At 28.3% G+C, this 55,781-nt stretch carries 65 protein-coding genes, 1 tRNA gene, 1 other RNA gene and 1 pseudogene (2 of these 68 running past the window's edge); 32 read left to right on the top strand and 36 right to left on the bottom strand.

Annotated features, from left to right (window positions below):
• Nucleotides 1–130, top strand: partial view of a hydrogenase maturation nickel metallochaperone HypA/HybF gene (locus CPEL_RS04325; protein ID WP_044598770.1) — the final stretch only. Its footprint begins 215 nt before the window's first position; only the last 130 of its 345 coding nucleotides appear in the window; its start codon lies off the left edge, out of view; its stop codon occupies nt 128–130.
• 32 nt (nt 131–162) lie between these two features.
• Nucleotides 163–675 (top strand): peptide-methionine (S)-S-oxide reductase MsrA, encoded by a 513-nt coding sequence (msrA, locus tag CPEL_RS04320; protein WP_044599529.1) that lies wholly within the window; start codon nt 163–165, stop codon nt 673–675.
• Here msrA and CPEL_RS04315 read toward each other — a convergent pair.
• The 7 genes from CPEL_RS04315 to CPEL_RS04285 are packed head-to-tail and all read right to left on the bottom strand — an operon-like array spanning nt 672 to nt 7,549.
• Nucleotides 672–872 (bottom strand): YgaP family membrane protein, encoded by a 201-nt coding sequence (locus tag CPEL_RS04315; RefSeq protein ID WP_044598769.1) that lies wholly within the window; start codon nt 870–872, stop codon nt 672–674. The two genes, msrA and CPEL_RS04315, sit on opposite strands and share 4 nt — an antisense overlap.
• 59 nt (nt 873–931) lie before the next feature.
• Entirely contained in the window at nt 932–1,537 is a 606-nt protein-coding gene (locus CPEL_RS04310; RefSeq protein ID WP_044598768.1) for a Crp/Fnr family transcriptional regulator, read from the bottom strand.
• Nucleotides 1,538–1,575: 38 nt separating this feature from the next.
• Nucleotides 1,576–2,103, bottom strand: coding sequence for a thiol peroxidase (tpx, locus tag CPEL_RS04305; protein WP_044598767.1), 528 nt, complete (start codon nt 2,101–2,103; stop codon nt 1,576–1,578).
• A gap of 55 nt (nt 2,104–2,158) precedes the next feature.
• Nucleotides 2,159–4,186: an ATP-dependent helicase gene (locus CPEL_RS04300; RefSeq protein WP_044598766.1), complete on the bottom strand. Its 2,028-nt coding sequence runs from the start codon at nt 4,184–4,186 to the stop codon at nt 2,159–2,161.
• Nucleotides 4,187–4,198: 12 nt separating this feature from the next.
• Nucleotides 4,199–5,437 (bottom strand): ArsS family sensor histidine kinase, encoded by a 1,239-nt coding sequence (locus tag CPEL_RS04295; protein ID WP_044598765.1) that lies wholly within the window; start codon nt 5,435–5,437, stop codon nt 4,199–4,201.
• Entirely contained in the window at nt 5,434–6,108 is a 675-nt protein-coding gene (locus CPEL_RS04290; protein ID WP_044598764.1) for a response regulator transcription factor, read from the bottom strand. Before CPEL_RS04290 ends, CPEL_RS04295 begins: the two co-directional genes overlap by 4 nt.
• A 19-nt stretch (nt 6,109–6,127) precedes the next feature.
• A complete protein-coding gene (locus tag CPEL_RS04285; protein ID WP_044598763.1) occupies nt 6,128–7,549 on the bottom strand; it encodes a DegQ family serine endoprotease in 1,422 nt (473 codons plus the stop codon).
• A gap of 156 nt (nt 7,550–7,705) precedes the next feature.
• Between CPEL_RS04285 and CPEL_RS04280 the strand changes: the two genes are divergently transcribed.
• The 17 genes from CPEL_RS04280 to CPEL_RS04200 all read left to right on the top strand — a co-directional run bounded on the left by CPEL_RS04280 (nt 7,706) and on the right by CPEL_RS04200 (nt 22,672).
• Nucleotides 7,706–8,587: a co-chaperone-curved DNA binding protein A gene (locus tag CPEL_RS04280; RefSeq protein WP_044598762.1), complete on the top strand. Its 882-nt coding sequence runs from the start codon at nt 7,706–7,708 to the stop codon at nt 8,585–8,587.
• Between the two features lie 4 nt (nt 8,588–8,591).
• Nucleotides 8,592–8,966, top strand: coding sequence for a heat shock protein transcriptional repressor HspR (locus CPEL_RS04275; protein ID WP_044598761.1), 375 nt, complete (start codon nt 8,592–8,594; stop codon nt 8,964–8,966).
• 21 nt (nt 8,967–8,987) lie between these two features.
• A complete protein-coding gene (locus tag CPEL_RS04270) occupies nt 8,988–10,613 on the top strand; it encodes a glutathione-regulated potassium-efflux system protein KefB (protein WP_044598760.1) in 1,626 nt (541 codons plus the stop codon).
• Nucleotides 10,610–10,942 (top strand): hypothetical protein, encoded by a 333-nt coding sequence (locus CPEL_RS04265; protein ID WP_044598759.1) that lies wholly within the window; start codon nt 10,610–10,612, stop codon nt 10,940–10,942. The genes CPEL_RS04270 and CPEL_RS04265 overlap by 4 nt, the downstream gene beginning before the upstream one ends.
• Complete coding sequence (locus CPEL_RS04260) at nt 10,939–11,565, top strand: HAD family hydrolase (RefSeq protein WP_044598758.1); 627 nt, start codon at nt 10,939–10,941, stop codon at nt 11,563–11,565. The genes CPEL_RS04265 and CPEL_RS04260 overlap by 4 nt, the downstream gene beginning before the upstream one ends.
• Nucleotides 11,566–11,567: 2 nt before the next feature.
• A complete protein-coding gene (locus CPEL_RS04255) occupies nt 11,568–11,831 on the top strand; it encodes a DUF2018 family protein (RefSeq protein ID WP_044598757.1) in 264 nt (87 codons plus the stop codon).
• 3 nt (nt 11,832–11,834) lie between these two features.
• Nucleotides 11,835–12,269 carry a hypothetical protein gene (locus tag CPEL_RS04250; protein ID WP_044598756.1) on the top strand — a complete coding sequence of 145 codons (435 nt, stop codon included), beginning with the start codon at nt 11,835–11,837 and terminating at the stop codon, nt 12,267–12,269.
• Nucleotides 12,270–12,313: 44 nt separating this feature from the next.
• The gene (locus CPEL_RS04245; RefSeq protein ID WP_044598755.1) at nt 12,314–13,207 is read left to right on the top strand and encodes a polyprenyl synthetase family protein; all 894 of its coding nucleotides are present in this window, start codon (nt 12,314–12,316) and stop codon (nt 13,205–13,207) included.
• Nucleotides 13,207–14,514, top strand: coding sequence for a glutamyl-tRNA reductase (gene hemA, locus CPEL_RS04240; protein WP_044598754.1), 1,308 nt, complete (start codon nt 13,207–13,209; stop codon nt 14,512–14,514). The genes CPEL_RS04245 and hemA overlap by 1 nt, the downstream gene beginning before the upstream one ends.
• Entirely contained in the window at nt 14,501–16,201 is a 1,701-nt protein-coding gene (locus CPEL_RS04235) for a proline--tRNA ligase (RefSeq protein WP_148308800.1), read from the top strand. Before hemA ends, CPEL_RS04235 begins: the two co-directional genes overlap by 14 nt.
• Entirely contained in the window at nt 16,198–16,596 is a 399-nt protein-coding gene (locus tag CPEL_RS04230) for an FxsA family protein (protein WP_044598752.1), read from the top strand. The genes CPEL_RS04235 and CPEL_RS04230 overlap by 4 nt, the downstream gene beginning before the upstream one ends.
• Nucleotides 16,587–17,513, top strand: coding sequence for a hydroxymethylbilane synthase (hemC, locus tag CPEL_RS04225; RefSeq protein WP_044598751.1), 927 nt, complete (start codon nt 16,587–16,589; stop codon nt 17,511–17,513). The genes CPEL_RS04230 and hemC overlap by 10 nt, the downstream gene beginning before the upstream one ends.
• Entirely contained in the window at nt 17,514–19,307 is a 1,794-nt protein-coding gene (locus tag CPEL_RS04220) for a menaquinone biosynthesis decarboxylase (protein ID WP_044598750.1), read from the top strand. It abuts the gene before it with no gap.
• A gap of 122 nt (nt 19,308–19,429) precedes the next feature.
• The gene (locus CPEL_RS04215) at nt 19,430–19,771 is read left to right on the top strand and encodes a FlaG family protein (RefSeq protein WP_044598749.1); all 342 of its coding nucleotides are present in this window, start codon (nt 19,430–19,432) and stop codon (nt 19,769–19,771) included.
• Between the two features lie 2 nt (nt 19,772–19,773).
• On the top strand, nt 19,774–22,071 hold the full coding sequence (gene fliD, locus CPEL_RS08710; RefSeq protein WP_049984580.1) for a flagellar filament capping protein FliD: 2,298 nt from the start codon (nt 19,774–19,776) through the stop codon (nt 22,069–22,071).
• 17 nt (nt 22,072–22,088) lie between these two features.
• Nucleotides 22,089–22,460 (top strand): flagellar export chaperone FliS, encoded by a 372-nt coding sequence (fliS, locus tag CPEL_RS04205; RefSeq protein ID WP_044598748.1) that lies wholly within the window; start codon nt 22,089–22,091, stop codon nt 22,458–22,460.
• Nucleotides 22,457–22,672 carry a hypothetical protein gene (locus CPEL_RS04200; RefSeq protein ID WP_044598747.1) on the top strand — a complete coding sequence of 72 codons (216 nt, stop codon included), beginning with the start codon at nt 22,457–22,459 and terminating at the stop codon, nt 22,670–22,672. The genes fliS and CPEL_RS04200 overlap by 4 nt, the downstream gene beginning before the upstream one ends.
• On the opposite strand, the gene rnpB is transcribed toward CPEL_RS04200, so the two are convergent.
• The 8 genes from rnpB to CPEL_RS04165 form a co-directional block, all read right to left on the bottom strand.
• Nucleotides 22,667–22,990: RNase P RNA component class A (gene rnpB, locus CPEL_RS08825), an RNA gene on the bottom strand. The two genes, CPEL_RS04200 and rnpB, sit on opposite strands and share 6 nt — an antisense overlap.
• Nucleotides 22,991–23,013: 23 nt before the next feature.
• Nucleotides 23,014–23,565, bottom strand: coding sequence for a hypothetical protein (locus CPEL_RS04195; RefSeq protein ID WP_044598746.1), 552 nt, complete (start codon nt 23,563–23,565; stop codon nt 23,014–23,016).
• Complete coding sequence (locus CPEL_RS04190) at nt 23,528–24,541, bottom strand: hypothetical protein (protein WP_148308771.1); 1,014 nt, start codon at nt 24,539–24,541, stop codon at nt 23,528–23,530. Before CPEL_RS04190 ends, CPEL_RS04195 begins: the two co-directional genes overlap by 38 nt.
• Nucleotides 24,531–25,403 (bottom strand): GTPase Era, encoded by an 873-nt coding sequence (gene era, locus CPEL_RS04185; protein ID WP_044598744.1) that lies wholly within the window; start codon nt 25,401–25,403, stop codon nt 24,531–24,533. Before era ends, CPEL_RS04190 begins: the two co-directional genes overlap by 11 nt.
• Nucleotides 25,400–26,719, bottom strand: coding sequence for an ATP-dependent protease ATPase subunit HslU (hslU, locus tag CPEL_RS04180; protein ID WP_044598743.1), 1,320 nt, complete (start codon nt 26,717–26,719; stop codon nt 25,400–25,402). Before hslU ends, era begins: the two co-directional genes overlap by 4 nt.
• Nucleotides 26,719–27,258 carry an ATP-dependent protease subunit HslV gene (gene hslV / locus CPEL_RS04175; RefSeq protein ID WP_044598742.1) on the bottom strand — a complete coding sequence of 180 codons (540 nt, stop codon included), beginning with the start codon at nt 27,256–27,258 and terminating at the stop codon, nt 26,719–26,721. The genes hslU and hslV overlap by 1 nt, the downstream gene beginning before the upstream one ends.
• Nucleotides 27,258–27,701 carry a 50S ribosomal protein L9 gene (gene rplI / locus CPEL_RS04170; RefSeq protein ID WP_044599527.1) on the bottom strand — a complete coding sequence of 148 codons (444 nt, stop codon included), beginning with the start codon at nt 27,699–27,701 and terminating at the stop codon, nt 27,258–27,260. Before rplI ends, hslV begins: the two co-directional genes overlap by 1 nt.
• A gap of 13 nt (nt 27,702–27,714) precedes the next feature.
• Nucleotides 27,715–28,935, bottom strand: a complete 1,221-nt coding sequence (locus CPEL_RS04165) for an argininosuccinate synthase (RefSeq protein WP_044598741.1) — start codon at nt 28,933–28,935, stop codon at nt 27,715–27,717.
• Between the two features lie 104 nt (nt 28,936–29,039).
• Here CPEL_RS04165 and CPEL_RS04160 point away from each other — a divergent pair, with 104 nt between their 5' ends.
• The 5 genes from CPEL_RS04160 to CPEL_RS04140 are packed head-to-tail and all read left to right on the top strand — an operon-like array spanning nt 29,040 to nt 32,281.
• A complete protein-coding gene (locus tag CPEL_RS04160) occupies nt 29,040–29,288 on the top strand; it encodes an RNA-binding S4 domain-containing protein (RefSeq protein WP_044598740.1) in 249 nt (82 codons plus the stop codon).
• Nucleotides 29,285–29,692, top strand: coding sequence for a tRNA (adenosine(37)-N6)-threonylcarbamoyltransferase complex ATPase subunit type 1 TsaE (tsaE, locus tag CPEL_RS04155; RefSeq protein ID WP_044598739.1), 408 nt, complete (start codon nt 29,285–29,287; stop codon nt 29,690–29,692). The genes CPEL_RS04160 and tsaE overlap by 4 nt, the downstream gene beginning before the upstream one ends.
• On the top strand, nt 29,685–30,410 hold the full coding sequence (gene lptB, locus CPEL_RS04150) for an LPS export ABC transporter ATP-binding protein (RefSeq protein ID WP_044598738.1): 726 nt from the start codon (nt 29,685–29,687) through the stop codon (nt 30,408–30,410). The genes tsaE and lptB overlap by 8 nt, the downstream gene beginning before the upstream one ends.
• Nucleotides 30,410–31,657, top strand: coding sequence for an RNA polymerase factor sigma-54 (locus tag CPEL_RS04145; RefSeq protein ID WP_044598737.1), 1,248 nt, complete (start codon nt 30,410–30,412; stop codon nt 31,655–31,657). Before lptB ends, CPEL_RS04145 begins: the two co-directional genes overlap by 1 nt.
• A gap of 6 nt (nt 31,658–31,663) precedes the next feature.
• Entirely contained in the window at nt 31,664–32,281 is a 618-nt protein-coding gene (locus CPEL_RS04140) for a YggS family pyridoxal phosphate-dependent enzyme (RefSeq protein ID WP_044598736.1), read from the top strand.
• Here CPEL_RS04140 and CPEL_RS04135 read toward each other — a convergent pair.
• From CPEL_RS04135 to flgA, 8 genes are read right to left on the bottom strand one after another with little or no spacing between them, the layout of a single operon-like run.
• A complete protein-coding gene (locus CPEL_RS04135; protein ID WP_044598735.1) occupies nt 32,274–33,305 on the bottom strand; it encodes a UDP-N-acetylglucosamine--N-acetylmuramyl-(pentapeptide) pyrophosphoryl-undecaprenol N-acetylglucosamine transferase in 1,032 nt (343 codons plus the stop codon). The two genes, CPEL_RS04140 and CPEL_RS04135, sit on opposite strands and share 8 nt — an antisense overlap.
• On the bottom strand, nt 33,302–33,907 hold the full coding sequence (cysE, locus tag CPEL_RS04130) for a serine O-acetyltransferase (protein ID WP_044598734.1): 606 nt from the start codon (nt 33,905–33,907) through the stop codon (nt 33,302–33,304). The genes CPEL_RS04135 and cysE overlap by 4 nt, the downstream gene beginning before the upstream one ends.
• Complete coding sequence (speA, locus tag CPEL_RS04125) at nt 33,904–35,733, bottom strand: biosynthetic arginine decarboxylase (RefSeq protein ID WP_044598733.1); 1,830 nt, start codon at nt 35,731–35,733, stop codon at nt 33,904–33,906. Before speA ends, cysE begins: the two co-directional genes overlap by 4 nt.
• Entirely contained in the window at nt 35,730–36,956 is a 1,227-nt protein-coding gene (hisS, locus tag CPEL_RS04120) for a histidine--tRNA ligase (RefSeq protein ID WP_044598732.1), read from the bottom strand. Before hisS ends, speA begins: the two co-directional genes overlap by 4 nt.
• Nucleotides 36,949–37,533, bottom strand: a complete 585-nt coding sequence (gene tmk, locus CPEL_RS04115; protein ID WP_044598731.1) for a dTMP kinase — start codon at nt 37,531–37,533, stop codon at nt 36,949–36,951. Before tmk ends, hisS begins: the two co-directional genes overlap by 8 nt.
• Nucleotides 37,524–38,003: a pantetheine-phosphate adenylyltransferase gene (gene coaD / locus CPEL_RS04110; protein WP_148308770.1), complete on the bottom strand. Its 480-nt coding sequence runs from the start codon at nt 38,001–38,003 to the stop codon at nt 37,524–37,526. Before coaD ends, tmk begins: the two co-directional genes overlap by 10 nt.
• Entirely contained in the window at nt 38,003–38,581 is a 579-nt protein-coding gene (locus CPEL_RS04105; protein ID WP_044598729.1) for a UbiX family flavin prenyltransferase, read from the bottom strand. The genes coaD and CPEL_RS04105 overlap by 1 nt, the downstream gene beginning before the upstream one ends.
• Nucleotides 38,578–39,240, bottom strand: a complete 663-nt coding sequence (gene flgA / locus CPEL_RS04100; protein WP_044598728.1) for a flagellar basal body P-ring formation chaperone FlgA — start codon at nt 39,238–39,240, stop codon at nt 38,578–38,580. The genes CPEL_RS04105 and flgA overlap by 4 nt, the downstream gene beginning before the upstream one ends.
• 161 nt (nt 39,241–39,401) lie before the next feature.
• On the opposite strand from flgA, the gene CPEL_RS04095 reads away from it, so the two are divergent.
• Entirely contained in the window at nt 39,402–40,673 is a 1,272-nt protein-coding gene (locus CPEL_RS04095) for a Cj0814 family flagellar-dependent secreted protein (protein WP_044598727.1), read from the top strand.
• A 4-nt stretch (nt 40,674–40,677) separates the two neighbouring features.
• Here CPEL_RS04095 and CPEL_RS04090 read toward each other — a convergent pair.
• A pseudogene (locus tag CPEL_RS04090) lies at nt 40,678–40,914 on the bottom strand (cysteine peptidase family C39 domain-containing protein); the annotation flags it as partial.
• A 74-nt stretch (nt 40,915–40,988) separates the two neighbouring features.
• On the opposite strand from CPEL_RS04090, the gene CPEL_RS04085 reads away from it, so the two are divergent.
• Nucleotides 40,989–41,675, top strand: coding sequence for a hypothetical protein (locus CPEL_RS04085; protein ID WP_044598726.1), 687 nt, complete (start codon nt 40,989–40,991; stop codon nt 41,673–41,675).
• A 72-nt stretch (nt 41,676–41,747) separates the two neighbouring features.
• Here CPEL_RS04085 and CPEL_RS04080 read toward each other — a convergent pair.
• A tRNA-Gly gene (locus CPEL_RS04080) sits at nt 41,748–41,822 on the bottom strand.
• A gap of 100 nt (nt 41,823–41,922) precedes the next feature.
• Here CPEL_RS04080 and CPEL_RS04075 point away from each other — a divergent pair.
• Nucleotides 41,923–42,219, top strand: coding sequence for an invasion antigen C (locus CPEL_RS04075; RefSeq protein ID WP_044598725.1), 297 nt, complete (start codon nt 41,923–41,925; stop codon nt 42,217–42,219).
• 32 nt (nt 42,220–42,251) lie between these two features.
• On the opposite strand, the gene CPEL_RS04070 is transcribed toward CPEL_RS04075, so the two are convergent.
• Nucleotides 42,252–43,412, bottom strand: a complete 1,161-nt coding sequence (locus tag CPEL_RS04070; RefSeq protein ID WP_044598724.1) for a molybdopterin molybdotransferase MoeA — start codon at nt 43,410–43,412, stop codon at nt 42,252–42,254.
• Nucleotides 43,409–44,665 carry a UDP-N-acetylglucosamine 1-carboxyvinyltransferase gene (gene murA / locus CPEL_RS04065; protein WP_044598723.1) on the bottom strand — a complete coding sequence of 419 codons (1,257 nt, stop codon included), beginning with the start codon at nt 44,663–44,665 and terminating at the stop codon, nt 43,409–43,411. Before murA ends, CPEL_RS04070 begins: the two co-directional genes overlap by 4 nt.
• An 83-nt stretch (nt 44,666–44,748) precedes the next feature.
• Here murA and CPEL_RS04060 point away from each other — a divergent pair, with 83 nt between their 5' ends.
• Entirely contained in the window at nt 44,749–45,606 is an 858-nt protein-coding gene (locus CPEL_RS04060; protein WP_044598722.1) for a DMT family transporter, read from the top strand.
• Between the two features lie 103 nt (nt 45,607–45,709).
• On the opposite strand, the gene CPEL_RS04055 is transcribed toward CPEL_RS04060, so the two are convergent.
• Together CPEL_RS04055 and CPEL_RS04050 are read right to left on the bottom strand one after the other, a co-directional pair.
• Nucleotides 45,710–46,777: an integrase/recombinase gene (locus CPEL_RS04055; RefSeq protein ID WP_044598721.1), complete on the bottom strand. Its 1,068-nt coding sequence runs from the start codon at nt 46,775–46,777 to the stop codon at nt 45,710–45,712.
• A gap of 3 nt (nt 46,778–46,780) precedes the next feature.
• Nucleotides 46,781–47,458 (bottom strand): aspartate/glutamate racemase family protein, encoded by a 678-nt coding sequence (locus tag CPEL_RS04050; protein ID WP_044598720.1) that lies wholly within the window; start codon nt 47,456–47,458, stop codon nt 46,781–46,783.
• Nucleotides 47,459–47,559: 101 nt separating this feature from the next.
• On the opposite strand from CPEL_RS04050, the gene CPEL_RS04045 reads away from it, so the two are divergent.
• On the top strand, nt 47,560–47,763 hold the full coding sequence (locus tag CPEL_RS04045) for a hypothetical protein (RefSeq protein ID WP_044598719.1): 204 nt from the start codon (nt 47,560–47,562) through the stop codon (nt 47,761–47,763).
• Between the two features lie 369 nt (nt 47,764–48,132).
• Here CPEL_RS04045 and CPEL_RS04040 read toward each other — a convergent pair whose 3' ends face one another.
• Nucleotides 48,133–48,627, bottom strand: coding sequence for a phosphohistidine phosphatase (locus tag CPEL_RS04040; RefSeq protein WP_044598718.1), 495 nt, complete (start codon nt 48,625–48,627; stop codon nt 48,133–48,135).
• Nucleotides 48,624–49,154 carry a rhomboid family intramembrane serine protease gene (locus tag CPEL_RS04035; RefSeq protein ID WP_044598717.1) on the bottom strand — a complete coding sequence of 177 codons (531 nt, stop codon included), beginning with the start codon at nt 49,152–49,154 and terminating at the stop codon, nt 48,624–48,626. The genes CPEL_RS04040 and CPEL_RS04035 overlap by 4 nt, the downstream gene beginning before the upstream one ends.
• A 117-nt stretch (nt 49,155–49,271) precedes the next feature.
• Here CPEL_RS04035 and CPEL_RS04030 point away from each other — a divergent pair, with 117 nt between their 5' ends.
• Nucleotides 49,272–49,682, top strand: coding sequence for a PepSY-like domain-containing protein (locus CPEL_RS04030; protein ID WP_044598716.1), 411 nt, complete (start codon nt 49,272–49,274; stop codon nt 49,680–49,682).
• A gap of 2 nt (nt 49,683–49,684) precedes the next feature.
• Here the strand turns inward: CPEL_RS04030 and CPEL_RS04025 are convergent, their stop codons facing one another.
• Entirely contained in the window at nt 49,685–50,659 is a 975-nt protein-coding gene (locus tag CPEL_RS04025) for a DUF3298 and DUF4163 domain-containing protein (RefSeq protein WP_044598715.1), read from the bottom strand.
• A 1-nt stretch (nt 50,660) separates the two neighbouring features.
• Entirely contained in the window at nt 50,661–51,071 is a 411-nt protein-coding gene (gene ybeY / locus CPEL_RS04020; protein WP_044598714.1) for an rRNA maturation RNase YbeY, read from the bottom strand.
• A 52-nt stretch (nt 51,072–51,123) separates the two neighbouring features.
• Here ybeY and queC point away from each other — a divergent pair, with 52 nt between their 5' ends.
• Together queC and CPEL_RS04010 are read left to right on the top strand one after the other, a co-directional pair.
• Nucleotides 51,124–51,789: a 7-cyano-7-deazaguanine synthase QueC gene (gene queC / locus CPEL_RS04015; RefSeq protein ID WP_044598713.1), complete on the top strand. Its 666-nt coding sequence runs from the start codon at nt 51,124–51,126 to the stop codon at nt 51,787–51,789.
• 70 nt (nt 51,790–51,859) lie between these two features.
• Nucleotides 51,860–52,432, top strand: coding sequence for a YceI family protein (locus CPEL_RS04010; RefSeq protein ID WP_044598712.1), 573 nt, complete (start codon nt 51,860–51,862; stop codon nt 52,430–52,432).
• Nucleotides 52,433–52,473: 41 nt separating this feature from the next.
• On the opposite strand, the gene CPEL_RS04005 is transcribed toward CPEL_RS04010, so the two are convergent.
• The 3 genes in view from CPEL_RS04005 to metG are tightly spaced (at most 59 nt apart) and all read right to left on the bottom strand, a layout consistent with a single transcriptional unit that may run on beyond the window.
• Nucleotides 52,474–53,217, bottom strand: a complete 744-nt coding sequence (locus tag CPEL_RS04005; RefSeq protein ID WP_044598711.1) for a major antigenic peptide PEB2 — start codon at nt 53,215–53,217, stop codon at nt 52,474–52,476.
• 59 nt (nt 53,218–53,276) lie between these two features.
• Nucleotides 53,277–54,218, bottom strand: coding sequence for a hypothetical protein (locus CPEL_RS04000; protein WP_044598710.1), 942 nt, complete (start codon nt 54,216–54,218; stop codon nt 53,277–53,279).
• Nucleotide 54,219: 1 nt separating this feature from the next.
• Nucleotides 54,220–55,781, bottom strand: the 3' portion of a protein-coding gene (gene metG, locus CPEL_RS03995; RefSeq protein ID WP_044598709.1) for a methionine--tRNA ligase. 325 nt of this gene lie beyond the right edge of the window; 1,562 of the gene's 1,887 nt are visible here — the last part of the coding sequence; its start codon lies off the right edge, out of view — the gene reads right to left on this strand; the stop codon is at nt 54,220–54,222.

Here is a 55,781-nt window from a genome sequence, read left to right as displayed (position 1 = left end):
AAAATGTCATTTTAGCGGGGTACTTGAAAATAATATCTTTTGGTGTCCAAAATGTGAAGATAAGGATTTAAAAATCATAGACGGAGAAGAACTTTATCTTATGCAACTTGTTTTAAAGGAAGATGTTTGAAAAAAATTATCATAGGATTAGTATTAATGTGTATGAATGTTTTATCTAAAGAAATTATTTTAGGTGGAGGATGTTTTTGGTGTACTCAAGCTGTGTTTGATGGGGTTAAAGGCGTAGTTTATACTGAAGTAGGTTATAGCGGTGGTAAGCCAAATCCAAGTTATGAAAGCGTAGTAAATGGCGATGGAAATATAGAAGTAGCTAAGATAGTATATGATGAAAAACAAATTTCATTAGAAAAAATTTTAGAAATCTTTTTTAAAATGCATGATCCAACAAGTAAAGATAAACAAGGTGCTGATGAGGGTATTCAATATAGATCGGCTATTTTTTACCAAGATGATGAGGATTTAACAACCATTACTAATTTTATAAAATCTGCTCAAAGAAATTATTCTAAAGCGATACTTACACAAGTGTCTAAACTTCAAAAATATTATAAAGGCGAAGAATATCACCAAAAATATTTTGAAAAAAATCCTAATCAAGCATATTGTAGATTTGTTATAGTGCCAAAATTAGAAAAAACTAGCGATTATCGCTAGCTTTTCTTTTTAGAAATAGGACAAACTCCAAGAGGACAAGCTTGCTTACCGCTTAAAACCCTTATAGGGCATACTCCAAAGATTCCTGTTAATAAAGGAATTAAACCCAATAATCCCCACCAAGTTGAAAAATAAATTCCCAAAGAAAAAGCTAGCATAGACAAAGCTATTCTTAAAATTCTTTCCACTTTACTCATAATGTCTCCTTTTTTTCTTGACATTTTAAATAATTTTTTGAATTTTTTCTGTGACAAAGTCACAAAGTGAGTAAAGTGATTTTTCCTCTTTGAATTTCAATTTTTCCTTCTTTTTCTAATTCTTTTAAAATCCTAGAAACAACTTCTCTTGCGCTACCTAAATGATTTGCAAGTGCTTCATGAGTGATTTTTAAAGTGTTATTAGTAGCATTTTCTTTTAAAAATTCACACACCCTAAAAGATAAAGGACTAAACAAAGCTTGTTCTAAAACTTTAACCAAGGTATTAAATCGCTTTGTGATTAAACTTAAGACATAATTATTAATTTTTGGGTATTTATCTTTTAAAGTTTTAAAAATATTAGCAGGAATAATTGCAATACTTGTATCTTGAGAACTTTGTATAAACACATCATAAGAAATACTATCTACATTACATTCAGAACATATAATGCATTCATCATTTTCTTTAAGATGAAAAAGTGTAATTTCTTTGGCATTTGGAGTTAAAATAAATGCTCTAAGTTCGCCTTTTAAGACTTTTACAAAACCAAGGCATTCATCATTAACTTTAAAATTTTTTTCAATATTTTTTATTTGTATATTTTTTTGCAAAAAATCAAAATCTTGTTTTTCAAGATCAAAACGAGAAAGAAAATTTTCCATTATTACAAACTTTAAAAGCCTTAAAAAAGGCTTTTAAATTAGTGGCAACCACAACCGCCACATCCACAACTTTGACTAAAAAAGCTTTCTAAAGCTTGCATATTTGGTAACTCTGTTACTTCATTAACCAATTCTTTATACACAAGCACACCATCTTTTACTACAAAAACCGCCCTTGCTAAAATACCCTCAAGTGGGCCATCAGCCATTAAAACGCCGTATTTTTCACCAAATTCTTTAGATACAAAATCACTCGCAACGCTTAAATTTTCTATACCTTCGGTTGAGCAAAAACGACCCATTGCAAAAGGTAAATCCATACTCACAACAATCACTTCAGCATTGCTTGATGAAGCTGCTTTTTTGTTAAATTCTCTAGCTTCTGTTGCACAAACTGGAGTATCAAGACTTGGAACGCTGATGATAATTTGTGTTTTACCTTTTGGAGCAATTTCGATATTTGAAAGATCTTTTGCTTTTAAAGTGATATTTGGAGCCACATCACCAACTTGGATATTGTTTCCTTTTAAATTAACCTTATTGCCTTTAAATAAAACGCTGTTCATTTTTTCTCCTTTGTAAAATTTTAATTAATCATAATATAAAAAGATTAATAAAGTCTTATTTTGTTTCATCTTTAGACATGCCTGCTTCAACTAAAAAACAAGATGGCTGATAATTAGTTTTTTTGATTTTGTCATATTTTGCATAGCTTAAATACAAAGTATCCTTAGCCCTAGTAACAGCTACATAAAAAAGTCTTCGCTCTTCTTCTAAACTACCACCCATACTCATGAGTTTTTGGTTAGGAAATCTTCCATGTGCTAAATCAATTACAAAAACAAGTTCAAATTCAAGTCCCTTGCTAGCATGTATACTTAAAAGATTAACTCCTTTGCCACTACTCATTTCACTAGCTCCAAGAGTTAAAAAATTATAATATTTATAATTGTCACTATAATTTTTTGCAAGCTCTTTTAATACAAACATCTTGGCATTGATTTTTTCTAAAATTTCACTTTTTTTATTCAAATCTACATTAGAGTTTTTATTAGTTGCTCTTTTAGTTGCTAAAATATCACAAATTTCTTTAAAATAATCATTTTCTAAAATTAAATTCACAAGCTGACTTGAAATTTTACACTCACTTGCTTTTTTTATAAAAAGATAAATTTTTTCAAGATTTTTCGCACAAAGCTCGTTGATTTTAGGTAGGCTTAAAATAGGGTGGGTATTAAATTCACTTTCTAGGTTAAACCTTGAAGGCGAAGCTAACTCTTCTATATCATCAAAAAGCCCTAGTTGATAACTTTGTTTTTTGTATTTTTTTAAACTTATGCTAGCATCAGGGTTTAAAAAGCCTTTAATCAAACTAGAATGTCCTAGTTTTAACAAAGCATCAAAAATATCTTTAGCTAAAACACCACCTACACCTTTGGTGTATTCAAGTAAATGTATAAAAGCCATGATATCTTTTGGATTTAAAATTATCGCAAGCATAGAGCAAAAATTTTTAACTTCTAAGCTTTCAAAAAAACTTCCTCCACCCTTTCTTTTACTTGATATTCCAAGTTCCCTTAAGGCTACTTCTATTCCATCTGCACTTGAATTATTTCTAAAAATAACCGCAATTTCATCAAGATTTACTCCACTTTGTAGTATCAGTTTTGCTATGGTAGAGTATTGATCAAACAATTCATTAAAAGTTAATAAACTTGGTGCTTTAAAATCTCCTTCTCTAGTTACAATCAATTCTTTAGGATATAATCTTTCATTGTTTAAAATTACTTTATTGGCTAATGCAAGAATACTTTTACTTGAGCGATAATTTTTATTCAAAGTGAAAATATTTGCATCAATAAATCTATCTTTAAAACTTCCAATAATAGAAATATCAGCCCCATTAAAAGCATAAATACTTTGATCATAATCACCCACGCAAAATAAACTTTTGCTTTTAAAAGCATCAATTAATGAACCTTGTAAAGTGTTAGTATCTTGATACTCATCAACCAAAATTTCATCAAATTCGAAGTGATTTGAATTTAAAGCTTGTTTTAGTTTTATAAGTAAATCATTAAAATCTACATAATTAAAACGCGCTTTTTCTTCTTCATATTCTTTTAAAATATCTTCATAAATTTCGACATAAACTGCTTGTTCTTCATAGTTTTGGCAAAACCAATTATAAAATTCATCTAAGTTTGTATTAGTATTTTGAAATAAAGAATATATATCATATAAATAACTAGGCATATAAGGTTTAGTGTCACTTAAATGATGAAAGGTGCGTTTTTCGAAAATAGAACGCAAAAGAATTTTAAGCTCACTAGCTGGTTTTAAAATAATATCATGATTTAACTCTTTAAGTAGAGTGTAAGCAGTGCTGTGAAAGGTTCCTGCGGTGATTTTTGAAGTAATGTTTTTATCAAAATACTTACTAAGTCTTTCTATCATTTCTTTGCTAGCTTTATTGGTAAAAGTTAAAAGCATAATTTTTTCAGGCTTTATACCATTTTGAAGTAAAAAAGCTATTCTTGCAACTATAGTTGAAGTTTTGCCTGTGCCTGCACTTGCTATGATTAGATTGTGTCCAAATGGAGCACTAGCAGCTTTGTATTGTTCTTCGTTTAAACGCGATAAGGGCATGAAAATCCTAGTTTAAGATATTATATTTTGTATATCATTAAAATAAAAATAATTAATCCCATCTTTATAATCATAAAAAAGTGTTAATCTATGAGAATCTAATATAGTTTTTACTATATAAAGTCCAAGACCAAAACTATCTTTATTTTTCTTCCCTTGAGTAAAAGCTTGGGTATAGTATTTTAATTCTTTATCCAAAGCTTTACCTTTGTTTTTAAAGCAAAGGTAGTCTTTGGTTATTTCTATTGTTACTTTATTTTCATCAGAGTATTTTATAGCATTATCTATCATATTTTTCATAGCTGTTGTAAAAAGTTTAAAATCAACATTTACACTAAAGCTTTCTTTAATGCTAATTTTTATTTTTTCATCATCATTCATTGCTATATCTTTTGCTTCATCTAAAAGATCTAAAATATTGTATTTTTTTAAATTTATCAATCCACTTCCAGAAGTAATTTGTTCAATTGCAGCAAATTCATTAATTAAAACTTCAAGACGATTAAATGCACCAATTAATCTTTCTTTGTATTTGCTATCTTCAAGCATTTCAAGAGTAATCAAACCTTTGGTAATAGGGGTTTTTAATTCATGCATAATATTTCTTAAAAAAAATTGTCTTGATTTATTTAATTTTTGTATTCTTAAAATAGACTCATAAAATGCGGTCGCAACTTGGGAAATTTCATCATTTCCTTTGCTTACATTTTGAATTTCATCTAGTTTATTTTCTCCAAATTTATCAATTTGTCTTTTTAAAGCTCTTAGCGGTTTTAATTTTTTAATAATAAACAAATACAACACTATCAAAACTAGCACCACTATACTTGCAATAAGTTTGATTACAAAATAACGATAACCTTGATATTCTAAATCTTTATACAAAAAAAGTTTTCCATCAAAAATAATTTTTAAATAAACATTATCCTCTAAAGTAATAATTTCCACAATAGCTGTGCTAGTTTGGGCACGAGCAATAGTTTCGGCCTTATAAATAATGTTTTTAATTGAATTTGGATTAATTATTTCAACCATTTTATAGTTTTTAGTTTGCTCTTGGAATTCTTTTTCGCTAATAACATGGTTAAAATACAACAACCTTGCATTAGCTATAAAAGAATACTTTGCATTAAGCTCATTAGTATAGTTTTGCTGGTCATATTTTATTAGCCATAAAAAAGCTAAAATGACACTAGTTATGGCTAATAAAAAAACAAAAGTTATAGTATAAAAAATAGATGATTTATTCATTGGGTTAATTTATATCCTATACCTCTAATAGAATGAATGTATTTTGGAGTTTTAGGATCATCGCCAATTTTTTGTCTGATTCTGCTAATGATTACATCTATGCTTTTATTGCTAGAATCTTCGCTAATAGAACTACAATTATACACAAGCTCTTCGCGACTTACTACACCACCTTCTTTTTTGATCAAATAACTCAAAATATCAAACTCAGCGTTAGTAAAGCTAATTTCTTGATCTTTCATGGTAATGGTATGTTTGAATTTGTCATAAACTAAATCTTTTTTTACTTGAGCTTGAGCGGTTTTTGTATTTGAAATTCTTCTTAAATGACTTTTAATTCTTGCTTGAAGCTCTTGAGGGTTATATGGTTTTGGTAAATAATCATCAGCGCCCAAATCAAGTGCTGCAACTTTATCACTAATATCATGTCTAGCACTTGAAATAATAATAGGCGTATCGTATTTTTTACGAATTTCTTCGCACACTTCAAGCCCATCAAGTCCAGGTAAACTTAAATCCAAAATGATTAAATCATAAGGATTTAAAGCAAGCCTTGAAAGGCCTATATAAGGCTCATGGGCAATGTCTACTTTCATATCAAATTGATCTAAATATTCAGCTATAATTTCAGCTAATTCCAAATCATCTTCTATCATCAAAATTTTAATCATTATTTTTCCTTAATTTTTATTAAAAAAGTAAAGCTCTAACCAATCCACCTCTATTGATCCATATTTTAACATATTCTTTACCTTTATTTAATTCCAAAGCTTTAGATAATTCTTTGAAATTCGTAACCTCATATTGATCAATTCCTATTATAATATCACCTTGTTCAAAACCTATTTTTTCAGCTTTTGATTTTGGGGTTACTTCTGTGATTAAAATACCATTAATATTGTCAGGTATGCGGTATTGTTGTTTATTTTTGCTATTTAATTCTATCAATTTCAAACCATCGATATAACCTTTTTCATATTGTAGCGACTTTTCATCTGTTTTTAACATAAATTTTGCTGTTTTGACTTTGTTATCTCTTTCATAAGTTACTTCTATAGTTTGTTTTGGATCAATACTTCCTATATAATTTTTTAAATCCATAGGACTTTTAATCGCGGTTTTATCAACTTTTATAATCAAATCACCTCTTTTTAATCCAGCATTATCCGCTGCTGAATCTTTTTGAACTTCGGTGATTAAAGCTCCTTCTTTATTGGTATAAGCTTTTTTAATATCTTGAGTTAAAGCTCCTATAACAACGCCTAAATATCCTCTTTCGATTTTTCCATGTTCAATTAATTTTAAAGCTATAGTTTTTGCCATATTTGAAGGAATGGCAAAACCAATACCATTGTTTCCTCCACTTCTTGAAAGTATGGCTGAATTTATTCCAACTAAAGCTCCTCTGCTATCTACTAAAGCCCCACCTGAATTTCCTGGATTTATAGAAGCATCAGTTTGTATAAAATTTTCATATTGGTTTAAACCAATATTATTTTTATTTAAAGCTGAAATTATGCCGCTTGTAACGCTACTGCCAACCCCAAAAGGATTACCTAGGGCAAATACAACATCACCTTCTAGTAATTTATCAGAATCAGCAAAAACAACTGCTGGTAAATCTTTTGCTTCAATTTTTATCACTGCTAAATCTGTTTTAGGATCAGCTCCAATTAATTTAGCCTTATATTCTGTGCTTGAATCAGGTAAATTTACAGTGATTTTGTCAGCTCCTTCGATAACATGGTTGTTAGTAATAATATAACCATCACTTGAAATAATCACTCCCGAACCAAGCGAACTTACTACTTCTTTTTCTTTATTTTTTTTGTTTTTTGGAGTTTGTGGGAAATCAAATCCAAAAAATTGCTTAAAATAAGGATCATTGAAAAAATCATCAATCCCAAAAGAAGAATTTTGCACGGTTTTAGAAGTTGATATATTTACTACTGAATTTTTAACTTTTTGTATAGAATCATGGTAAGAAAGTATAGTATTTGGGTTGTTTGATGGCAAAGCTCTTTGTGCGTTATCATCTACTTGCTTTATATTAATACTTGCACTAAACAAACTTGTTGAAACAATCAAAGAAAGTAAAATGGTTTTTTTCATTCTTCATCCTTTTAAAAATATTTTTTCATAGTATAAAATTTTATTTTTACACAATCGTAAATAAAACCTTTAGTTTTAAAACTTATAAAAGTTGATTGACTAAGACTAAAGTTTTTGCTATAATCTAAACTAAATATAATATTAAGGAAATATATAATGAGTAATAGTTTATATGATACTTTAGGCGTAGCTAAAAATGCTAGTGCCGATGAAATTAAAAAAGCTTATAGACGCTTAGCAAGACAATATCACCCCGATATCAACAAAGAAGCTGGTGCTGAAGAAAAATTTAAAGAGATTAATGCTGCTTATGAAATTTTAAATGATGAGAAAAAAAGAGCACAATATGATCGTTATGGGGATTCTATGTTTGGCGGTCAAAGTTTTCATGATTTTTCAAGAAATACAGGTGGTGCTGATATTAATGATATTTTAAAAAATATCTTTGGTGGAGGCGGTTTTGGTGGATTTGGGGGCGGTTTTAGCTCTAGTAATAATTTTAGAAGCGGTTTTGGTGGATTTGGTGGATTTGAAGAGGATTTAGATTTGCAAGCTAGTGTAAAAATTCCTTTTGAAAAAGGAATTTTAGGTGGAGAACATACCATAATGATAAATAATGAACAAATAAAAATTAAAATTCCTCATGGTATAAAAGATGGAGAAAAACTACGCATACGCGGTAAAGGTAAAAATCTTCAAGGCCAAAAAGGGGATTTGATTTTAAAAGTGGAGCTTCAAAAGAGTCAAGAATATGAAAGAGAAGATGATGATTTGTATAAAAAAGTTGAAATCAGTTTAAAAACCGCTCTTTTTGGTGATAAAATTTCTATCCATACTCCAAGAAAGGAAGTAAAAGTTACCATTCCACCTAATTCTAAAAATAATCAAAAAATCAGACTAAAAGGTTATGGTGTTCAAAATAGAAAAACCGATTTATATGGAGATATGTATTTAATTTTAAATGTAAAATTACCAGATCTTAATACTTTAGATCCTGAATTTGTAAAAATTTTAGAAGAAAAATTACCTAAGGAGTAAAAAAATGGAACATAGTTATGATGAACCAGTTTATTTAATAAGTGTTGTTGCAAAGGTTTTAAGTATTCATCCTCAAACACTAAGACAATATGAAAAAGAAGGGTTAGTTGAGCCTAGTAGAACAGATGGTAAGATGAGACTTTATTCTCAAAAAGATATAGATAGAATTAAAATGATTTTGCGTTTAACAAGAGATTTGGGAGTAAATTTAGCAGGAGTTGATGTGATTTTAAAACTCAAAACAAAAATGGATGAATTTGAAAATATAATAGAAGAATTAAGATTAGAACTTGACAAAAAAACTAATCCTTCAAAATCAAGAGCAGTAGTAAAACATAGAAGTAATTTTGATTTAATTTTTCTAGAAAATATAAAATAATTGTCTTTTAAAGGTTTATAGGTGAATGAATTTTTAACCTTGTTTTTAACAGCTGTTGCAGTTGCAGTTGTTCTAAATGTTATATTAAAAAAATTTGGTATTCCTACTATCATAGGTTATATAGCCACAGGCTTATTTGTGCGTGAATTTTATGGTTTTAGCACTAATGAAATCATTATTCATGTGGCTGAATTTGGTATAGTTTTTTTGATGTTTACCATCGGACTTGAATTTTCTTTTAAACATCTTTTAGCTATGAAAAAAGAAGTGTTTTTAAATGGTAGTTTGCAAATGCTAACTTGCGGTTTAGTGTGCACTTTACTTGTTACTTATATTTTAGGTGTTAGCACTCATATAGCTATGATAGCTGGCTTTGCTTTAGCTTTATCCTCTACTGCTATAGTTTTAAAAATCTTAAATGATAGCGGGGATATTAATGAAGAATATGGTAGAAAAGCATTAGGAATTTTACTTTTTCAAGATATAGCTGTCATTCCTTTACTTTTAATGATTGATATTTTTAGCTCGCAAAATACTGACATATCCAAACTTTTGCTTACAACTTTGATAAGTGCTGTTATTTTACTCGTATTACTTTATTTTATAGGAAAATATCTTTTTACTTATGTTTTAAAATTTATCATAAAAACAAATGCAAATGAAATTTTTATAGCTACTATACTTTTTACCGTCATTGGTGCAAGTTTTTTGGCACATTCTTTTGGTTTTTCATATTCTCTTGGTGCTTTTATAGCTGGAGCATTGATTGCTGAAACAAAATATAAACATAAAATTGAAGCAGATTTAGTTCCTTTTAGAGATTTGCTTTTAGGATTTTTCTTTGTTAGTGTTGGCTTGCAAATTGATTTTCATTTAGTATTTGAAAATTGGTTTTTAATTTTTGTTTTTGTAAGCTTGGTTTTACTTATTAAATTTATTGTTATTTATGGACTTTTAGTCCTTTATACAAGAAAAAGAGTAGCGTTAAAAACTGCTCTTAGTATATCTCAGATAGGAGAATTTGCTCTAGCAGTATTTTCATTAATGCAAGTTAATTCGCTTTTAGATGAAAAAACAGCTCAAATTTTTATCATAGTTTCTATTATAACTATGGTAGCAACTCCTTTTATTTTAAATAACCTAAGAAAAATAGCTAATGCAGCAGAAGGTGAACAAGATGATATGGCTAAATTTTATTTATGCGATCAAAAAATGAAAGATCATTTTATTATCTTTGGCTATGCAAGATTAGGTCAAGAAGTGGTTCAAAAAATTAAAAAAACAGGAATTCCATATTTAGTTTTAGAAAGCGATTTAAATTTAGTTGAATTAGGTCGTAGCAGAAATGAAAATGTCTTTTTTGCAAATGTTGCCCAAGTTGAAACTTTAAAGATTGCTAATATCCAAGAATGTTCAGTTGCAATTATTACTATAAATAACGAAGCAAAACTAGATATGCTTTATCAAGTTCTTAGTAATTTAGACAAACCTATACAAACAGTCTTAAAAACAAGTGGAAGTGGATCTAAAATTATTTTTCCACATACAGATAAACATTTACATATTGTCGATGCAGAAGCTTCTATAGCTAGAAATCTAGTTCAAGAAGCTTTACAATGTAGAATCAACACAAGTGCAGCAGAATGAAAAACGAAGAAAAAGCTTTAAGAGTAAAATATGTAAGAGCTTTAGAAAAATTTACAAATTCTGCTGTTAGTGCTTTAAAAAGAGAAGATTTTAATATAATACTTTTTAAAGAAAGAATGCAAAAAAATGCTAAAATCTTTGAAAAAATTCAGGCTGTTTTTTTGGATTCTACTTATACTAAAGCTTTAGAAACTTTTGTTAATGAATGTTTAGATGATAAATTAGATCAAAAAAATTTAATATCAAAAGCAAATGCTTTATATAAGTTAAAAAACAATCAAAGTTATAAAAAAGAAAAACACAAAATAAAATATAAGGATGAGTATTGATAAATATAATTTTTGATATGGATGGAACATTAATAGATAGTGCTAATGCCATTGTATGTGCAGTAAATGAAATAAGAGCTGATTTAAATTTAGAGCCTTTAAAAAGAGAATTTATTTTAAACACTATCAATACGCCTGGGCAAAATTATGCCAAGATTTTTTATGGAGTTGATACTTTCTCGCATACTAGTTTTAAAGAAGGTTATGAGAAGTATTTTATCAAACATTATGATCAAAGCGTGGTGCTGTTTGATGGAGTACTTGATGTGCTTGAATTTTGTAAAGAAAATGGATGTTACATGGCTATTGCTACCAATGCTCCACAAGAAAGTTTAGTGCCTATATTGAAAAAGCAAAATATTCTTTCTTATTTTGATAAAATATTAGGTGTTAGCTATGGTATAGAGGCTAAACCTAATCCTATGATGTTAAATTTAATCACAAATGAAGCAAAATATAATAAAAGCATTTTTATAGGCGATAGTTTAAAAGATAGACTTTGTGCTAAAAATGCTAATATAGATTATATACATATATCATGGCATAAAGAAATTAAAGAATTAGATGAAGCTAATGATAAAATTACTTTAATAGAAAAAATTCAAACTTATATAAAAGGTTAAAAATGGATATTTTTGATGAAATGTTTGCAAAAAGCCCTAAGGAAAAATTTATTGAAACAATAAAACATGCAAATCTGGGTGCTTTAGAAAATGTAATGGAAAAATTATTAGCTGATCATATAGCTATGATAGAGCTTTTGGAAAAAAATAATCTTAATGAAAATGATGTGGCACAATTTCAAATGGAAAACTCACTTTTAATTGATGAGAGAAAAAATGATTTTTACATAGGATTAAGTGCTGAAATTTTAGGACATGAAGGTTAAAGATTGCGTTTTGTTTTAAGTTTATTTTTAATTATTCATTTTTCATATGCTGAAGTTTTTTTTGACTATACTTATAAATTTACCTTGAAAAAAGATGAAAAAGCTAGAGTAATAATAAAAGAAATTGACTATCCTGATGAAATTTATAGTTTTGATTTTTCATGGACTTTATTTGATCAAACTAATATCATAGTCCATTCTAAGTATAAAAAATACCCTAGACAATTTGTAATGTCTTTAAGAAGAAATTTAAACTGGGTTGATCAAACTTTAATCCCTGATTATAAAAACCCTCATATAGATAGAGCAAGGTTAATTTTAGAATTTAGCAATTTTGAAAAAGGAGAAGGAATTTTTACTATTTATATAGAAGATAGAGAAAAAAGGTTAGAGGTTAAATTTATAGATCCTAGAAAACCGCCGCTTAACCAAAACTAAAGCAATTTTTAATAAAATACACGAAATAAAACAAGGAAAGCATAGTGCAAAAAATCGATCAATATATGCATGAATTTTTATCTGAATTAGCTTATGAACCTATTTTAACCATGAGTTCAAAACTCCAAGGTGGTAAAAAATTACGCTCAAAATTACTTTTAAAAATAGCTGGTGAAAATGAAATTAGTTATAAAATTTGTGCAATTATAGAATTAATCCATAGTGCTAGTTTGCTTCATGATGATGTGATAGATGAAGCAAAATTAAGAAGAGGTGTGCAGTCTATAAATGCACAATTTGGTGCTAAAAATGCAATTATGCTTGGTGATATTTTATACTCAAAAGCATTTTATGAGCTTTCTTTGATAGATTTAAAATTAGCTAAAATAATTTCAAATGCTGTAGTTAAGCTTTCTGTGGGCGAATTGATGGATGTAAATTTAAGTGAGACTTTTAATACTGATAAAAATGCTTATTTACAAATGATATATAATAAAACAGCTATTTTGATCGAAGCAAGTGCAAGGTGTGGTGCCATACTTGCTAAATTAGATGAAAATGATTTTGCAAATTATGGAAAAAATTTAGGATTAGCTTTTCAAATTGTTGATGATATTTTAGACATAATAAGTGATGAAAAAACTTTAGGCAAACCTGTTATGAGTGATTTTAAAGAAGGCAAAACAACGCTTGCATATATGTATTTATATGAGAAATTAAATTCTAAAGAGCAAAATATTTTAAAAAATCTCTATAAAAAAGACTTAAAAGAAGAGCAAATAGTTTGGATAAAAAACAAAATGCAAGAATATAATATTTTAAACCAAATTACACTAGAATTAAATAATTATGCATATGAAGCATTAAAATCCATTGAAAAATATCAAATGAAAGATTTAGAAGATATCGTTAAAAGCATGATAGAAAGGGAATTTTAATGCATTATTATTGTATCAGTTTTACGCATAAAAATACAGATATTGCTACTAGAGAAAAGCTTTCTTTTTCAAATGAAACAAAGAAAAAAGAATTATTCAAACTCATACACTCAAATAATAAAATTTTAGAAAGTTTGATTCTTAGCACCTGTAATAGGGTTGAAATTTTTCTTTTTTTAGGGGAAATTGAAGGAATTAATACCCATGTTTTAAATTCTCTTTGTTTGCTTTGTGGTGTTGATAAAGAAGAACTAAACACAAAAGCAGATTTTTATGAAAATAGCGGGGCTATTCATCATCTATTTTCTGTAGCAAGCTCGCTTGATAGTTTAGTTATAGGAGAAACACAAATTGCTGGGCAATTAAAAGATGCGTATAAATTTGCTTTACAAGAGCAAAGATGTGGTGTTCATTTAACAAGAGCAATACATTATGCTTTTAAATGTGCAGCTAGTGTTAGAAATCAAACTGAAATTTCTAAAAATCCTATTTCAGTAGCTTCTGTTGCAGTAGCTAAAGCTAAAGAACTTTTAAATTTAGAAAACAAAACCGCAGTTGTAGTAGGTGCAGGAGAGATGAGTGAGCTAGCCTGTAAACATTTACTAAATGCAAAAGCAAATGTCTTAGTTTTAAATAGGGATTTAGAACATGCTAAAAATTTGTGTTTAAATTTAGGAGAAAATGCAAAATATGATAGCATTGCTAATTTAAAGCAAGCGCTAAATCAATATGAGATATTTTTTAGTGCTACTAATGCTCCACATGCTATTATAACTAATGATTTATTAGAAGAAAAAGATTATAAAAGATATTTTTTTGATATAGCAGTTCCTAGGGATATTGATGTAAAAGCAAATGAAAAAAACATCATTTATGCAGTAGATGATTTAGAAGAAGTAGTAAGAAAAAATTTAATTTTAAGAGAACATCAAGCACAAATTGCCTATTCGATTGTAGGAACTATGACAAATGATTTTTTTAAACATTTAAGTAAATTAGCTACCTTGCCACTAGTAAAGCAATTGCGTTTACAAGCAGATGAAATAGCTAAAAAAGAATTACAAAAAGCAATCAGCAAAGGCTATTTAAAAAATTCAGATCATGAAGAAGCTAGAAAGCTTATAAAACAAGTTATAAATGTATTTTTACATCATCCTAGTGTTAATTTAAAAAAACTAAGTGGAACTATGCAAAATGATTCAGTAGTTAATGCTATGCGATATGTGTTTGATTTAAAAAATGAAAATTTAGAAGGTTTAAATCTTTATAAGTGTGAATTTAATTTGGAGAATAATCATGAGATTTAGTCAATTTTATGCTATTAGTTCAAAAGAAAATCCAAAAGATGCTACTTTGCCAAGTCATATATTTTTAGTTAAAGGTGCATTTGTAGAACAAATTGGAAGTGGTTTGTATAATTTTTTACCTTTAGGAAAAAGAGTTTTAGATAAGATTAAAAATATCATCAAAGAAGAAATGGATAAAGCAGGAGCTTTAGAAGTAAATTTAAGCTTTAACACCCCAGCTGAACTTTGGAAAGAAAGTGGGAGATTTAATGTTTTTGGTAAGGAACTTTTACGCTTTAAAGATAGAAAAGAAAATGATTTTGTTTTAGGGCCAACTCACGAAGAAGCCATGGTAGCACTAGTTAGAAATAAAATAAATTCTTATAAGCAACTTCCCTTGCATTTGTATCAAATAGGGCTTAAATTTAGAGATGAAGCCAGACCTAGGTTTGGACTTTTAAGATGTAGAGAATTTTTAATGAAAGATGGTTATAGTTTTCATGCAAGTGAAGCAGATTTAGATAAAGAATTTAACCTTATGCATGAAACTTATAGCAAAATTCTTACGCGATTAGGGCTTGATTTTAGAGCAGTTGAAGCTGATAGTGGCGCAATTGGCGGAAGTGGTTCAAAAGAATTTATGGTTTTAGCTAAAAATGGTGAGGATGATATATTATTATGTGAACATTGTGATTATGCAGCAAATATTGAAGCAGCAAAAAGAGCTAAAAAAACTTGTAAAGATGAAAGACCAGAAGCTGATTTTGCGACACAATTTTATACTCCAAATGTAAAAACTATAGAAGAATTAGCTGAATTTTTTAAAATCAATCCCTACTATAGCATCAAAGCTATTGCTAAAAAAGCTATTTATGAAAATGAAGAAAAAATCGTGATATTCTTTATACGCGGTGATGATGAATTGCAAGATGTGAAAGCTTTAAATGCGGCAAATGCCTTAGAACTAACAGATGTTAGCGAGGAAGAGTTGGAAAAAATAGGTTTAACTCCTGGTTTTATAGGTTTTGTAAATTTACATGGAGTTGACTTTTATATAGATTGTGAGCTTGAAAACGAAACTAATATGATTATAGGAGCCAATAAAAAAGATTATCATTTAGTTGGAATTAATGTTGTAAATTTAAATAAAGAACGCTTTAAAGATCTTATAGCTGTAAAAGAGCATGATCTTTGTCCAAAATGCCAACATAAACTTAAACAAAGTAAAGGTATAGAAGTAGGGCATATTTTTAAACTTGGTAATAAATACTCAAAAGCAATGAATGCAAGCTATTTAGATGAAAATGGTAAAGCTCAGTTTTTCACTATGGGTTGTTATGGTATGGGAGTGAGTCGTTTAGTAGCTGTTGCCATAGAAGCAAGCCATGATGAAAAAGGTTGTATTTGGAATAAAACTTTAGCTCCTTTTGTTTTAGATATTATCGTTTCTAATACAAAAGATGCAAAAGCTATGGAATTTGCTGAGCAAATTTACACTCATTTTAAAGATAAAGAAATTTTATTTGATGATAGAAATGAGCGTTTTGGTGTAAAGATTAATGATTTTGAATTAATGGGCTTTCCTTATGCTTTAGTTATAGGTAAGGGCCTAGAAAATGATGAAGTAGAGTTAATCCATAGAAATACCTTAGAAAAACAAGTTTTGAAAACCCAAGAAATAATTTCATATTTAGAGAAAATTCTATGATGGTAAAAACAAATTTAAGTGCATTTTTGATTTTAGAATTAATCGCTAGTATTTTATTTATAACCTTTTTCGGCTTTTTAAATTTTTTTATGATAGTTTTTGCAAGTATGTTTTTAGGGGCAATGTTTTTAGCAAAAACTTGGACAAATCTTATCACTATGCAAAATACTAACACAAATTTATTTGGTATGATTAAATTATTTTCTTTAACTATAGTTGGAATTTTACTTTTAATACCAGGAATTTTAAGCACATTTTTAGGAATTTTACTTTTATTTTTTATGATGATATTGAAACTTTTTACAAAACAAAAAAATAAAAACTATCATCAAACAAATAATGAAGAAGAAATTATAGATGTAGAAATCATACAGGAGCATAAAAAATGCAATTAATCATCGCAACAAGAAAAAGTCAGCTTGCATTATGGCAAAGCGAACATATAAAAGAAAAATTATCACAAACACATCCTGAATTGAAAATTTCTTTAGAGGGTTTTAAAACTAAAGGTGATGTTTTACTTGATTCTCCTTTAGCTAAAATAGGCGGAAAAGGACTTTTTACAAAAGAACTTGAAGAAAGCATGTTAAGAGGTGATTCGCATTTAGCTGTGCATAGCTTAAAAGATGTGCCAAGCTTCTTTCCTGATGGCTTAGTTTTAGCTGCTATATCAAAAAGAGAAGTAGTAAATGATGCTTTTTTAAGCGAACATTATGAAAACTTAAATGCCCTTCCAAAAGGTGCAAAAGTAGGTACTACAAGTCTTAGAAGAAGAATGCAGCTTTTAGCATTAAGACCTGATTTACATATTGTTTCTTTAAGAGGAAATATTAACTCACGCTTAGAAAAACTTAAAGCTAAGGAATTTGATGCTATTATTTTAGCACTAGCTGGCATTAAACGCTTGGGTTTAGATAAAGAAATTAAACACATTAGAGCTTTTGAGCTTGATGAGATGATACCTGCAGCTTCACAAGGAGCTTTAGGCATAGAAAGTATTGATGATAAACAAATTTTAAAATACCTAGAATGCTTAAACAATGAAAATGCCTTTATAGAAACTCATATAGAAAGAGATTTTATAAAAACTTTAGAAGGGGGCTGTCAAGTTCCTATAGGCATTAATGCAAAAATCATTGATGAAAAAATAGAAATTCGCGCCATAGTAGGCTTACCTGATGCAAGTAAAATTTTAAAAGAAAAAAGAGTGATTGATAAGCAAAATTACTCAAATGCAGGCGAGCTTTTAGCTAAAGAAATGATAGCAAAGGGTGCAAAAGAAATTTTAAAAGAAGCAGAAAGTATGATATAAATGCAAAAATTCATAGAACTTTTAGAAAAAAATAATTTATTAAAAACCATACATGAGCCAGTAGATATAGAACTTGAAATGGCACATTTAGCTTATATAGAAGTTAAAAAAGAAGACTCTAAAGCCTTGCTTTTTACTAATGCAGTAAAAAATGATAAAAAATACAATTATCCTGTTCTTTTAAATACTTTTTGTAACGAAAAAGCTTTGAATTTAGCATTTGGAAGAAGTTATGAAGAAGTAGCTAAAGAAATTAATTCCTTACTTAAAATGCATATACCACAAAACTTTGGAGCAAAATTAAATTTTTTCAAAACCTTGCTTGATTTAAAAAATATCCCACCAAAACGCATTAAAAAAGATGGAGAGTTTATCTATAAAAGTTTAAATTCTTTACATGAAATACCTATTTTAAAAACCTGGGAAAAAGACGCTGCGTCTTTTATCACCATGGGACAAGTTTATACTCAAAGCTTAGATGGTAAGCAAAATAATCTTGGAATGTATCGTCTGCAAGTAGTTGATGAAAAAACCTTGCTTATGCATTGGCAAATTCACAAAGATGCAAGCCATTTTTTCCATGAGTATAAAAAAGCAAATCAAAAAATGCCAGTAAGCATAGCCATAGGTGGAGATCCTTTATATATTTGGTGCGCTCAAGCACCTTTACCAAAAGGAATTTTTGAGCTTTTGCTTTATGGTTTTATCAAGAAAAAACCTGCTATTTTATCAAAATGCAAAAGCAATCACCTTTATGTGCCTTATGATAGTGACTTTGTAATTGAGGGTTTTGTAGATCCAAATGAATTTGCACCTGAGGGTCCTTTTGGGGATCATACGGGTTTTTATACCCCTGTTGAACCTTGTCCTGTTTTAAAAGTAGAAAAAATCTTTGCTAAAAAAAATGCGATTTATCAAGCCACCGTTGTTGGTAAACCACCTTTGGAAGATAAATACATGGGACTTGGTACAGAAAGGGTGTTTTTACCACTACTTCAAACCAATGCACCTGATTTGCTTGATTATAATATGCCTGAAAATGGAGTTTTTCATAATTTAATTCTAGCTAAAATAGAAGCAAAATACCCAGCACATGCTAAACAAATAATGCATACTTTTTGGGGGGTAGGGCAAATGAGTTTTGTTAAACATGCAATTTTTGTTGATGAAAATGCACCTTGTCTAAAAGATTATGATAAACTCATACCTTATATACTTAATCGCTTTGATGAAGAAAAATTACTTATTAGTGAAGGAATTTGTGATCAGCTTGATCATGCTTCAAGCACTTATTGCTATGGTGGTAAAGCAGGACTTGATGCATGTGGTGATGAAAAAAAAATCAAGCTTGAAATTCTAAGCGATGAAGCTTTACTTTCGCTTTTTAAGGAAAAAGATCAAAATATTTTAAATTTAAAACAATTTTACACCCAAACTTTTGCTCCAATTTGTGTGATTTTAATTGATAAAAAAGAAAAAATTATTCAAATTTTTGAAAAACTACAAAATTATAAAAAACATTTTAGAATTTTAGTTTTTTTAGATACAGATGCTATTTTAAAAAATCCTTACATGCTAGTATGGCGTGTGGTAAATAATATCGATGCAAAAAGAGATATTTTTATCAAAAAAGATTGTATTGCAATCGATGCGACAAATAAAGGATTATTAGAAGATTATCATAAAGAATGGCCTTTAATGACAAATTGTTCCAAAGAAGTTATAGATAGGCTTATTGCAAGAAATTTACTTATAAATGATGAAAAATTATTCAAAAAGTTTGAAATTTTTTAATTTTAAGCTTTTTGAGAACGCTTTTTGCTTATAAAAATTTGAAAAATTTTTAATTTTAAAATATTAAGTTTTTTTAAATTGTGTCGATAATGTGTTTAAAGTCTTTTAAAAAGGAGTTTAAAATGGACATTAGTAGTATTCAAAGAGATAGTCTAAGTCATTTTAATAATACAAAAAATATTGAAAGAACATCTCATGAAAATAGCACACAAACTAGCTTAAATAATCAGGATGAGAATTTAAGTCAAAAGTTAAAAGATGCTACAGAAAAACTTAATAGACAAATGGAAACATTAGGAACAAATGTTCGATTTGCGTTTAATGATAAAATCAATGAAATGTATGTTAATGTAACAGAAAAAGATAGTGGAAAACTTATACGCAAAATTCCTAGTGAAGAAGTTATGAAATTAATAGAGCATTTCAAAGGTGTTATTGGAACTATTTTTGATAAGGAGAGTTAATCATGGCAGTAGGTAGCTTAGGTAGTTTAGGTATTGGTTCAGGAGTTTTAACAAGTGATACTTTAAACAAACTTAAAGAAGCGGAAATGAATGCGAATTTGAAATTTTATAATTCGCAACTTGAAACTAATGGTTTAAGACAAAAAGATTTAGCAGAGCTTGAAGCTAAGCTACTTGCATTTCAAACTGCTGTAAATAGCCTTGGAGATGCTTCGCAATTTAATCAAAAAAAAGTTTCTCCTAGTGTAAGTGGTGATAGTGCTGCTGCAAGTTTAACTGTAGGTTCCTTATCTAACCTTACCAATATGAAAGTAATTGTTGATCAGCTTGCTCAAAAAGATGTGTATCAAAGTAATGGTTTTAAAGATAAAACATCTTCTGTTTTGCAAAATTTAGGTTTAAGTGGTACCAAGTCATTTACAATTACTCAAAATGGAAAAGAATATAAAATTGAAATAGATCAAAGTACTACTGTAGCTCAACTTGCCGAAAAAATCAACTCTGCTACAGGTGGTAAAGTAGAAGCTAAAATAGTCAATACCGGAGACAAAGAAAATCCTTATCGTTTAGTAGTGCAAAGTAAAGATACTGGAACACAAAATAATATCTCATTTTCAGGTGATGAAGATCTTTTAAAAGGTATGGGTTGGGAACTTGATAAAAATAGTATTAGTGCTGGCGGATTGTTTGGTTTTAGGCAAACAGGAAATGCAGATAAAACTCAAATTAGCGGAACTCTTATTTCTAGACCAAACGGAGGCGATAAATTATTAAATTCTGGAGATGGTAAAACATCTTTAACTTTTGTTGTTAAAAATGGTGATACTTATGATAGATACACCATAGATATTGATGAAAATACTACATATGATAGTTTAGCTGAACAAATTAGTAAAACAACCAATGGTAAAGTTAAATTAGAACTTAGTGATACAGGTGCAACTTTCAAAACAACTAATGGAGCTGAACTTGGAATTTTTGATGGTGGTTATGCGACAGATAAAGAAGGAAATATTGATAAAGCAAATTATATTAGAGATGAAAAAGCTACTTCTTTATTAAGTAATAAATTTGGAATCACCTTAGATACTAGCACTCCGCAAGGTTATAATGTAAAAACAGATAATGAAAACCATATACAAAAAGGTATGGATGCTATCTTTAGTGTAGATGGTGTTAAAATGACTAGACCAACTAATAACATCACAGATATTGCTCCTGATGTTACTTTAGAGCTTAAACAAAAAGGCGAAATTAGCTTTAATGTTACACAAGATACCGCTGCTATTGCAGAATCTTTACAAAATTTAGCAACTGCTTATAATGATTTAATGATTAATCTTACTGCTGCTACGAAATACGATCCTGATGCAGGAACTAAAGGAAATTTCGTAGGTGTTAGTGCGATTTCTAATATCAAATCAGAGGTCAATAATATATTACTTAAATCTATCACAGTCGATGGAACTATTACGATAGGTGATAGCGAAACTTCAGAAGGAACAAAAATATCCTCTAAAGTTAGTCTTTCATTGGCTGATTATGGATTAACTATATCTAATGGAACTATGACTTTTGATTCTGCTAAATTTAATACAAAATTTAATGAAGATCCAGAAATGGCAGAAAGATTTTTTGTTGGAAGTAATGGTTTTGAAGATATCAATTTAAGTGGAGAAAAAGTTGGCGGTTTTGCTAGTAAAAATCCAAGTGGTATAGATTTTAAAGATTCTGAATTTAAAATTATTTATAATGATGAAACTATAGATTTAAGCAAAACAAAAAATGGAGATCCATTTGTTTTAACGGGAAGCACAGATGAAGAAATGGCTCAAAATTTGGTAGATCATATCAATAGTTTTGGTATAGAAGGATTGGAGGCTAGTTTTGAAATTATCAACCAAGGAAGTGGTGATCAAAAAATTCAATTCAAAATCAAAGGAACTTCAGGAAGTGATTTAGAAATTCAAGGCAAAGAAGATTTTTTAAAACAATTTGGTTTAAGTCCTAAAACTATGTATTCAAATTGGAAAGAAGAAACTGGTACTTTTGGGATATTAAAAAATACTATGAGAGAAATGATGAGCTCGGAAGGTTCTTTTGGTGGGTATAAAACATCATTAACAAAAGAATCAAAGAATTTAAACGAAACCATAGAAAACACTAAAAACTCTATTGATACAAAATATGACACTATGTGGTCAACTTGGGCTGCTTATGATAGTATTATTTCTAAATTAAATAATCAAGCAAGTGTTATTGCAAACATGATTAATGCAGCAAATAATCAAAATTCTTAAAAAGAAAGGAATTTTCAATGTTAAATAGTGCAGTTTATAATGCATATTCACAAAGTCAAGCAGGTGTAGAATCTCAAGAAAAACTTATAGAAATGTTATATGGAGGGATTTTACGCTTTGCTAGTAGAATAAAAATAGCTATACAAAATGATAATATAGAAGAAAGAGTGTATTATGTAAAAAGAGCTAGTGCTATTTTTATTGAGCTTATTAATTGTCTTGATTATGATAAAGGAGGAGAGGTTGCACATTATTTAAGTGGTTTATACACAAGAGAATTGCAACTTCTTTCTTTAGCAAACATAGAAAACAATGAAGCAAGAGTAGATGAAGTTATTAATGTAGTAAAAGGTTTATTAGAAGCTTGGAGAGAAGTGCATCAAAAATGAATGAAAAAAAATGGATAGATGAGTTTAAATTAGCTGTTTACACTGAAGATATAGAAAAAATAGTTAAACTCATCGAAAAACCTGATTTTAAAGATTGCCCTAATGAAGCTTTAGCGTTAACAAATGAAGCTATAGCTTTTATGAAAAAAAAGCAAGATGAAGTTGCTTTAAATTTGCAAAAGCTCAAAAAAGCTTCTGCATATATGAAATAAAACATGGCTATAAGCCGAGTTCTGTCAAGAGCGATCATTTATCTAGACTTGTTTTTGCAAACAAGTTCAAGCAAAGGGTAAAATCATAAGACTAAAACCATCCCTTCTTGCTGCAGATTGGGTTTACATAGCTAGTTTTGTTACCAAAACTACTGGTAGGCTCTTACCCCACCGTTTCACCTTTTCCATATAAAATATGGTAGTTTTCTTTCTGTTGCACTTTCCCTTAGGTTGCCCTAGCCATCCATTAGATGGAATCTTTGTCTTATAGCAGCTCGGACTTTCCTCTTCAAAAGAAGCGATCGCTTACCATGTTTGAATAAATTTTACCATAAAAGTGTTTATATTAATACAAAAATCAAAATTATGGAAATTTTTAAATCATTTTCATTTTTAGTGATATCCAATTTTCTAACTTTAACATTATCATCAAGTTGATTTAAAAACTCCATTAAAGAAGAAAAACTACTTATATAATTTAATTTCAATTCATAAAAAGTAAAATTTTTATCCTTGTATTTATTAGTTTGAATTTGCAAATTTTTTACTTGAGTATGGTTTAATTTTTTTTCAATATCACTCAATACTTCTTGATAATCTTTATTTAACACAGAAAAAATATCTTGAGTATTAAACTCATCATAATCAAAATCCTGATTATATTCTGCTATCTCTTCTTTGTTTTGTTTATATTTTTCTTGTAATGAATTTAAATTTTCTTTTAAAATATACTTTTGAGTTTCTAAATTATCATAAACACTTATATAAACTATAAAAATTCCAAAAATAAAACTTAAAAGTAAAATCAATCTATACTCGCGTTGCGACAAACCAAGCAAATAATTTTCTAAAATTTCAAATATGTTTTTCAAAAAATAGGTTAATTTTTCCATTGTTGATTTCTTTATTTTTTAATATAAATTGCTTTTGTTTAAAATCATCATAAAAATCATAATCTTTTAAAACTTCAATTATAAAATTATTATCATTGATAGACAAAGATTCTATATAACTTTGATGTAAGTTTAAAATTCCAATAAAATCAAAAAAATCTTTATAACACAAACTATTTGCATAAAAAGCTTTTAAATTTTGAATTTTATTTTTTATCTCATCTTGTTGTTTTATCGAATTCTCCTTTTGAGATTGTCTTTGTTTTATTTGCTTAAATATTTGAACTTGTTCTTGTAATGATTGTTCTAAAACTAAAGTTTCATTTTTTATAAAAGAAAATTCAAAAAATAAATACAAAGGATATATACAAGCAAGTAAAACACCCAGTATAAAGCTAATGATAAATTTAAAACTACATGATTTTAAAAAAGAAATATTTCTTTTTTGAGAAAAATTAATTTTAAAATTATCATTATTATTTAGTAATTTTTTGTATAAATCATTACTTTTTAATTTTTTAAAAGAAGAAATATTATCCACATCATCAATACTTATGATATTTCCATAAGAATTTTTTAATTTCTCTTCAAAATTTTTATTAAAAACTCCTATAGGTATACTTTTACAATCACAAAACAAATCTGCATTATATTCAATCAAAACTATATATTTTTCTTTAAAAATCAAAACTAAATTTTTTTCTAATTTATTTGCCATAAAGTATGCACTAAAAAGCAAAGGTTCTGGAATAAGCATATCATAATCGCTTAAAATATCCTGATATTTTAATAAAAAAGCATGCGTGTATTCTTTTTCATAAAAATACAAAAGTTTATAAGAAAAATCATCTTTAATACCTAATTCTTCAAAACATTTTGTAAGAATTTCTTCTTCTTGAATTTTCTCTTTAAATTTTACATATAAAAGTTTTTCATATGGAATAAAAGTTTTTTTATATTCTTTTTTATTCATCATAGAGAATTTTTTTCAGATTTTGTTCATTTTTATGCCAATTTTTTTCAAGTTGGACAAACAATTTTAGCATTATTTTTTTTTGTGCAAATTTTTCAATCTTTATCCTTGCATCTTTTCCTATGCGTTTGATGGTTGCTCCATCTTTGCCTAATATCATTGCTTTATGGGAATTACTATCTGTAATAATCATAGCATTAATATAATTAATTTGTTTTAATTCTTTAATCTTTTCTATTTTTACCTCACTACTATATGGAATTTCATCACTTAAATTTTCATATATAGCTTCTAAGATAAAATCCCTATAAATATCCTTTTCATTGGTGGTAGTGATAAATTCTGGATCAAAATAATATGGATGTTCAGGCAAATATTTAATCATTTCATCTAAAAGAACTTTTTTATAAAATTTTTGCTTGGTAGAATAAGGGATAATAGCACTAAAATATGGGCTAAATTTAGCATATTCACTTAATTTCTTAAGCAAAACTTCTTTTTTTACCAAATCAACTTTATTGATTAAAACTATATGTGGTGCTTTGGGATTTAAACTTAAAAAATTCTCATAATCTTTGATATCATCGTAAATACTAGCTACAAATAATATCACATCACAATCTGCAATACTTTTAATCGCTAAATCTATCATAAGTTGATTCATAGCCTTAGAGCTTGCATGTAACCCTGGAGTGTCTATAAATATAAGCTGATGATTTTCATACATTACAATGGCATTAATTTTTCTTCTAGTGGCATTTTGTTTATGAGAAACCATAGCGATTTTTTCTTCTAATAAAGAATTAAGGATAGAACTTTTTCCAGCATTAGTTCTACCCACTATACTTATAAAACCACTTTTCACAAAATATACCTAGCTAAGTCTTTATTTTCTATAATATCTCCTAGCTTTACTTGAACCTTAAAATCATCTATTTTATAAGTTTTTCCAGCATATTCATCTGCTTCAAAACTTATATCTTCTAACAACTTCTCTATAACAGTATGTAAGCGTCTTGCACCTATATCTTGCATTTCTTCATTTGCTTTGCTGGCGATTTTTGCTATTTCCTTTATAGCTTCATCTTCAAAAACAAGTTCTACATTTTCAGTTTTTAAAAGCTCAATATACTGAGTTAATAAAGAATTTTTAGGTCTTGTTAAAATTTGATACAAAGCATCCTCATTTAAAGAATCAAGTTCAACTCTTAATGGAAAACGCCCTTGAAGCTCAGGAATCAAATCACTTGGCTTACTCAAATGAAAAGCACCTGCTGCGATAAATAAAATATGATCAGTTTTTAAAGGACCAAATTTAGTTTGTATAGTGCTACCTTCTACTATAGGTAATAAATCTCTTTGAACTCCTTCTTTGCTAGGATCTTGGCGATTTGAATTTGAACTTGAAACTGCCACCTTGTCTATTTCATCTATAAAAATAATTCCTTCATTTTCAGCCCTTCTTAAAGCTTCACCTTTAATGCTTTCCATATCAAGAATTTTTTCACTCGCTTCTTGAGCCAAAGCCATTCTCGCATCTTTAATTTTCATTTCTTTTTTAACTTTTTTATTGCCTACTCCAATTACTTTAACAATATCTTGCATAGCGCCCATTTCAGGCGGTAAATTTGGATTTGTGTCAAAAACACTTTGCGAAACTTCAACTTCAATCACACTATCATCTAAATCCCCAGCTTGAAGTTTTGTTCGCATTTTTTCTAAAGAATTTTTATATTCTTGTTCTTTTTCTTCGCTCACCCCTTTTGGCAAAGGTGGAAGTAATTTTTCTAAAATTTTATTTTCTATAAATTCATCGATTTTTTCACGATTTTTTTCTCTTTGCTCGTTTTTAACTAAATTTAAAGCCGCATTCGCTAAATCCCTAACCATACTTTCAACATCACGCCCCACAAAACCTACTTCAGTGTATTTGCTTGCTTCAACCTTGATAAAAGGAAGCCCCATCATCTTAGCAAGCCTTCTTGCAATCTCTGTTTTTCCAACTCCAGTTGAACCTATCATCAAGATATTTTTTGGCATGATATCATCTTGAAGTTCAGGGCTAAGTTGCATTCTTCTATAACGATTTCTCAAAGCTATGGCTATGATTTTTTTAGCATTTTTTTGTCCTATAACATAATCATCTAAAAAATTAACTATTTCTTTTGGGGTTAAATTCATTACTCATCCTCGATTACAAAAGTTTTGATATTGGTATTTGTATAAATGCAAATTTCACCAGCTATTTGCAAGCTTTCTTTTACTAAATTTTCTTCATCTAAATTGGAATGTTTTGCTAAAGCTCTTGCAGCAGAAAGTGCGTAATTACCACCACTACCAATAGCAGCTATGGCTCCATCTTCAGGCTCAACCACATCTCCTGTTCCTGAGAGTAAAAATATATGCTCTCTATCCAATACTAACATCATTGCTTCTAATTTTCTTAAGTATTTATCCTTACGCCACTCTTTTGAAAAATCAATCGCAGCTTTTAGCAAATCCCCCTTAGAACTTGAAAGCAAATTTTCAAACATATCAAAAAGATTAAACGCATCTGCTGTGCTTCCTGCAAAACCTGCTAAAACCTTTCCATTGTTTAATTTTCTAATTTTTACTGCATTGTTTTTTAAAACGGTGTTTCCAAAGCTAACTTGCCCATCACCGCCAATAACAGATTTTTTCTTGCCCTTATACGCTAAAATCGTTGTTGCGTGAAACATTATTCCCCTTTAACTTCTAATTTAAAAAGCGCGTGTATAGCATGGCCTAATTTAGCCGAAATTTCATGCACGCCAAGCTCTTTGATAGTATCACATTCTAAGCTCTTTTTATCAAGCTCTATGCCTTTTTGCTCTTTTAATGCATGTGCGATTTCATCTTTAGTAACCCCGCCAAACAAGCTTCCATTAGCCCCAACAGGCTTTGTTATACAAATAGTGATTTTGGCTAATTCTTCTTTTAGTTTTTCTAAATTTGCAAGCTCAAATCTTAAATTCTCAGCTTCTTTTTTCTTATCGCTTTCATATTTGCGTAAAACTTCATTAGTCGCTGCTTTAGCAAAACCCTTAGCGATTAAAAAATTTTGCCCATAACCATCTTTTACTTCTTTAACTTCTCCAGCTTTTCCTAAACTTTTAACATCTTTTATTAATAAAACTTTCATTTTTTTTCCTTTGTTAAAATTTTCTTCCATTTTTTCCTGCTATGATAAATCTTAAAGCATTGAGTTTGATAAAACCTGCTGCATCTTTTTGATTGAAAACTTCATCTTCTTCAAAAGTGCAGTATGCTTCGCTAAATAAGCTATCATTAGCACTTTCTCTGCCTATAACCATAACATTACCCTTAAATAATTCTAATCTAACCTTGCCATTTACATATTTTTGAGATTGATCAATTAGCGCTTGAAGCATTAATCTTTCTGGTGAAAACCAATACCCATTATAAATTAAACTCGCATATTTTGGCATTAATTCATCTTTTAAATGCGCTGCTTCTCTATCTAGTGTAATGCTTTCTATAGCGCGGTGTGCTTTTAAAAGTATAGTGCCACCTGGTGTTTCATAACAACCTCTACTTTTCATTCCTACATAACGATTTTCAACTATATCAAGGCGTCCTATACCATGCTTTGCACCAAGCTCGTTAAGTTTTGCTAAAAGCTGTGCGGGTGCTAATTTTTCACCATTTATAGCGCACAAATCGCCTTTGCTAAATTCAAGCTCTATCACTTCACTTTCATTAGGTGTGTCTTTTAGCTCTTTAACCCAGCGCCACATACTATCCTCAGGCTTAGCCGCAGGATCTTCAAGCACCAAACCCTCATAAGAAATATGCAATAAATTCGCATCCATAGAATAAGGCGATTTTCCAGCTTTTTTTGTGATATCTATGCCGTGTTTTTGCGCATAAGCTAAAAGTTTTTCACGGCTGTTTAAATCCCACTCTCTCCACGGAGCGATAATAGCTAAATTTGGATTTAAAGCTAATGCACCTAATTCAAAACGCACTTGATCATTACCCTTACCAGTTGCCCCATGGCTAATTGCATCGGCATTTGTTTTTTCTGCAATCTCTACTAAAGTTTTTGCTATCAAAGGTCTTGCTATGCTTGTGCCAAGCAAATACTCCCCTTCATAAATAGCATTTGCTCTAAACATAGGAAAAACATAATCTTTCACAAATTCATCTTTTAAATCTTGTATAAAAATATTTTCTTCTTTTATCCCCAAAGACAAAGCCTTTTTTCTAGCAGGTTCTAGCTCTTCACCTTGTCCAATATCTGCTGTAAAAGTTACAACTTCGCATTTATACTCATCTTGAAGCCATTTTAAAATTATACTTGTATCAAGTCCGCCAGAATACGCCAAAACTACCTTTTTAATATCTTTTTTCATTGCTTGTCCTCTTTGTAAAAAATGTTTGTAAAATTTAACTAATTTAGCTTAATATAATGTAAAATATTTACACATTTTATTGTATTTTTTGATAAAATATTTTTATGAGAATAGATAAATTTTTAAATGTAGTTAATATCACTAAACGCCGTGCTATATCAGAAGATATGTGTAAAAGTGGTGTAGTAAGTATAAATAATCAAGTAGTTAAAGCTAGTAAAGAAGTAAAAATTGGCGATGAAATAAGCATTAAATTTATAGAATACACCAATATTTACAAAGTTTTAGACATACCAACAACCAAAAGCATACCAAAAACTATGCAAGAAAAATATGTGGTAAAAATTCAATGAAAGAAATGATTTTAAACCAAAATGAGCTTTATAAGCTTTGTGAAATTTTACCTAAAAATGGAGTAATTTTGCTTCAAGGAAATTTAGCAAGTGGTAAAACTACTTTGGTTCAAAATTACGCTCAATTTCTTGGAATAGAAAAAATGCTTAATTCTCCTACATTTTCTATCATGCAAGAGTATGATTTTCATCAAGGTAAAATTTATCATTATGATATTTATCAAGAAGGTTTTGATGGACTTTTAAAAAATGGCTTGATTGAAAATTTTTTTGAAGAGGGTTTGCATTTAGTAGAGTGGGGTGATGAAAAATTAAAAAAATACTTAGATAAATATCAAATTTTTAATATAATTTTACAAATCATTCCTTATGAAAATAAAAGAAAGTATATAATACATGAGTAAGCTAGAAGCTAGAAATTTAGAAAAAATCATTAAAAAAACAAAAATCATACACGATGTTTCGCTAGAAGTTCAAAGCGGTGAAGTTGTAGGGCTTTTAGGGCCAAATGGAGCAGGAAAAACTACAAGTTTTTATATGATATGTGGACTTATCTTACCAACTAGCGGAGAGGTATTTTTAGATGCAAAAGATATCACAAAAGAACCACTGAATAAAAGAGCAAAGCTTGGCATTGGGTATTTACCTCAAGAAAGCAGTGTATTTAAAGATTTAAGTGTAGAAGAAAATTTACTTTTAGCTGCCCAAGTAATATATAAAGATAAAAATTTATTGGAACAAAAAATAGAACAAATGCTAGAATTACTTAGCATAGAGCCTATTAGACATAGAAAAGGTATGAGTTTAAGCGGAGGTGAAAGAAGGCGTTGTGAAATTGCAAGATCGCTTATGTGTGATCCTAAATTTTTACTTTTAGATGAGCCATTTGCTGGGGTTGATCCTATAGCAGTGAGTGAAATTCAAAGTTTGATTAATGATTTAAAAGCTATGAATATAGGTGTTTTAATCACTGATCATAATGTAAGAGAAACTTTAGCAATTTGTGATAGAGCTTATGTGATTAGAAGTGGAAGATTGCTAGCTAGTGGTAATGCAAACGAAATTGCACATAATGAGGATGTTAAAAAATATTATCTTGGAAGTGAGTTTAAACTTGAATAATGCTTAAACAAAAAACCTCTATAACACAAAAAACAAAACTATCACAAACTTTAAGATCATGGCTTCCTATATTACAAGCTAATATTGAAGATCTAAAAGAAAGTTTAGATGAGTTTGCTAAAGAAAATCCTTTCATAGAAATAAAAGAAAACTCAAGTATAACAAACAATCAAAACAAGTATTATCAGGAGTATTTTAGTAAAAATACTACCGCGCAAATGATAGATGCTAAAAGTTTAGAAAATAAAAATGTATATGAACTTTTAAGCGAACAAATTATTCCACCTTTATTTCCAACACAAAAATCTCAACTTATTGCTGAAAAAATTATAGAATGCTTAAACCATGAAGGATACTTTGAGTATGATGAAGAGATTTTAGATAATTTTGATTCTTTAGAAGTAGAAAAAATACGCTTAAGATTTAAGTATCTTGAGCCTATAGGAGTAGGGGCTAAAAATCAACAAGAAGCTTTTATCTTTGCGTTGGAACATTTTGATTTAGAAGATGAGCTTTATGAATTTTGCAAAATGCTTATTTTAAATTTGGAAAATGCAAAAGATTTTACCAAAGATCCTTTATATAAAAAAGCCATAGCTATTATAAAAAAAATCTCCATTCCTCCATTTTTGGAATATTTTGAAGAAAGTATGGCTATCATTCCTGATATATTTATATATCAGGAAAATGGTGAAATTAAAATTAAAATTAATGATGATTATTACCCAGAAATTGCCTTTGAAGCAGATGGTTTAGAACATGATTTTTTAAGTGCTTATTTAAAAGATGCTAAAAATTTAATTGATGCTTTGGCTATGCGTAAGGCTACTCTTTATAAGCTAGGATTAATGATTATAGAGTATCAATATGATTTTTTCATGGGCGGGGATATCAAACCTATGCAACTAAAAGACTTAGCACAAGATCTTGAAAGAAATGCTTCTACTATTTCAAGAGCAATTGCAAATAAATATTTAAGTTGCGATAGAGGTTTAATACCTTTAAAATCCTTCTTTACTACTGCAGTTGATGATGGAGAAACCTCTAATGCGACTATTAAAGATTTTCTTAGTAATTTAATCAAAAAAGAAAATCCTAAAAAACCTTTGAGTGATTTAAAAATTCTTGAACTTACCCAAAAAGAATTCCCAAGTGTACAACTAGGGCGTAGAACTATCACTAAATATCGTATGCAACTTGGTATAGGAAGCTCAAGTGAGCGTAAAAAATTATATGAATTAATGTAGGAAAAAATGAATTTAGAAAGTATTTTTGAAAAAACTATAAAGCAAAATGTGCGTTTAGTGGCAGCTAGCAAGTATGTCCAAGATGAACAAATTCGAGAGCTTTTTATGCAAGGTGTTATAGAATTTGGAGAAAATCAAGTCCAAGCTTTAGCTTTAAAAAAAGAAAAACTTCAAGATTTAAAAATTAAATGGCACTTTATAGGCAATCTTCAAAGTAACAAAATTAATCTTTTAATTAAACAAAAACCATTACTTTGGCAATCTTGTAATGGTTTAAAAATCGCCAAAGCAGTGGATAAAAGACTTGATTATAAACTAGATACTTTATTAGAAATTAACACTGCTAATGAAAGCTCTAAAAGTGGTATAGAGCAAAATAAGGCTATAGAGGAATATTTACAAATAAAAGAAGAGTGTAAAAATTTAAATTTAACAGGCATTATGTGCATAGGCTCTATGGATGAAAAAAAAGTGCAAAAAAGTTTTGAGCAAACTTTTAAAATTTATGAAAATTTACAAAAACATGGGGCAAAAATTTGCTCTATGGGTATGAGTGGAGATTTTGAACTAGCTATAAAATGTGGCTCAAATATGGTGCGTTTGGGGAGTATTTTGTTTAAATAAACCCCATTTGCTTTGCTTTTTCTATCATAAAATCTGCACCATTTTCACTTTTTAATTCTTGCAAGGCTAAAGATTTTGCTTCAAGTGAAAAATTTTCTATCAAAGTTAAAAATTTATGTTTTTCATTTTGAGATAAAATTTCACACAAATTACGCTCTTTTAAATACAAAGCGTTAAAATACTGATGATTTTTAGCTGCATATGGATAAGGTATAAAAATACAAGGAAGTAAATTTGCACTAAGTTCAAAAAGACTACTTGCACCTGATCTTGATATAGCTAAATCCGCTTTGGAGATTTTATCTATGATATTTTTATCAAAATCAAAAAGCTCAATATCTATTTTTAACTCTTCATAAGCTTTTTTACACCTTTCATAATCATTCTTACCACATTGATGAATTATATTAACACCTTTTTCTTTAAAATATAAAGCATTTTCCAAAGCAAGATCATTTATAAACTTAGCACCTTGTGAGCCACCTAAAAAGATAATATTTTTTAACTCTCTTCTAATTCTTGCCTTTTGAGAAAAAATATCATTAATAGGATAAGGACAAAAAAAAGTATTTGCTTTATTAATTTGATCATCAAAAGCAGAGAAAAAAGCTTTAGAAAAAGGTTTCAATAAAGAATTTAAACTTCCCATTTTAGAATTTTGCTCATGAATTAAAAGTGGAATATTTGCCATTAAAGCACCAAAAGCAGCTGGAGCACTGCTGTATCCACCTACACTAAAAACTGCTTTAATCTTATGTTCTTTTAAAATTTGTTTTGTTTTTCTTGCTAGTTTTAAAATATGTAAAAATGATTGAATCTTAGCTAAGCCTTTTTTATTAACAACGCCTTGAGAACTTAGAAAGTATTTTTTATAAAAGCCATCTTCATTTTCAAACCAAAGCTTATCTTGCCCACTTTCACTTCCTATGTAAATACATTCTATACCTTGTTTTTTAGCACTTTGTAACAAACATCTAGCTATAGCTAAATGTCCTCCTGTGCCTCCACCTGTAATTACTATCATTTATCCTCTTTATTTAGCTTTTCTTCTAAAATAGCAAGTCTTGCTTCTAATTTAGCGATTTTTTCTTCATAATCAATTCTGCCATGCTCTTTAATATAAGCAGGTATACCAATAGCAGTTAAATTTGATCCAACATCTTTCAATACAACTGCATTTGAGCCTATTTTAGCATTTTTACCTATGGTGATATTGCCTAAAATTTTAGCACCAGAGCCTATAATCACGCCATCTTCTATGGTAGGATGCCTTTTGGCATTTTTATCCAAACTTGTTCCACCCAAAGTAACACCTTGATAAATCAAAACATCATCACCTATAATAGAAGTCTCACCAACGACAACTCCACTTGCATGATCTATAAATATTCTTCTACCCAAATGTGCACCAGGGTGCAAATCAACTCCGGTAAAAAATTGTGAAATTCCACTAATAATCCTTGCTATTTTTTTAAAACCTTTTTGGTAAAAAAAATGCGCAAAACGATAATTTACCACAGCCCAAACACCAGGATAGTTAAAAACTAATTCCACCCAAGATCTATAAGCAGGATCTTTTTGTTTTGGCATAGAAAAATCTTCTTTGATTAGTTTAAAAATACTCATTTAGAACCTATGCTTTTTAAATATCCATTATCATTTAAAAACAAATAAATTTCACCTAAAATATGCTTTTTTTGATTTTCATTTACAAGTTTTGAAGCATAAATTTTTTCATTAATATTATCCATAATTGCATGAATATCATAATCAAGATCTTCTAAGGTATCTAAAATAGATTGAGCTTCTAGCACGCTTTCTACTTCAAAACCCTTTTCATTTATACTTATACAAGCTTCGGTTGGATGTGTAAAAAGATTATGCTTCATACCAAGCACTTCTTGATAAGCTCCCACTAGGAAAAATCCCAAAAAATAATCTTCAGCTTCTACATCAATATCATGTAAAAATAAAGGATTATCTTTAGAATAAGAAATCTCTCCATCACTATCGCAAGTTATATCCCATATGCTTGCACTTCTAGTTGGCTTTTTATTGAGTCTATCAAGCGGCATAATAGGAAAATTTTGCTCTAAACCCCAAAAATCAGGTAAAGACTGAAATACTGAAAAATTCACCAAATATTTTTCTTGCACTTCATTTTGCAAACTTGATAAATCAGCTTGATCACCCACTAAAGAAATAGCTTTTCTCATAATCAAATGCACTAAAATTTCACTATTGGAGCGATCTTGCAAATCTACATAACCCAAATCAAACAAGGTTAAAATGCTCTCCATATGATCAATGCTATCATGTAAATACTCAAGTGCATTAGAAGCTTTAATGTTTTTATATAAATCATAAAGCTCATCGATAAGTTTTGGATTTTTATCTTTTAATAAAAGCTTACTTTCTGTGTATTCTTGGGAAAAAAGTTCTAAAACAGGTGCTACTAAAACAGCATGATTAGCTGCTACAAAACGCCCACTTTCTATAAAAATATCAGGCTCTAAATCTTTCTTTTGTTCTGCTATACTTTTTAAAATAAACACAACATCGTTTGCATATTCGCTTAAAGTGTAATTTCTACTTGTTTCGTTTTTAAATTGAGAGTATTCTACCGCTAACCCCCCACCAAGATTAATAGCTTTTAAATTTTTTGCCCCCATTTTTCTAAGCTCAGTGTAGATATTACCCGCTTCATTTAAGGCTTTTTTTAAAGGATGAATTTCATTTATTTGCGAGCCTAAATGAAAATGTATCATAGTAAATTGCTCTAAAAGCTTATTAGCTTTTAAAAGATTTACAGCCTCTATAAGCTCAGTAGAAGTTAAACCAAATTTTGAATTTATACCACCACTTTTTGCCCAAATTCCTACTCCAGCTGAATGCAAACGCACTCTTAAGCCTATATTTGGCTTTGGCTTAAAACGATTTTTAGCAATTTCAATCATCGCTTCAAGCTCATTAAGCCCTTCCATAGTTAAAGTGATATTATGTCCCATTTCACAAGCTATAAAACCCATATTTATGAGTTCTTTATCTTTAAAGCCATTAACTGTTATAGGAGCGCCTTCATTATTATAAGCCATGGCTAGTAAAAGCTCGGCCTTGCTTCCTGCTTCTAAACCATAGTTGTATTCTTTGCCTAGATTGACTAAATTTTTTACAAAACCCGGATATTGATTAACTTTTAAAGGATATACAGCATTAAAAGAGCCTTTATAGTTAAATTCTTTTTTTGCTTTAGCAAATTTATTATAAATTTGCTCAATTTGCTTATGGATTAAATGAGGAAAACGAAGCAACAATGGCCCCTTATAACCATCATCACGCAAAGTATTTACTATATCTATAATGGCAGGTTTTTTACCATGATTTACACATACTTTGCCATTTTCGATAATAAAATTATTTGCACCCCAAATATTAATACCATAATCAATCATAACTCATTCTCCAAATTTGCTAATTTTATATTTTTAGTATCTTTATTTTCTAAATTTTTATAAAAAATCTCTTCTTTTTGCATTTCATCTTCACCTATACACAAAAAGATTTTAGCATTGGCATTATCTGCTTGGTTTAAATGCTTTGCAAGTTTTTTTGCTTCATAGCTTAAATATACTTTATGTTTTTTTCTTAAAGTATTTGCTAGTTTAAAAATAGTATCTATATAAGCTTCATCCATAGCACAAAGATAAATTCCTTCTCTTGCTTTTATACTTTGTTTTTGCTCTAAAATAGCCATAATCCTTTCTATACCCATAGCAAAACCCACTCCATAGCCACTTTTGCCATCTAAGTATTCAATCAATCTATCATATCTTCCACCACCTGCTACGGCAGCTTTTGCACCGATTTCATCACTAACAAACTCAAATGCACTTTTAGAATAATAATCAAGTCCACGCACTAATTTTTCATCACATTCAAACTCAACATCATTTTCTTTTAAAAGTTTTTGTAATTTTTCATAATCTTTCTTGCAACATGGGCATAAATTTTCACTTAGTTTTGGCGCATTTTCGATTAAACTTTGACAATGATCATTTTTGCAATCAAGCACTCTAATAGGATTTAAGTCCTTTCTTCTTAAGCAATCTTCACAAAAACCTTCTTTAGAATTTAAAAAAGCTATGAGTTTTTCTTTATATACACCCATACATTCTTTACAGCCTAAAGAATTGATCTTCAAACTTGTATGAATTTCTAAGCGTTTAAAAATTTCATTTAGCATTAAAATAATACTCGCATCCTCATACACACTTGCTATACCAAAGCTTTCTACGCCAAATTGATGAAATTCACGCAATCTTCCTTTTTGTGGCCTTTCATAGCGAAACATAGAGCCATGATAAAACCACCTTTTAACACTTTGAGCCTTGTCCATTTTAGCTTCTATGTATGATCTTACCACCCCAGCTGTCCCTTCAGGCCTCAAACATACTTCATTGCCTGCTTTATCAATAAATTCATACATTTCCTTACCAACTATATCAGAGCTTTCTCCAACACTTCTTTTGAAAAGCTTAGTAAGTTCTAAATGCGGACAATTAATAAAACTAAATCCATAGTTTTTAGCTACTTCTTCACAAGTTTTTACTACTTTTTCATAAAGCATTGCTTGATCATCTTGTAAATCTTTCATTCCTTTTAAAGCATTAATCATCTATAAATTCCTTAATTTTTTCATGTAAATTTTCAATACTCAAAGACGCGTCTAATTTTAAAATTTTTATATCTATCTTAGTTTTTAAAAACTCTAAAGTTTCCTCTAGAGCATTTTGTATATTTAAAAAATATTCAATCCCTCTTTTTTCAATACTATCTAAATCTTTTTTAGAAAGCCTTTGTGCGATAAGCTCTTTAGAACCATATAAAAAAACTACCTTTTGCGGAAAAAAACCACCTGTGGCAAAAGAATTTAACTCAAATAAAATATTCTCATCAAAATCAAGTTTTGCATAAGCCATATTAGAGATAAAACTGCGATCTGAAATAATGAGTTTATTTTTATTTTGTGCCAAATGCATATCAATTAAATTCGCTCTGTCTGCTAAAAAAAGCAAAAGCTCAGCCTTTTTAGAAAATTGTATTTTACTTTCTAATAGAATTTTTCTTAAATTTATACCTAATTCGCTTCCACCAGGTTCTTTAGTGAAAACAGCCTCACTAAAATACTTTTGTAATAACATAATTTGCGTGCTTTTACCCACACAATCAACCCCTTCAAAAGCTATATACAATCTTTCTCCTTTAACAAAGGTATGATTTCTTTTGGCACAAGCTTACTTACATCGCCATTATGCAAACAAATTGATCTGACTATGGAGCTTGAAATAAAAGAATTTTTTAAATTTGGCATAAGATAAATTGTTTCAAAATCTTCCCAAAGCATGTGATTTGCATAACCAAGTTGTAATTCATACTCAAAATCACTCACTGCTCTTAAACCCCTTATGATGATATTTATTTGCAAATTTTTAGCAAGATCAACTAGCAAGTTATCAAAAGTGATAATTTTAACATTTTTTAAATCTTTTATTGCAATTTTTGCCATTTTTTCTCTTTGTTTTAAGCTAAACATGGGATTTTTATTATCACTTTTAGCTATAGCAACCACAACCTCTTCAAACATCTTACTAGCCCGAATGATTACATCTAAATGCCCATTAGTGATAGGATCAAATGTTCCTGGGTATATACAACTAGCCATCATTGCCACCTTTGGTATAAATTATGCTCAATATTTGCTAGATCAAGCCATTTTCCTATAATAAATTCCTTTAAATTGTCTAAATTTTGAATTTTTGCATAACTAGCCATTACAGGAGGAGCGATGATAACTCCATAGCTAGAAAGTTTAGCCATTTGCTCTAAATTTAAAGTAGAATAGGGCATTTCTCTTACTCCAAGTATGAGTTTTTTACGCTCTTTTAAAGCCACTCCTGCAGCTCTTGTGAGTAAAGTATCATTTATACCACAAGCAATTTTTGCTAAAGTATTAATCGAACAAGGTATGATAAAAGTCGTTTCTATGCCAAAAGACCCGCTTGCAACGCTTTGGCTAATGTCTTCATTATCTAAAAAATTTACATGTTCAAGTTCAAATTTATCTTTTATGTATTGCAAAAAGTCTATATTTTCTAAAAGAGAATTTTCTTTTGTAAAGCTTATTTTTGCATTTTTGCTCACAATGGCATAAATTTGCCCTTTTTCTTTTAAATGTTTTAACAATAAAAAACCAAGTTCACAAGAACTAGCCCCACTAATACCAACTAAAATTTTTCTCATTTTAGCTCCACATAATTTTTGCTAATAACTTTACCATGAACGACTTTTCCATCTTTATTTTTAAGGCGAATTCTTTGATTTAAATTCCCACTTTGCAAAGCTTTTAATTCTATTATCATGCTTAAATCCCCATCTTTTATAATCCCATAAACAGAATCATTTCTTTGTATAAGAGTTTTAGTTTTAAACATATTGTATTTTAAAATCATATTTTCTCTTATATTGCTTTTGGCGATTAAATTTGCAATTTCATCTTTTTTTAATACACCTTGCGGAGCTTTATCAAAAGGAATTTTTAAAATTTTAAAACTAGCAGGACTTAAATTTTCATTACGCGAAATAGGGCGTGTGGTTTGTAAAACTTCTAATTTTGCCTTTAAAAAATACTTAAAAAATATATTTTTTTTAAATTGCTCTGGAGTTTTAAATTCAGCCTTTACAAAGCCATCAGCTCTATCAAAATTATGATTACCTAGTTTTAAAAAAATGTATTGATTAAAATCAGCAGGTAAGTTTGATTGAGTGTTAAGATCTAAAGAAATGATTTCTAACTGCGGATAATTTGTCTTAAATTCTTTAATTAAAGCTAATTTTACTTCATCAAAATTTGAAGCAAAACTTAAAGTATAGAAAAATAAAAACAATATGATATTTTTCACAAATAATCAACCTTATGCAATAAAATTAAAAAATTAGCCATATCATACATAAAAAAAGTTTGAATTTGGTTGAAAATTTCTAAAATAAGCGGAATAAAATTTGCTTGTAAAAATGCAAGATTGAAGATTGAGGGCAAAATCTAAATCTAAGGAATTGCATAATGAGTATATTTAGTATAAATGATAATTCCTCTTATGGTTCTATCATTTCACAAACAAAAGCAAATAAAGAAAATAAAACAAGTTCAAAAACAAATTTTGCAAATACTTTTGTTAAACAAAATGCTAGTAAATTAATTGAAATTCAAAGTAATAATACTCAAACATTAGCACTCAATGAAGCAATATTAAATCAAAATAGTATTAAAAGCGATTCTCCTAATTATCATATATCAAGCGATTTTAAAAATTCTATTTATGCTTTAAAATATAGACAAGCTAATAATCCTGCTTCTATGGCTTATGGTTATAGTGTTGATTCTAGTGGCTATATGGGTAGTGATTTTAACAAAGCAGCGGGATTACCTGAAGATTTTAAGATACATAAATCTACTTTAGATGAGTTGTATAGATACAATGAGGAAAATTATTTTAGCACATCAAGTAAAACTTCCTTGAGTGTAACTGGTGGTTATTATACAAACATAGATATGGCTGATACTATAAGACAATATTATTCTAAATTTGATCAAATCGTAAATCATAGTTTTGAAAATTCTAATAAAACTAGTTTTAGTATAGAAGATTTAAATTCTTTACCAAAAGGTTATAGTATTTATGACACAAATAACAATTTTGCTTCTTTAGAAAATTTAAATAAACAAATTATAACAAATTTTTATGATACACAAGAGCAATACAATACTATAGATAGCATAGGAATGCAAAATTCTATCAATACAGGATTGAAAAAATTAGATTTTTCCCCTGAAAGTATGGAAACTCAAATTTTAGATAGCGATATAGCAAAAGATACTTTTAATCCTGATATGTCTGTTTATCCAAAAAATGAAGATGGAAGCTATACTAAAGAAGCTTTATTTATGAGTTTTTTAAAATCTAGCGGTGGAACAATTTTAGAAGGTGGAAATACCAAAGTCAATCCTAAAATTCAAGCATTTAAAGAAGCTATGGCAAAAGAAAGTTTTGATGGTTCTTTAGCCTCTTTAAATGATATTATGACAGGTAAAGTCGATTTTGCACAAATTTTAAAAGCACACGCTCAAGATGGTTGGCTTGATTCTAAAATTTATGCCAAAGAAAATAATATTGCTTGGCAAAATTCAAGCATAGGTTATGGTGGGGCTTGGTTTGATAATCAATTTAATCAAGCTAAAGCTAGTGGCTACTCTCCTAGCAATGAAAGTATAAATTCTTATGTAAATTCTGTAATGGATAAATTAAATAATATTTTAAATCAAACTAGGGTGTAATCCTTTAATTTATACCAAAAGGTTTTATTTCAAAAAATAAATGTTTTGGTATATTTAATTTAAATTTCTTCAATTCTTTTTTTGGTGCTACAATTAAAGCATATCCACCTTTATTATATCTATCCCAAATGCTAAAAAATTCTCTTTTAGAACTTATATACTCTCCATAGCTTGGATCAAATACTTGTAAATAACCCCCTTTATAATTAATAATTACCACAAAATGTGGAAAGCGTGGGTTTTATATAAGCAATTGGAATAAATTTTATATAAAAATAGTCGATATAATAAACAATTTAAACTCAAAGGCATTAAATGATAGTATTTCCATTAAGCTCTTTTAATGAATATTTTGGGAAAAATCCATTAGAAACACTTAATAAAATAAAAAATGAAATTGCAGAAAATAAAAATCCTGAACTCACAAAAAAACAAAAAGAAAAACTAGGTAATGATTTAATATATTTGTATAAAATTTCTAAAAAATTTAGCGATAAAATAGAATTAATCGAAGGTTCAATAGAAGATAAGCTTAGAAAAAATGAATTATCAAAATCAGAAGTTAAAGATTTATTCAAATGGATAGGTGAAAATGCCAAATCGCCTCGTTGGCTGAGCATAAATGGAGTAAATTATGATGAAGCTTATGTTAAAATTTTTCACACAAGCAAAAGCATAGATGAGCTTAAAGAAAAATACCTTGAGCTTCAAAATACATACTTTGTTGATTTTAGTAAAAAGATTAATGAGTCTCAAGAAACTTCAGAAAAAGATATAGAAAAAACTTTCAAACCCATACAAGCAGAAAGTAAAAACAAAGAAACTTATAAAGATGATAATACAAAAAGTGAGCTTGTAAACAAACTATTAGAAGATAAATTTAGCACAAGTAAAGAATTAGAACTTCTTTTTGGTATGAAATTTAATTATGAAAATATAGAAGAATTTAATCAGTTTCTTTCTCAAGATACTACTCCAAAGATTATTGATATTAAAACTTGAGTTATTTTTGTTTAATTTAATCAATAAATAAAATAAAGATATTAAGATAATTAGTTTTAATGCATAAACAAATGGAGCGGGAAACGAGATTCGAACTCGCGACCCCAACCTTGGCAAGGTTGTGCTCTACCCCTGAGCTATTCCCGCTTGAAAATAGGGCATGATTTTAACAAAAGTTTATATCAAAGTCAAGTATATAAAAAGGAATATTTTTTGCTTGTATTATTAAAAAACAAAAGGAGTTTTCATGCAAGTAAATGAAAAAAATAGCCCACTAGCTTTAAACAATATAACAAAAATTAAAGAAAAAAACACCTCTTCAGATGAGTTTCAAGCTACCTTAAATGCTTTAAAAAATAAAGAAGAAAAAGAATATAAAAAAGAAAGCGATAATGCTTTTAGCAACACAGATTTAAACATAGGAGAAATTTCAAAAGATTTTAGTATATATGCTTGGGAGAAATTACGCCAAAGCAAATACCAAAAAAATGAAGAAAATATTTTAAATAATCTTTTTAAAACTCTAGATAAAGCAAGAAGTTAATCTCATTTAAAATAGGGTAGTGCAATAGCCTATTAAATTTTTAAAACTTTAACTTCTTGATCTTTTGCTAGTTTTGTATCATCAATTTTGGTGATACAAATATGTGTATTTTCACATAAAGGTTTTATCATACCCGAGCCAAATTTAACTTCACTTGGTTTAAAATATCCATCAATCAATTCCCCAAAGACAAAATCATTTCTTTGGCCTTTAAATTTTAATTCATTTGTTAATTTTGCTTTATTAAATTCTAAAAGATCTACACCATAGAGTAAATTAAGTATATTTTTTGCAAAAATATGTGTTGAAATTAAAGAAGCTAAAGGGTTTCCCGGTAAGGCTAAAAAAAGCATATCATTTTTACTAAAAAGTTTTACATGCTTACAAAGTTTAGCATTGACTTTTTCAAAAATAGGATTAAAACCGCATTCTATTAAAGCTTGCATTGCAAAATCAGCCTCACCAACGCTAGCCCCACCACTACTTATAAGCATATCAAATTCTTGGTTATCTAAAAGCTTTTTATAAACGCTTAAATCATCTTTTAAAAGTCCTAAATACTCTACTTTAGCACAATCTTGTAAAATAGCATAAATTCCAAATGCATTAGCATTATATATACTATATTCATCTGCATTTTCCCAAGGTTCTACAAGCTCATCTCCACTTGAAAAAATTCCAACACGCAATTTTTTAACAACATTTAACTCATAAATTCCTTGAGCAGCAAGCATGGCTATCATACCTGAGGTGATTTTTTCTCCCTTTTTAAATAAAAGCTCCCCAAGCTTTACTTCCTCACCTTTAAAGCGGATGGCATTGTTTTCTTTAGCATTTTTGGCATTGAGCTTTTCATCTTCAAGCAAAGCTTCTTCAAACATTAAAATGGTATTGGCATTTTGAGGAATTTTAGCTCCTGTCATGATTTTATAGCACTCATTTTTTTCTATAATATAATCATTTTTATCACCTGCTAAAATACTTCCTTTTATCTCTAGTAATTTATTTTTATGTGTATAATTTAATGCATAGCCATCTAAAGCAGAATTGTTAAATGCGGGTAAATCTTTTTTAACAAATACATCCTCATATAAAATACACCCCAAAGCCTGTGTTAAATTTACTTTTTGAAATTCATTTCTTGCTTTAATTTGTGTTTTTAAAAATTCTAAAGTAGCAAAAATATCTCTCATTCTTCAAGCCTTCTTATACTAGCTCCTAGCTTTTTAAATTTTTCTTCTAAATTTTCATAACCTCTATCAAGATGATAAATTCTATGAATTTTGCTAGTTCCTTTGGCTGCTAAAGCCGCCAAAATCAAAGCTGAAGATGCACGCAAATCAGTAGCCATAACATCAGCTCCAAAAAGCTCTTTAGTGCCATTTATAGTAGCAATATGCCCATTTAATCTTATATCAGCTCCCATTCTCAAAAGCTCACTCACATGCATAAAGCGATTTTCAAACAATCTTTCATCAATAATGCTTGTTCCATTTGCTTTTAAAGCCAAAGCCATAAATTGTGCTTGCATATCCGTTGGAAAACCTGGATATTCACTAGTTAAAATTTCAACGGGTTTAATCTCTTTAGCAGGATTAATACTAATGCTATTTTCATCAATATCAAAGCTAAATCCCATTTGCTCTAGCTTTGCTAAAACTGCACTAAGATGAGTGGCATTGACTTTTTTTAGAGTGATTTTTGAGTTAGTGATAGCTCCTGCACACAAATAAGTTCCTGCTTCAATACGATCAGGAATGATTTCAAAAGGTTTAAATTCTAAAAGCTCCCCACTTGTGCCATAAATTTCAAGCTCAGAAGATCCTATGCCTTTTATATCAAGTCCTGCTTTAGCTAAAACCTCACAAAGTTGCACCACTTCAGGCTCTTTAGCAACATTTAAAAGCCTAGTTTTTCCATGAGCTAGGGCTGCTGCCATGATGATATTTTCACTACCTGTAACAGTGATTTTATCAAACATCACATCAGCACCCTTAAGCTTTTTGCTAGCTACAACATAACCTTGTTTTATTTCAATACTAGCTCCCATTTTTTCTAAAGCCAAAAGGTGTAAATCAATAGGGCGTTGTCCTATAGCACAACCTCCTGGTAAAGAAACCTCACAATTTCCAAATCTAGCTAGCAAAGGCCCTAAAGTAAGTATAGAAGCACGCATTTTACGCACGATGTCGTATTTTGCTATGGTTTTTTTTAAGTTATTTGTATTTATTTTTGCAAAATTATCTTTAAAAGTATAACTTGCACCTAAATTTTCAAGCAAAGAAAGTAGGGTGCAAATATCTGCTACATTGGGCAAATTTGAAATTTGCACTTCATTCTTAGCTAAAATACTTGAAGCTATCAAAGGAAGTGCTGCATTTTTTGCACCGCTTATAATCACTTCTCCGCTTAAATTTGTAACTCCATCAATCTCTAAATAAGTCATAATTTTCCTTAAAATACTACAAAAAATGTATAATTGCATCATTATATAAAATTAAACATTATATATGGTTAAAGGATAGTTCTTTGGGAGTATTTTTTGTCATACTTGGCGGGATATTTTGGGCTATTAGCGGAGTTTTGGCTGAGTATTTATTTGAAAAAGATTTTGCAGTAGAATGGGTGAGTTTTTATAGATTGTTTTTTACTGGCTTAATTTTATTGTTAATAAATTTAAAAAATATAAAATTTAAATTATTTATAGATAAAAAGGAATTTTCTTCACTTTTAATTTTTGCATTTTTTGGTTTGATTATAACCCAATATGGGTATTTTAAAGCTATTTTTTATACTGATGCAGGAACTGCTACTATGATTCAATATAGCGCACCGCTTATTGTAATGCTATATGTGTGTTTTTTAGAAAAAAGAAAAGCAAAAGCAATAGAGCTTTTAGCACTTTTTTTGATTATTTTTGCTTTATTTTTATTGCTTAGTGGGGGTGATATCACGCAGTTAAATTTCAATATCATAGGAATTTTATGGGCTATTGCAAGTGCTTTTGGGGTGGTTTTTTACTCTTTAAGTGCTAGGGCTATTATATTAAAATATGGTTTGTTTTTAATCATGGGATTAGCTAGCTTAATCGCTTCTTTTTTGCTTTTTGTATTATTGCAAGGAAATATCCCAAAATATGATTTTTCTTTAAATTCATTTTTGGCTATGGGTGGGATTATATTTATAGGCACTATAGGAGCTTTTGGCTTATATTTAAAAGGAGTTGAACTAATAGGGCCTTTAAGAGCTAGTATGATAGCTTGTATAGAACCTGTGGCTGCTGCGTTTATGAGTTTTTTATTTTTAGGAACTTTTTATAGCCTAGTTGATCTTTTAGCTTTTGCTTTAATCATTCTTAGTGTGTTTTTAAATGCTAGAAAATACTAAGATTATTATAATATTTGCAATATCAGGCTTAATTTTACTAGCATAATCATTTATTTACATGATACATCTTTTTTTATAAAGATATATCATGTATTTTATAAAATTATGTTCTATCGTGAAGTTTTTTGGCTACTTCTGCAGCTAGTTTTAGCTTTTCATTATCAAAATGAGTATAAATTCTTGAAGTGTTTAAACTTGCATGGCCTAATGCTTCTTGAACCAAAACCAAATCTTTTTGTTTTTTATAAAGTAGGGTGGCAAAAGTATGTCTTAGCATATGAGCTCCATTTTTTTGCTTGCGAATTCCTGCTTTAAATAAAATTTGTTCTACTATACGCGAGATATAAGCTTGGGTTAGGGCGGTGCCTTTTTTATTGACAAAAAGCAAGGCTTCATTGCTTAGATAATTGATTTTTACATTATCTAATAGATCTTTTATTAAATCTTTTTTAATCATCACAACGCGGTATTTATTGCCTTTGCCTCTAATGCGTATGATATAAAGATCGCTTTCTTCGCTAATATCTTTTAATTTTATATTAATAGCTTCACTCACGCGAATACCTGTAAAAATAATGATTTTTAAAATAAGTCTGTTTCTTATAGTGTTGTTTTTAAAATCCACTTCATCTATAGCATTTAAAAATCTTTTAATCTCATCTTCATTCATATATTCAGGCAATTTAATACCCTTGCTACCACTAATACCACCCCAATTTTTAAGACTTATATCAAAAATATGTGCTTTTTGTTCTTCTTCATTTTGTTTGTCTAAAAAGTCAAAAAAATTTATAACAGCGATACGATAATTTTTTTTACTAGCATCAGATAAAGAAGCAGTAGAACTTGCTAAAATTTCAACCAATAATTCCTCATCCACTTGTTTTAAAGAATGAAGCTTGTAAAAAAGCAAATACTCATATATTTTTTTCAAAGGATTAAAATATGTATTTACCCCGCTAAGTCCTGCATTTCTAGCCTTTTTAACTAAAGCATCAAGCTCTTGTATATTTTTAGCCCCTTTTGTAAGGGCAAAATTTACACTAGCTAGGCTTTGTGGATCTTTTAATTCTTTATTAGATAAAGAATTAAGTTTAAATTTCACATATTTACAAAGCCAAAATAATAATGATTTTTCAAAATTTTCTTCACAATCTAAAGGGTATTTCATTATCTACTCCAAAGCTTTTAAAGCCGCCATTTTTGCATGAATATAAGCACTATCAAATAGCTTTTTAGAATTTTCTTTGATAATCAAACCAAGTTCAGTACATCCTAAAATCACACCTTGAACTTGTGAAAATTGGGCGATTAAATCATTAAAATATTGTTTTGAGTTTTCTTTTACAATGCCTTTGCAAAGCTCATTAAAAATAATATCATTGACTTTTAATATATCATCATTCCTAGGGATGAAAACTTCAATTTTTGAATCAAGTAAAAGTTGCTTATAAAAATTTTCAACCATAGTGTATTTTGTTCCTAATAAAAGGACTTTGTCGATGTTTTGGCTTTGAAGCTCTAAAAGCATAGCCTTGGTTATATGCAAAATAGGGGTTTTAATGCTTTTTGCAATCACATCATAGCATTTATGCATAGTATTAGTGCAAATTAATATAAAATCAACTCCGCATTTTTCTAAAAGTAGGGCATGGTGTGTTAAAATCAAACTTGCTTTTTGCCAATCATTCTTGCGTTGGCATTCTTCTATCTCTTCAAAATCCACACTAGATAAAATTATCTTAGCACTATGCAATTTTCCTAGTTTTTCATTTGTTATTTTATTGATAATTTCATAATAACTAAGCGTGCTTTCATAGCTCATACCACCGATTAAACCTATGGTTTTCATTTTTTACCTTTTTTAGTAATATTAATATAAAAATTATAAAAAAATCTTACTTAAAAATATCTAGATATAATAATAAAAACAAAAATAAGGTGGAATATAATATGTTTTTTAAAAAGAAAAACACACAAAAAACAACAAAACAAAATAACAATTTAAAACAAAATGATTTTATAAAAAATAATGATATTACACAAGAAAAAAGACTCTTTGAATTTAAAGAAAATATAAAAAAATTATCTAAAAATGAAAATAGTGCCATAATTTTAGCAAAACAACTTTCAAGATTAATCCAAAAATCAAAATAAAACCTCTAAAGCATACACTTTAATTTTAAATATTCTTATTAAAAATATTTTAAATAAAACTTAATTTATATGTAAAATTATATGATAAATGATTAAAACTTTAAATTATACATATTTTGTATTGAAAACTATAATTTTCAAACTATTATATCTATAAATAATTCTATTATCTAATATAGTTTATAATGCTCTATTTTTAGGTATTTAATGCATTTTATTTTTTGTATTAATATAATTTATCCATAAAAAAATTAGTATAATTTTTTGAAAAAAAATATAATATATTATGCATAGAAAGAAAAATACAAAATCATATATTTTTTAATTCAGCTAAATTTTATTTTATATTTTAAGAATAAATAGTAGAAATTATTTAGTTAATTCTTGACTTTTAGGATAATCAAAAAACACAACTTCTCCGCTGTGTTCTTTTAATTCTTTAAAATTATTTATATCAAATTGCAAGCATAAAATAGCAGAAGTTGGAAAATTTTCTAAATCAATATGCGTTAAATACTCGCATAAATTTATTAGCAAAGGATTATGCATTACAAGCACTACCCTATTTTGTTGCAAATCTTTTATAAAATTTAAAATGGTTTCTAAGTCATCTTCATAAAAACTTTTTTCTATAACTATATCTTTTTCTTTTAATCCAAAATTTTTGCATAATTTTTGAGCTGTTTTAATACAACGCCTTGCAGGACTTGAAAAAATTTTTTGCGCTTTGAAATTTAAATTTTTTATTCTATATATCATAGTTTTAAGATCATCTTTTCCGCTAGAACTTAAATCTCTTTGTAAATCCTGTTCATAATTTTCTTTTTGTGCTTTAGCATGCCTTATAAGATAGATATATTTCATTTAATAACCTTAAATTTAGCAAAAATATAACCACATATAAAACCAAAAATATGTGCATACCAAGCTATATTTACACCCATTAAAATAGGTGCAAAACTCATTAATAATATAGCCACAATAAGTCCTTTTGTGGCAGTTTTGTCTAAATATGCATAAAATCCCATTAAAACACATATTGCTCCACTAGCTCCAACAACATTTACAAAATTACCATTAAAACTAATATATATATAAAATACACTAAGCAAAGAACATAATATCCCGCCTAAAAAATACAACAAAGCAAATTTAAAACTTTTTAAATATTTTTCCAGCATAGTTCCAAACTGAAAAAGCACTATCATATTTAAAATCAAATGTGGCCAATTTCCATGCATAAACATGGAACTTAAAATTTGCCAATAAAAACCTTGAAAGAAAAATAAATTTAAACCTAAAATTACATCCAAATTTAAAGAGTTAAAATGAAGATAATTTACATAAATAAATATAACGATATTTATTGCTATTAAAAAAGAAGCTACCATTGCCCTACTTTTTATATTTTTGATAAATTATAACAAAAAGCTATTTAATTTTTAGCTTACACACAAAATTCACACTAATAAGATACAATATCGTCAAAAATTCATTCAAGGTGAAAAATGAAAAAAATAATTCTAGTTTTTTTTCTAACTTTAAACATACTTAATGCAGGTATAGTTATAGCTCCTGATTCTTTACCAGTAAATATTAAAAAATTTATAAAAGATTATTTTAACGCAGAAATTGGTTTAGTAGAACAAGATGGTTATTCTTATGAAATTTATTTAAGCGATGGAAGTGAGTTAGAATTTTTACTTACTGGAGAATTTAAAGAAGCTGAAAATTTTAAATCATTAAATTATGCTATTTTGCCTTTAGCTATACAAAATACTATTAAAAACATCTATCCTAATACAAATATCATAGAAATAGAAAGAAAAATTTCATACTACAAAATCAAACTCAACAATCAAATGAAACTTTACATTGATGATAATGGAAACATCTTAAGACAAAAATTTGATGATTGAGTTCATTTTATAGACTCAATCAAATATGCTAATTTTGAATTTTTTCTCCAAAAAGGTTTCAATTCTTTAAAACTAACAAAAATTTCAATCACTCCGGTAGAATATGGTGCTATATCATAAGGTTCCCATATAAAAATCAATCCATTTTTTTTCACCTCAAAAATACTAGTCATTTTGATATTTTTAGTATCAAATAAATCATCTTCGCTATATTTTTCTTTAATTTTTTGTAATATGATATTTTGAAAACGATTATCTTCTAACATTAATTCATTTTTTATATCAATAAGTTTCATGTTTGATATATCATAAGTTTTTCTTTGAAAATTCACCATACCATGAGCACCACCCGTATAAGAATAAGCATTTTTTCCTAATGAAATAATATTTTTATCATAATAAAAAACATAAACTTGATTTAAAATTTCATTATTAGAAATTTCTTCATTTTTCCATTTTTTTAAAGCTTGATTAGCTTTATTCAGTAAAGATTTTTTATCCAAATTCTCATTAAAATCATCAATAATTTTTTGCAAATTTTTATCTTTACTTTCAATGCTCAACAAAGAATCTGTATAATCAAACTCTATAGTTTTATTTTCATCAATTATATTTTTTTGATCTTTTAAATTAATTTGATAAATTTTTGCATTTAAATTCTCTTTAGAAAAAATAAATTCTTTTGTTTCTTCATTTATCTTACATAAAGCTTCAAATATATCTTTTTTTGTATTTTTTAAAGCACAAGTTCCAAAATCTGTAGCACTTAAATAATACTCATCTTTTTTAGCACTGCCCCAAAAATTGTATTGATTTTCTTGAGTTTGTATAAAACCATAACTAGTATTGCTTTTCAAAGAGCTATATAGTTGTATATCAAAATTTTTACCTTGTAAAAAACTAATATCAAATGTATTTTCATCATATGCATATAAACTTGCACATAAACTTAAACAAAATGCAGTTTTTTTAATCATTCTAACCCTCCTCTACTCTGATAATTAAACTTTTTGGTAATTTAAAAAAATTTATCCACTCTTGCTCCTTTTGCCTCATTTGTCCTTGATCTTTTTCATGATCATAACCTTGCAAATGAAGCATCGCGTGTATAAAAAGCAAAGCCATCTCTTCTTCATCAGTGTGTTTAAATTCTAAAGCTTTTTTTTTAACTTCATCTATATTAATAACAATAGAACCTAATAAATTTTCACAATTATCCAAAAGTGGAAATGATAAAACATCTGTGGTTTTGTTTATGCCTCTTTGTGATAAATTAATTTCAAGCATAGTTTTTTCATCTACTAAAACAAGTTCTATATTTTTATCACTCATCTTATTAGCAATTTTTTCAAGAAAAGAAATTTCCACTTCTTCTTCGCAAAAAATCATTATTATCCTTTTGAAATTATAATTTCAAATTATATCAAATTTAAGGAGAAGTATGAAAAAAGCTCTTTGTATTATAAGTGGTGGCATGGATAGTACTTTGTGTGCGTATTTAGCCAAAAAAGAAGGATATGAAATCATTGCTTTACATTTTGATTACAACCAACGCACTATGCAAAAAGAAAAAGAATGTTTTAATAAAATTTGTGAAAAATTAAATATAAAAACAAAATATATTTTAGATGTTTCTTTTATAGCAAATATAGGCGGAAGCTCTTTGACGGATTTAAATTTAGAAATTCCTAAAGAAAAACTACACGAAAAAGAAGTTCCAAACACTTATGTTCCTTTTAGAAATGGTATTTTTTTATCCATCGCAGGAGCTATAGCTGAAAAAGAAAAATGTGAAAGTATTTTTATAGGTGTAGTTCAAGATGACAGCAGTGGATACCCTGATTGCTCGCATAATTTTATACAAAAAGCAAAAGAATTTATCAATGAAGGAACTAATAAATCATTTAAAGTTGATATAAAAACTCCTTTAGTTCATCTTAATAAAGGAGAAATTGTAACATTAGCATTAAAAGAAAAAGTTGCTTTAGAATACACTTGGTCTTGTTATGAAAGAGAAGATAAAGCATGCGGAAAATGCGATAGTTGCTTATTAAGACTAAAAGGGTTTCAAAATGCAAAAGCAAAAGATCTTATTGATTACATATAATAAATTTTATTTTTGATTTATTTTAACTTTGTATTCTATAAATATTTTATATTTTCAAGGAGTATTGTTAATGAAAAAAATATTATTTAGTTCATGTTTAATTGCTTTATTTTTAACAAATAATTCTTTCGCAAAAGATTTTGTTTTAGATAAAGCTCATTCTAGTGTTGCTTTTAAAATTAAACATCTGCAAATTAGCAATGTAAATGGAAATTTCAAAGATTATGATGCGGTGATTGATTTTGATAGTGCCAAATTTGAATTTAATAAACTTCAAGCAAATATAAAAGTTGCTTCTATAAATACTGAAAACAAAGCAAGAGATGCTCACTTACAACAAGATGATTTTTTCAAAGCCAAAACTCACCCAAACATTACTTTTACTATGAGTAAATATGAAAAAATTTCTAATGAAAAAGGTAAAATGTATGGTTTATTAAACATTGCTGGTGTAAGCAAAGATATTGTTTTAGATACTGAAATTGGTGGAGTTATCAAAACAGATAGCGACAAAGAAAAAGCTGGTTTTACTTTACAAGGACAAATCAAAAGAAGTGACTTTAAATTCGCTCCAAATACTTCTAGTTTAACACTTGGCGATGAAGTACAAATTAACATCGAAGCAGAAATTAACGAAAAATAACACTAAAAGCATTTTACCAATAAAGTAAAATGCTTTTTTGCTTATTTAGCCAACCAACCTTCTTTTTCCCAAACCTTTTGCGCTTCTTTACTTTGAGTAAATTTTATAAATTCAGCTACTTTTGGATTTTGCTTTCCTTTTTGAGTTGGAACTATTTCAGCTGCTCTATATATAATTGAATTTTTATCTGCTTTGATAAATTTGTTTTCATTTTCTCCTACCGCTTTAATCCAATGTGTCCAAATGATTAAAACATCAATGTTTGGATTATTTTTCCACTCATCAACCGCTGCTTTGGAGTTTTTAGCATATACTTTGATATTTTTTCTTAACTTCTCTAAATTTTCTATTTTACCAGTTTTTAAAGCCATATCTTCATATAAACCAACCTGCCCTGCTCCATCGACCACCATTATATTTATGCCATCTTTTAATATATCTTCAAATTTTTTAATTTTTTTAGGATTACTTGCTCTAACAATCATTCCAGAACCGCGTGCATTTAAAACTTGAACATCTTCAATTTTAATTTGCTTTGGCATAGTTTTAATAAACCCATCCATCATAGAAGTGTTACCAGAGTAAATAATATCAGCATCTACTTTTGCTTGCTTAATCCATTTAGGAGTTGGTCCTGCATTCACAACAACTTTCTCACCACTTTTTTCTTCAAATTGTTTAGCAAGTTCTTTTAAAACAGGAGCTGGGCCACCTGGACCATAAATTAAAATTTCAGCATTTAAAGTAGCTGCAGCAACTAAACTTAAAAATAAAAATTTTTTCATATACCTTCCTTTAGTAAATTTATTTTAAAAAATAAATATAGCTTTTTATAGTTAATGTTTTAATCAAATAAACTTATTTCTTTTTCTTGAGGTAAAAAATGATTTAAAAATTCTTCTTTATTTTCTTTAATAAGACAATATTTAAAATCAAAAAAATGTTTTAAATGTTTTAAATTTTCATATGAAAAATCACAAAATAATGAATTTTTTAAAGCAGTTTTAAATCCTTTTACCCCTTGAAGTTTTTGCGATATAAAGTCAAATTCATCATCATTTTCAACAAGCAATATCACTCTAGAACTTCCACCAAAAACACAAATTTCATTTTTTTGATCTACAAAATAAGCATTAAAAAGTTCTAGTTTTTTATCATTAAATGTAAAAGATATTTTATGTTTTTCTATAAAATCAACAAAACTAGCAAAAAATTCCGCATAAAAAAAAGCAAATTTTAAATCCTTAAAATATAAATTTTTGCATAACATACTTGTTTGAAATAAAGATTTACAACCTAAAAGCTTATATTCACATTGTTTTAATTGATAAAATTGAGGGTTTAATTTTAAAATAAACTCGGCATTACTTGTGCAAAAAAAAGTATTTTCCTTGGAGTTTTTTAATGTATCAAAATCGTTAAAAATATTTGCACTTAAGATTTTAAAACCAAAAGCCTTTGCAAATTTTAATTCTATATTATTGCAATATAAAAATTGATACGACTTTTCTTCGCTTAAAAACCTAAAAAATCTTAATATAGCTTCTTCAAGATTAAAAACTTGAAGATAAAATACATCTTTATCTTCAATATTGAGTTTTATTTCGCTTACTATCACATAAGCACCAAGTTTAATGGCGTAATTTGCTTGCTCTTGATTCCTTGCAAAAAAAACACTTGCAGGCTTAATTTTATTCAAATCTATACTAAAATCATAAACACTTGAAGTTGCACCATAATTAACAACTTGTGCGTTAATGAGCTCATAAAAATTTGAAATATTCATTTTAGCCTATTAAAGCACCATTTTCTATAAAATTTTCTGGTGTAATTAAAACTAATTTTCCGTTTTTTTCAGCGCTTAAAATCATACCCTGACTTTCATGTCCAAAAATTTTGGCTTTTTTTAGATTTGTTATAACACACACTTGTTTTCCAACCAATTCACTAGCTTTATAAAATTTAGCAATACCCGAAAGAACTTGTCTTAACTCACCATTTTCAAGTTCAAGCTGAAATTTTAAAAGCTTTTCACTTCCTTCTATATTTTGGCAATCTTTTACTAAAGCTATTTTTATTTCAATTTTTTTAAAATCATCAATTTTAATCTGAGGTAAACTTGGTATAACTTCTATATTTTCTTCTTTTTTATTTTCATGAGTTAATTCTATTTTTGGAAACAAAGCCTCACATGCACTAGATTTTAAATCACATAATTGCTTGTCTAAAATTAATTTTTGATAATTTTCGTTTGAAATTTCAAAATTTAAGGCTTTAGCAATTTTTAAAGCCGTTTTTGGCATAGCAGCAAAAAGCAAAATAGCTACTTTTGCTAAAATATTTGCACATAAAGCTACCAAGGCATTTGCTTTTTGTGTTTCATTGTTTTTGATTAAATTCCAAGGTTCATACTTACTAATGCTTAAATTAGCTAATGATAATGCTTTAAAAAGTTCTTCTAAATAACGATTTGGCTGGATATTTTCTAAAGCATTGATTGCGTTTTCTAAATACTCTTTACACTCATTTAACTCTTGGTTAAAAAACACACTTACATCTTTAGAATCAATAAAATTTTGAGAATATTTTGCACTCATACCAATGATTCTATTTAATAAATTTCCAAGCTCATTGCTTAACTCTGCATTGATTCTTGTAACCAATGCTCTTTGTGAAAAATCCCCATCATTACCAAAAGGAACTTCTCTGAGTAAAAAATATCTAAAAGCTTCTATACCAAAAGTATCTGCCACCTCTTTAGGAGCAACAACATTACCTTTTGATTTACTCATTTTTTCACCATCTTTTGTCCACCAACCATGTGCAGCTACAAATTTAGGCAAAGGAAGTTCTAAACTCATTAAAAAAGCTGGCCAATACACTGCATGAAATCGTAATATATCTTTACCTACAAAATGCACATGCGCAGGCCATAAATTCATATTTTTATTATCAAGTCCATAACCCAAAGCACTTATGTAATTTGTCAAAGCATCAAGCCAAACATAAACAACATGTTTATCATCATTTAATTCTTTTGGCAATTTAATACCCCATTCAAAACTAGTTCTAGTAATGGAAAGATCTTTTAAGCCACCTTCAACAAAATTTATAAGCTCGTTTGTTTTATTTTTTGGCAAAATAGGTTCTTGCTCTTTATACCATTTTAAAATTTTATCTTGATATTTTGAAAGCTTAAAAAAATAACTTTCTTCTTTTAAAAGTTGTGTTTTTTTACCACAATCTGGGCAATTACATTCATCCACAAGCTGAGTTTGAGTAAAATAACTCTCACAAGAAACACAATAAAATCCTTCATAAGTTCCTTTATATATATCACCCTTATCAA

Origin of the sequence: Campylobacter peloridis LMG 23910, assembly GCF_000816785.1 — a bacterium.
GTDB lineage: Bacteria > Campylobacterota > Campylobacteria > Campylobacterales > Campylobacteraceae > Campylobacter_D > Campylobacter_D peloridis.
This window is presented reverse-complemented; position numbering and strand designations above follow the sequence as displayed.

What these genes read in the sequence shown, in the direction of transcription:
- CPEL_RS04315 (WP_044598769.1), bottom strand. Translation starts at nt 872, where the DNA reads ATGAGTAAAGTGGAAAGAATTTTAAGAATAGCTTTGTCTATGCTAGCT.
- coaD (WP_148308770.1), bottom strand. Translation starts at nt 38,003, where the DNA reads ATGGCTAGTTGTATATACCCAGGAACATTTGATCCTATCACTAATGGG.
- CPEL_RS04280 (WP_044598762.1), top strand. Translation starts at nt 7,706, where the DNA reads ATGAGTAATAGTTTATATGATACTTTAGGCGTAGCTAAAAATGCTAGT.
- lptB (WP_044598738.1), top strand. Translation starts at nt 29,685, where the DNA reads ATGAGTAAGCTAGAAGCTAGAAATTTAGAAAAAATCATTAAAAAAACA.
- CPEL_RS04140 (WP_044598736.1), top strand. Translation starts at nt 31,664, where the DNA reads ATGAATTTAGAAAGTATTTTTGAAAAAACTATAAAGCAAAATGTGCGT.
- CPEL_RS04220 (WP_044598750.1), top strand. Translation starts at nt 17,514, where the DNA reads ATGCAAAAATTCATAGAACTTTTAGAAAAAAATAATTTATTAAAAACC.
- CPEL_RS04300 (WP_044598766.1), bottom strand. Translation starts at nt 4,186, where the DNA reads ATGCCCTTATCGCGTTTAAACGAAGAACAATACAAAGCTGCTAGTGCT.
- hslU (WP_044598743.1), bottom strand. Translation starts at nt 26,719, where the DNA reads ATGAATTTAACCCCAAAAGAAATAGTTAATTTTTTAGATGATTATGTT.
- CPEL_RS04000 (WP_044598710.1), bottom strand. Translation starts at nt 54,218, where the DNA reads ATGAATATTTCAAATTTTTATGAGCTCATTAACGCACAAGTTGTTAAT.
- CPEL_RS04230 (WP_044598752.1), top strand. Translation starts at nt 16,198, where the DNA reads ATGATGGTAAAAACAAATTTAAGTGCATTTTTGATTTTAGAATTAATC.
- CPEL_RS04290 (WP_044598764.1), bottom strand. Translation starts at nt 6,108, where the DNA reads ATGATTAAAATTTTGATGATAGAAGATGATTTGGAATTAGCTGAAATT.
- CPEL_RS04135 (WP_044598735.1), bottom strand. Translation starts at nt 33,305, where the DNA reads ATGATAGTAATTACAGGTGGAGGCACAGGAGGACATTTAGCTATAGCT.
- CPEL_RS04075 (WP_044598725.1), top strand. Translation starts at nt 41,923, where the DNA reads ATGCAAGTAAATGAAAAAAATAGCCCACTAGCTTTAAACAATATAACA.
- msrA (WP_044599529.1), top strand. Translation starts at nt 163, where the DNA reads ATGAATGTTTTATCTAAAGAAATTATTTTAGGTGGAGGATGTTTTTGG.
- CPEL_RS04275 (WP_044598761.1), top strand. Translation starts at nt 8,592, where the DNA reads ATGGAACATAGTTATGATGAACCAGTTTATTTAATAAGTGTTGTTGCA.
- CPEL_RS04295 (WP_044598765.1), bottom strand. Translation starts at nt 5,437, where the DNA reads ATGAATAAATCATCTATTTTTTATACTATAACTTTTGTTTTTTTATTA.
- fliS (WP_044598748.1), top strand. Translation starts at nt 22,089, where the DNA reads ATGTTAAATAGTGCAGTTTATAATGCATATTCACAAAGTCAAGCAGGT.
- ybeY (WP_044598714.1), bottom strand. Translation starts at nt 51,071, where the DNA reads ATGATTTTTTGCGAAGAAGAAGTGGAAATTTCTTTTCTTGAAAAAATT.
- CPEL_RS04050 (WP_044598720.1), bottom strand. Translation starts at nt 47,458, where the DNA reads ATGAAAACCATAGGTTTAATCGGTGGTATGAGCTATGAAAGCACGCTT.
- CPEL_RS04070 (WP_044598724.1), bottom strand. Translation starts at nt 43,412, where the DNA reads ATGAGAGATATTTTTGCTACTTTAGAATTTTTAAAAACACAAATTAAA.
- CPEL_RS04160 (WP_044598740.1), top strand. Translation starts at nt 29,040, where the DNA reads ATGAGAATAGATAAATTTTTAAATGTAGTTAATATCACTAAACGCCGT.
- CPEL_RS04025 (WP_044598715.1), bottom strand. Translation starts at nt 50,659, where the DNA reads ATGATTAAAAAAACTGCATTTTGTTTAAGTTTATGTGCAAGTTTATAT.
- CPEL_RS04255 (WP_044598757.1), top strand. Translation starts at nt 11,568, where the DNA reads ATGGATATTTTTGATGAAATGTTTGCAAAAAGCCCTAAGGAAAAATTT.
- CPEL_RS04165 (WP_044598741.1), bottom strand. Translation starts at nt 28,935, where the DNA reads ATGAAAAAAGATATTAAAAAGGTAGTTTTGGCGTATTCTGGCGGACTT.
- CPEL_RS04095 (WP_044598727.1), top strand. Translation starts at nt 39,402, where the DNA reads ATGAGTATATTTAGTATAAATGATAATTCCTCTTATGGTTCTATCATT.
- CPEL_RS04200 (WP_044598747.1), top strand. Translation starts at nt 22,457, where the DNA reads ATGAATGAAAAAAAATGGATAGATGAGTTTAAATTAGCTGTTTACACT.
- CPEL_RS04285 (WP_044598763.1), bottom strand. Translation starts at nt 7,549, where the DNA reads ATGAAAAAAACCATTTTACTTTCTTTGATTGTTTCAACAAGTTTGTTT.
- CPEL_RS04310 (WP_044598768.1), bottom strand. Translation starts at nt 1,537, where the DNA reads ATGGAAAATTTTCTTTCTCGTTTTGATCTTGAAAAACAAGATTTTGAT.
- CPEL_RS04040 (WP_044598718.1), bottom strand. Translation starts at nt 48,627, where the DNA reads ATGAAATATATCTATCTTATAAGGCATGCTAAAGCACAAAAAGAAAAT.
- CPEL_RS04030 (WP_044598716.1), top strand. Translation starts at nt 49,272, where the DNA reads ATGAAAAAAATAATTCTAGTTTTTTTTCTAACTTTAAACATACTTAAT.
- CPEL_RS04010 (WP_044598712.1), top strand. Translation starts at nt 51,860, where the DNA reads ATGAAAAAAATATTATTTAGTTCATGTTTAATTGCTTTATTTTTAACA.
- murA (WP_044598723.1), bottom strand. Translation starts at nt 44,665, where the DNA reads ATGACTTATTTAGAGATTGATGGAGTTACAAATTTAAGCGGAGAAGTG.
- tsaE (WP_044598739.1), top strand. Translation starts at nt 29,285, where the DNA reads ATGAAAGAAATGATTTTAAACCAAAATGAGCTTTATAAGCTTTGTGAA.
- CPEL_RS04105 (WP_044598729.1), bottom strand. Translation starts at nt 38,581, where the DNA reads ATGAGAAAAATTTTAGTTGGTATTAGTGGGGCTAGTTCTTGTGAACTT.
- CPEL_RS04035 (WP_044598717.1), bottom strand. Translation starts at nt 49,154, where the DNA reads ATGGTAGCTTCTTTTTTAATAGCAATAAATATCGTTATATTTATTTAT.
- cysE (WP_044598734.1), bottom strand. Translation starts at nt 33,907, where the DNA reads ATGAGTATTTTTAAACTAATCAAAGAAGATTTTTCTATGCCAAAACAA.
- hemA (WP_044598754.1), top strand. Translation starts at nt 13,207, where the DNA reads ATGCATTATTATTGTATCAGTTTTACGCATAAAAATACAGATATTGCT.
- CPEL_RS04265 (WP_044598759.1), top strand. Translation starts at nt 10,610, where the DNA reads ATGAAAAACGAAGAAAAAGCTTTAAGAGTAAAATATGTAAGAGCTTTA.
- CPEL_RS04215 (WP_044598749.1), top strand. Translation starts at nt 19,430, where the DNA reads ATGGACATTAGTAGTATTCAAAGAGATAGTCTAAGTCATTTTAATAAT.
- rplI (WP_044599527.1), bottom strand. Translation starts at nt 27,701, where the DNA reads ATGAAAGTTTTATTAATAAAAGATGTTAAAAGTTTAGGAAAAGCTGGA.
- hisS (WP_044598732.1), bottom strand. Translation starts at nt 36,956, where the DNA reads ATGATTAATGCTTTAAAAGGAATGAAAGATTTACAAGATGATCAAGCA.
- CPEL_RS04045 (WP_044598719.1), top strand. Translation starts at nt 47,560, where the DNA reads ATGTTTTTTAAAAAGAAAAACACACAAAAAACAACAAAACAAAATAAC.
- CPEL_RS04145 (WP_044598737.1), top strand. Translation starts at nt 30,410, where the DNA reads ATGCTTAAACAAAAAACCTCTATAACACAAAAAACAAAACTATCACAA.
- CPEL_RS04190 (WP_148308771.1), bottom strand. Translation starts at nt 24,541, where the DNA reads ATGATGAATAAAAAAGAATATAAAAAAACTTTTATTCCATATGAAAAA.
- hslV (WP_044598742.1), bottom strand. Translation starts at nt 27,258, where the DNA reads ATGTTTCACGCAACAACGATTTTAGCGTATAAGGGCAAGAAAAAATCT.
- CPEL_RS04195 (WP_044598746.1), bottom strand. Translation starts at nt 23,565, where the DNA reads ATGGAAAAATTAACCTATTTTTTGAAAAACATATTTGAAATTTTAGAA.
- tpx (WP_044598767.1), bottom strand. Translation starts at nt 2,103, where the DNA reads ATGAACAGCGTTTTATTTAAAGGCAATAAGGTTAATTTAAAAGGAAAC.
- fliD (WP_049984580.1), top strand. Translation starts at nt 19,774, where the DNA reads ATGGCAGTAGGTAGCTTAGGTAGTTTAGGTATTGGTTCAGGAGTTTTA.
- hemC (WP_044598751.1), top strand. Translation starts at nt 16,587, where the DNA reads ATGCAATTAATCATCGCAACAAGAAAAAGTCAGCTTGCATTATGGCAA.
- CPEL_RS04085 (WP_044598726.1), top strand. Translation starts at nt 40,989, where the DNA reads ATGATAGTATTTCCATTAAGCTCTTTTAATGAATATTTTGGGAAAAAT.
- queC (WP_044598713.1), top strand. Translation starts at nt 51,124, where the DNA reads ATGAAAAAAGCTCTTTGTATTATAAGTGGTGGCATGGATAGTACTTTG.
- CPEL_RS04055 (WP_044598721.1), bottom strand. Translation starts at nt 46,777, where the DNA reads ATGAAATACCCTTTAGATTGTGAAGAAAATTTTGAAAAATCATTATTA.
- CPEL_RS04005 (WP_044598711.1), bottom strand. Translation starts at nt 53,217, where the DNA reads ATGAAAAAATTTTTATTTTTAAGTTTAGTTGCTGCAGCTACTTTAAAT.
- speA (WP_044598733.1), bottom strand. Translation starts at nt 35,733, where the DNA reads ATGATTGATTATGGTATTAATATTTGGGGTGCAAATAATTTTATTATC.